This is a genomic window from Chromobacterium sp. Panama (assembly GCF_003052555.1).
Classification (GTDB): Bacteria; Pseudomonadota; Gammaproteobacteria; order Burkholderiales; family Chromobacteriaceae; genus Chromobacterium.
The window spans coordinates 390,814-447,297 of the sequence record NZ_QARX01000001.1 but is presented as its reverse complement, the minus strand read 5'-3'; the positions used below and the strand labels follow the sequence as shown (position 1 = coordinate 447,297).

The 56,484-nt window shown below is 65.5% G+C and carries 48 protein-coding genes and 4 tRNA genes (1 of these 52 only partly in view); 29 read left to right on the top strand and 23 right to left on the bottom strand.

The features are described from left to right. From DB032_RS02200 to DB032_RS02170, 7 genes are all read left to right on the top strand, one after another. Nucleotides 1-812, top strand: the 3' portion of a protein-coding gene (locus DB032_RS02200) for an MFS transporter (protein ID WP_158274216.1). The gene continues 517 nt to the left of window position 1, outside the view; only the last 812 of its 1,329 coding nucleotides appear in the window; its start codon lies off the left edge, out of view; it ends in the stop codon at nucleotides 810-812. A 4-nt stretch (nucleotides 813-816) separates the two neighbouring features. Next, nucleotides 817-1,596: a thioesterase II family protein gene (locus DB032_RS02195; protein ID WP_107798075.1), complete on the top strand. Its 780-nt coding sequence runs from the start codon at nucleotides 817-819 to the stop codon at nucleotides 1,594-1,596. Between the two features lie 551 nt (nucleotides 1,597-2,147). Then, nucleotides 2,148-2,477 (top strand): hypothetical protein, encoded by a 330-nt coding sequence (locus DB032_RS02190; protein ID WP_146176560.1) that lies wholly within the window; start codon nucleotides 2,148-2,150, stop codon nucleotides 2,475-2,477. Nucleotides 2,478-2,666: 189 nt separating this feature from the next. Continuing rightward, nucleotides 2,667-2,743, top strand: a tRNA-Arg gene (locus DB032_RS02185). Between the two features lie 11 nt (nucleotides 2,744-2,754). Then, nucleotides 2,755-2,829: transfer RNA gene (locus tag DB032_RS02180), tRNA-Glu, on the top strand. 3 nt (nucleotides 2,830-2,832) lie between these two features. Then, a tRNA-Arg gene (locus DB032_RS02175) sits at nucleotides 2,833-2,909 on the top strand. A gap of 8 nt (nucleotides 2,910-2,917) precedes the next feature. After that, nucleotides 2,918-2,992 (top strand) — tRNA-Glu (locus tag DB032_RS02170). A 402-nt stretch (nucleotides 2,993-3,394) separates the two neighbouring features. Here DB032_RS02170 and DB032_RS02165 read toward each other — a convergent pair. Next, nucleotides 3,395-4,081, bottom strand: coding sequence for a 4'-phosphopantetheinyl transferase superfamily protein (locus DB032_RS02165; protein ID WP_158274215.1), 687 nt, complete (start codon nucleotides 4,079-4,081; stop codon nucleotides 3,395-3,397). 163 nt (nucleotides 4,082-4,244) lie between these two features. On the opposite strand from DB032_RS02165, the gene hemP reads away from it, so the two are divergent. From hemP to DB032_RS02135, 6 genes are all read left to right on the top strand, one after another. Continuing rightward, a complete protein-coding gene (hemP, locus tag DB032_RS02160) occupies nucleotides 4,245-4,418 on the top strand; it encodes a hemin uptake protein HemP (RefSeq protein WP_107801622.1) in 174 nt (57 codons plus the stop codon). Between the two features lie 81 nt (nucleotides 4,419-4,499). Continuing rightward, nucleotides 4,500-6,704: a TonB-dependent hemoglobin/transferrin/lactoferrin family receptor gene (locus tag DB032_RS02155; RefSeq protein ID WP_107798072.1), complete on the top strand. Its 2,205-nt coding sequence runs from the start codon at nucleotides 4,500-4,502 to the stop codon at nucleotides 6,702-6,704. A 60-nt stretch (nucleotides 6,705-6,764) separates the two neighbouring features. Continuing rightward, nucleotides 6,765-7,808 (top strand): hemin-degrading factor, encoded by a 1,044-nt coding sequence (locus tag DB032_RS02150; protein ID WP_107798071.1) that lies wholly within the window; start codon nucleotides 6,765-6,767, stop codon nucleotides 7,806-7,808. Next, entirely contained in the window at nucleotides 7,798-8,589 is a 792-nt protein-coding gene (locus DB032_RS02145; protein ID WP_107798070.1) for a hemin ABC transporter substrate-binding protein, read from the top strand. The genes DB032_RS02150 and DB032_RS02145 overlap by 11 nt, the downstream gene beginning before the upstream one ends. Further along, nucleotides 8,586-9,572, top strand: a complete 987-nt coding sequence (locus tag DB032_RS02140; protein WP_233246639.1) for an iron ABC transporter permease — start codon at nucleotides 8,586-8,588, stop codon at nucleotides 9,570-9,572. Before DB032_RS02145 ends, DB032_RS02140 begins: the two co-directional genes overlap by 4 nt. Beyond that, nucleotides 9,565-10,380 carry an ABC transporter ATP-binding protein gene (locus DB032_RS02135; protein ID WP_107798069.1) on the top strand — a complete coding sequence of 272 codons (816 nt, stop codon included), beginning with the start codon at nucleotides 9,565-9,567 and terminating at the stop codon, nucleotides 10,378-10,380. The genes DB032_RS02140 and DB032_RS02135 overlap by 8 nt, the downstream gene beginning before the upstream one ends. Before the next feature lie 224 nt (nucleotides 10,381-10,604). Here the strand turns inward: DB032_RS02135 and DB032_RS02130 are convergent, their stop codons facing one another. The 5 genes from DB032_RS02130 to DB032_RS02110 all read right to left on the bottom strand — a co-directional run bounded on the left by DB032_RS02130 (nucleotide 10,605) and on the right by DB032_RS02110 (nucleotide 17,496). After that, nucleotides 10,605-11,147: a hypoxanthine-guanine phosphoribosyltransferase gene (locus DB032_RS02130; RefSeq protein ID WP_019103182.1), complete on the bottom strand. Its 543-nt coding sequence runs from the start codon at nucleotides 11,145-11,147 to the stop codon at nucleotides 10,605-10,607. Nucleotides 11,148-11,211: 64 nt separating this feature from the next. Further along, on the bottom strand, nucleotides 11,212-12,084 hold the full coding sequence (galU, locus tag DB032_RS02125; protein WP_107801619.1) for a UTP--glucose-1-phosphate uridylyltransferase GalU: 873 nt from the start codon (nucleotides 12,082-12,084) through the stop codon (nucleotides 11,212-11,214). Nucleotides 12,085-12,156: 72 nt separating this feature from the next. Beyond that, a complete protein-coding gene (locus DB032_RS02120; protein ID WP_107798068.1) occupies nucleotides 12,157-13,581 on the bottom strand; it encodes a tetratricopeptide repeat protein in 1,425 nt (474 codons plus the stop codon). A gap of 197 nt (nucleotides 13,582-13,778) precedes the next feature. Then, a complete protein-coding gene (gene ligA / locus DB032_RS02115) occupies nucleotides 13,779-16,190 on the bottom strand; it encodes an NAD-dependent DNA ligase LigA (protein WP_107798067.1) in 2,412 nt (803 codons plus the stop codon). Nucleotides 16,191-16,317: 127 nt separating this feature from the next. Beyond that, nucleotides 16,318-17,496 (bottom strand): cell division protein ZipA C-terminal FtsZ-binding domain-containing protein, encoded by a 1,179-nt coding sequence (locus DB032_RS02110; protein ID WP_107798066.1) that lies wholly within the window; start codon nucleotides 17,494-17,496, stop codon nucleotides 16,318-16,320. A gap of 583 nt (nucleotides 17,497-18,079) precedes the next feature. On the opposite strand from DB032_RS02110, the gene DB032_RS02105 reads away from it, so the two are divergent. Next, nucleotides 18,080-18,547: a MarR family winged helix-turn-helix transcriptional regulator gene (locus DB032_RS02105; protein WP_019103187.1), complete on the top strand. Its 468-nt coding sequence runs from the start codon at nucleotides 18,080-18,082 to the stop codon at nucleotides 18,545-18,547. 107 nt (nucleotides 18,548-18,654) lie between these two features. Here the strand turns inward: DB032_RS02105 and DB032_RS24030 are convergent, their stop codons facing one another. The 3 genes from DB032_RS24030 to smc all read right to left on the bottom strand — a co-directional run bounded on the left by DB032_RS24030 (nucleotide 18,655) and on the right by smc (nucleotide 24,537). After that, a complete protein-coding gene (locus DB032_RS24030; protein WP_158274214.1) occupies nucleotides 18,655-19,038 on the bottom strand; it encodes an energy transducer TonB in 384 nt (127 codons plus the stop codon). A gap of 302 nt (nucleotides 19,039-19,340) precedes the next feature. Then, entirely contained in the window at nucleotides 19,341-20,717 is a 1,377-nt protein-coding gene (locus DB032_RS02095; RefSeq protein WP_107798064.1) for a nitrite extrusion protein, read from the bottom strand. Nucleotides 20,718-21,051: 334 nt separating this feature from the next. Then, a complete protein-coding gene (gene smc / locus DB032_RS02090) occupies nucleotides 21,052-24,537 on the bottom strand; it encodes a chromosome segregation protein SMC (RefSeq protein WP_107798063.1) in 3,486 nt (1,161 codons plus the stop codon). A 133-nt stretch (nucleotides 24,538-24,670) separates the two neighbouring features. On the opposite strand from smc, the gene DB032_RS02085 reads away from it, so the two are divergent. The 6 genes from DB032_RS02085 to DB032_RS02060 all read left to right on the top strand — a co-directional run bounded on the left by DB032_RS02085 (nucleotide 24,671) and on the right by DB032_RS02060 (nucleotide 29,390). Next, entirely contained in the window at nucleotides 24,671-25,234 is a 564-nt protein-coding gene (locus DB032_RS02085) for a YqgE/AlgH family protein (protein WP_107798062.1), read from the top strand. After that, the gene (gene ruvX, locus DB032_RS02080) at nucleotides 25,218-25,655 is read left to right on the top strand and encodes a Holliday junction resolvase RuvX (RefSeq protein WP_107798061.1); all 438 of its coding nucleotides are present in this window, start codon (nucleotides 25,218-25,220) and stop codon (nucleotides 25,653-25,655) included. The genes DB032_RS02085 and ruvX overlap by 17 nt, the downstream gene beginning before the upstream one ends. A 7-nt stretch (nucleotides 25,656-25,662) precedes the next feature. Beyond that, nucleotides 25,663-26,181 (top strand): DUF3592 domain-containing protein, encoded by a 519-nt coding sequence (locus DB032_RS02075; RefSeq protein WP_107798060.1) that lies wholly within the window; start codon nucleotides 25,663-25,665, stop codon nucleotides 26,179-26,181. Continuing rightward, nucleotides 26,178-26,633: a DUF3592 domain-containing protein gene (locus DB032_RS02070; protein ID WP_107798059.1), complete on the top strand. Its 456-nt coding sequence runs from the start codon at nucleotides 26,178-26,180 to the stop codon at nucleotides 26,631-26,633. Before DB032_RS02075 ends, DB032_RS02070 begins: the two co-directional genes overlap by 4 nt. A 176-nt stretch (nucleotides 26,634-26,809) precedes the next feature. Further along, nucleotides 26,810-28,726 (top strand): sensor histidine kinase, encoded by a 1,917-nt coding sequence (locus DB032_RS02065; RefSeq protein ID WP_158274213.1) that lies wholly within the window; start codon nucleotides 26,810-26,812, stop codon nucleotides 28,724-28,726. Then, on the top strand, nucleotides 28,704-29,390 hold the full coding sequence (locus DB032_RS02060) for a response regulator transcription factor (protein WP_107798057.1): 687 nt from the start codon (nucleotides 28,704-28,706) through the stop codon (nucleotides 29,388-29,390). The genes DB032_RS02065 and DB032_RS02060 overlap by 23 nt, the downstream gene beginning before the upstream one ends. Nucleotides 29,391-29,454: 64 nt before the next feature. On the opposite strand, the gene ylqF is transcribed toward DB032_RS02060, so the two are convergent. The 8 genes from ylqF to DB032_RS02020 form a co-directional block, all read right to left on the bottom strand. Continuing rightward, entirely contained in the window at nucleotides 29,455-30,390 is a 936-nt protein-coding gene (gene ylqF / locus DB032_RS02055) for a ribosome biogenesis GTPase YlqF (RefSeq protein ID WP_107798056.1), read from the bottom strand. A gap of 4 nt (nucleotides 30,391-30,394) precedes the next feature. After that, entirely contained in the window at nucleotides 30,395-30,607 is a 213-nt protein-coding gene (locus tag DB032_RS02050) for a DUF3820 family protein (RefSeq protein WP_019100859.1), read from the bottom strand. A 251-nt stretch (nucleotides 30,608-30,858) separates the two neighbouring features. Further along, complete coding sequence (locus tag DB032_RS02045) at nucleotides 30,859-31,197, bottom strand: DUF4870 domain-containing protein (protein WP_107801617.1); 339 nt, start codon at nucleotides 31,195-31,197, stop codon at nucleotides 30,859-30,861. A 43-nt stretch (nucleotides 31,198-31,240) separates the two neighbouring features. Next, nucleotides 31,241-31,807, bottom strand: coding sequence for a hypothetical protein (locus tag DB032_RS02040; protein ID WP_107798055.1), 567 nt, complete (start codon nucleotides 31,805-31,807; stop codon nucleotides 31,241-31,243). 287 nt (nucleotides 31,808-32,094) lie between these two features. Beyond that, nucleotides 32,095-33,714 carry an electron transfer flavoprotein-ubiquinone oxidoreductase gene (locus DB032_RS02035; RefSeq protein ID WP_107801615.1) on the bottom strand — a complete coding sequence of 540 codons (1,620 nt, stop codon included), beginning with the start codon at nucleotides 33,712-33,714 and terminating at the stop codon, nucleotides 32,095-32,097. A gap of 101 nt (nucleotides 33,715-33,815) precedes the next feature. Next, entirely contained in the window at nucleotides 33,816-36,200 is a 2,385-nt protein-coding gene (locus tag DB032_RS02030; protein WP_146176558.1) for a mechanosensitive ion channel domain-containing protein, read from the bottom strand. Between the two features lie 60 nt (nucleotides 36,201-36,260). Beyond that, nucleotides 36,261-37,454, bottom strand: coding sequence for a CaiB/BaiF CoA-transferase family protein (locus DB032_RS02025; protein ID WP_107798053.1), 1,194 nt, complete (start codon nucleotides 37,452-37,454; stop codon nucleotides 36,261-36,263). A gap of 111 nt (nucleotides 37,455-37,565) precedes the next feature. Then, nucleotides 37,566-38,753, bottom strand: a complete 1,188-nt coding sequence (locus DB032_RS02020) for an acyl-CoA dehydrogenase (RefSeq protein ID WP_107798052.1) — start codon at nucleotides 38,751-38,753, stop codon at nucleotides 37,566-37,568. A 161-nt stretch (nucleotides 38,754-38,914) separates the two neighbouring features. On the opposite strand from DB032_RS02020, the gene DB032_RS02015 reads away from it, so the two are divergent. Beyond that, nucleotides 38,915-39,682 (top strand): IclR family transcriptional regulator, encoded by a 768-nt coding sequence (locus tag DB032_RS02015; protein ID WP_107798051.1) that lies wholly within the window; start codon nucleotides 38,915-38,917, stop codon nucleotides 39,680-39,682. A gap of 23 nt (nucleotides 39,683-39,705) precedes the next feature. Here DB032_RS02015 and DB032_RS02010 read toward each other — a convergent pair whose 3' ends face one another. Continuing rightward, nucleotides 39,706-40,140: a CBS domain-containing protein gene (locus DB032_RS02010; RefSeq protein ID WP_048414414.1), complete on the bottom strand. Its 435-nt coding sequence runs from the start codon at nucleotides 40,138-40,140 to the stop codon at nucleotides 39,706-39,708. A gap of 147 nt (nucleotides 40,141-40,287) precedes the next feature. After that, nucleotides 40,288-41,169: an acetylglutamate kinase gene (argB, locus tag DB032_RS02005; RefSeq protein ID WP_107798050.1), complete on the bottom strand. Its 882-nt coding sequence runs from the start codon at nucleotides 41,167-41,169 to the stop codon at nucleotides 40,288-40,290. Nucleotides 41,170-41,338: 169 nt separating this feature from the next. Between argB and DB032_RS02000 the strand changes: the two genes are divergently transcribed. The 6 genes from DB032_RS02000 (at nucleotide 41,339) to gabD (ending at nucleotide 50,715) form a co-directional block, all read left to right on the top strand. Further along, complete coding sequence (locus DB032_RS02000; protein WP_107798049.1) at nucleotides 41,339-41,995, top strand: TetR/AcrR family transcriptional regulator; 657 nt, start codon at nucleotides 41,339-41,341, stop codon at nucleotides 41,993-41,995. Between the two features lies 1 nt (nucleotide 41,996). Further along, nucleotides 41,997-43,061 (top strand): efflux RND transporter periplasmic adaptor subunit, encoded by a 1,065-nt coding sequence (locus DB032_RS01995; protein WP_107798048.1) that lies wholly within the window; start codon nucleotides 41,997-41,999, stop codon nucleotides 43,059-43,061. A gap of 7 nt (nucleotides 43,062-43,068) precedes the next feature. Beyond that, nucleotides 43,069-46,122, top strand: a complete 3,054-nt coding sequence (locus DB032_RS01990) for an efflux RND transporter permease subunit (protein WP_107798047.1) — start codon at nucleotides 43,069-43,071, stop codon at nucleotides 46,120-46,122. Nucleotides 46,123-46,177: 55 nt separating this feature from the next. Next, complete coding sequence (locus DB032_RS01985; protein ID WP_107798046.1) at nucleotides 46,178-47,488, top strand: TolC family outer membrane protein; 1,311 nt, start codon at nucleotides 46,178-46,180, stop codon at nucleotides 47,486-47,488. Nucleotides 47,489-47,914: 426 nt separating this feature from the next. Then, a complete protein-coding gene (gene gabT / locus DB032_RS01980) occupies nucleotides 47,915-49,180 on the top strand; it encodes a 4-aminobutyrate--2-oxoglutarate transaminase (protein ID WP_107798045.1) in 1,266 nt (421 codons plus the stop codon). A 74-nt stretch (nucleotides 49,181-49,254) separates the two neighbouring features. Continuing rightward, nucleotides 49,255-50,715, top strand: a complete 1,461-nt coding sequence (gabD, locus tag DB032_RS01975) for an NADP-dependent succinate-semialdehyde dehydrogenase (RefSeq protein WP_107798044.1) — start codon at nucleotides 49,255-49,257, stop codon at nucleotides 50,713-50,715. 67 nt (nucleotides 50,716-50,782) lie between these two features. Here the strand turns inward: gabD and DB032_RS01970 are convergent, their stop codons facing one another. From DB032_RS01970 to DB032_RS01960, 3 genes are all read right to left on the bottom strand, one after another. Beyond that, on the bottom strand, nucleotides 50,783-52,231 hold the full coding sequence (locus DB032_RS01970) for a hypothetical protein (protein WP_107798043.1): 1,449 nt from the start codon (nucleotides 52,229-52,231) through the stop codon (nucleotides 50,783-50,785). Between the two features lie 78 nt (nucleotides 52,232-52,309). Continuing rightward, entirely contained in the window at nucleotides 52,310-53,041 is a 732-nt protein-coding gene (locus DB032_RS01965; protein ID WP_227106752.1) for a GNAT family N-acetyltransferase, read from the bottom strand. 11 nt (nucleotides 53,042-53,052) lie between these two features. Continuing rightward, on the bottom strand, nucleotides 53,053-53,436 hold the full coding sequence (locus DB032_RS01960; protein ID WP_107798042.1) for a rhodanese-like domain-containing protein: 384 nt from the start codon (nucleotides 53,434-53,436) through the stop codon (nucleotides 53,053-53,055). Nucleotides 53,437-53,527: 91 nt separating this feature from the next. Between DB032_RS01960 and DB032_RS01955 the strand changes: the two genes are divergently transcribed. Both DB032_RS01955 and DB032_RS01950 read left to right on the top strand, forming a co-directional pair. After that, the gene (locus DB032_RS01955; protein WP_107798041.1) at nucleotides 53,528-54,985 is read left to right on the top strand and encodes a PLP-dependent aminotransferase family protein; all 1,458 of its coding nucleotides are present in this window, start codon (nucleotides 53,528-53,530) and stop codon (nucleotides 54,983-54,985) included. Further along, nucleotides 54,982-55,467 carry a DUF523 domain-containing protein gene (locus tag DB032_RS01950; protein WP_233246638.1) on the top strand — a complete coding sequence of 162 codons (486 nt, stop codon included), beginning with the start codon at nucleotides 54,982-54,984 and terminating at the stop codon, nucleotides 55,465-55,467. Before DB032_RS01955 ends, DB032_RS01950 begins: the two co-directional genes overlap by 4 nt. A gap of 27 nt (nucleotides 55,468-55,494) precedes the next feature. On the opposite strand, the gene DB032_RS01945 is transcribed toward DB032_RS01950, so the two are convergent. Beyond that, entirely contained in the window at nucleotides 55,495-56,244 is a 750-nt protein-coding gene (locus tag DB032_RS01945) for a carbonic anhydrase family protein (RefSeq protein ID WP_107798039.1), read from the bottom strand. Nucleotides 56,245-56,484 lie beyond the last annotated feature (240 nt).

The window sequence follows — 56,484 nt, the reverse complement described above, 5'->3', positions numbered from 1 at the left end:
TCGCCCTGCCCGGCGTCCGCGCCGGCGGCGGCCTGGGCCTCGCCTTCCTCCTGGGCGCCGCCTGCTTCCTGAGCGCCGGCCTGATGCTCAGCCGGCTGCGGCCGCTCGCCGCCGCCGCGCCGGCCGCGGCCCAATCCGCCGCCGGCATCCTGCGCGCCATCCGCCGCGGCGCCGCCTGGACCTGGGGCGACGCCACTCTGCGCGCGCTGTTCTTCTACTGGGCGGTGATCGCCTTCCTGACCGCCGGCCCCATCCAGATCGGCCTGCCGCTGCTGGTCAAGAACGTCTTGGGCCTGGACGCCGGCCATTTCGGCACCCTGCTGTCCGCCCAAGGCGCGGGCAGCCTGCTGGGCATGGCCCTGCTCAGCCTGCTGCCGCCCAAGGCGCTGGGCCGGCTGGGATGGATGGTATTCTGCGCGGACGCCCTGATGGGCGTGCTGATCATCGGCCTGGGCCTGTCCGCCGCGTTTGCCGCCAGTTGCGCAATGATGTTCCTGATCGGACTCTTGGGCGGCCTGGTGCAAGTCCGGCTGATGGCCTGGATCCAGGCCCGCATTCCGGCGGAGATGCGCGGCCGGGTGATGAGTTTTTTGATGTTCATGATGGCGGCGGTCACGCCCTTGTCCACCACGCTGGCCGGCCTGAGCCTGACCTCGGCGCCGGTGCGCGCCTTGTTCGCCGGCGCCGGCCTGCTGCTGATCGGCGTCGCCGTGCTGGCCTTGTGCAGCCCCCGGCTGCGCGCCATCGGCGCGCCCGCCGGCCCCAACGCCGCGGACGCCCGAGCCACCCCTTCCCTGCAAACAGGAGACTGAATCGATGCACCCCACCCCCTGGCTCCAGCGCCAGTCCGCCAGCCAAGCGCCGCGGCTGCGCCTGTACTGCTTTCCCTACGCCGGCGGCCACGCCGGCGCCTATGCCGGCTGGCAAGGCCGGCTGCCTCCGGAAGTGGAAGTCTGCGCCGCGCAACTGCCCGGCCGCGCCGCCCGCTTCCGCGAAGCCGGCTTCAAGGCGCTGCCGCCGCTGGTGGATGCGCTGGCGCGGGAGCTGCCGCTGGACGACGAACTGCCCTTCGCCTTCTTCGGCCACAGCATGGGCGGGCTGATCGCCTTCGAACTGGCGCGACGGCTGCGCGCCCAAGGCCGGCCTCAGCCGCTGCGGCTGATCGTGTCCGGCTGCGACGCGCCGCAACACCGCCAGCCGCCGCGCATGCTGCACCGGATGGACGACGACGGCTTCATCGACGCGCTGCGCGACTACAACGGCACGCCCGCGGAAATCCTGGCCCACCGGGAAATGATGGACCTGCTGCTGCCCACCCTGCGCACCGACTTCGAACTGGTGGAAACCTATCGCTACCAGCCGGCCCCGCCGCTGGCCCTGCCCATCACCGTGCTGGCCGGGCGCGGCGACCGGCAACGCCTGCCGGAGCAGACCGAAGGCTGGCAGCGGGAAACCGCCGCGCCCGCGCGCGTGCACTGGTTCGACGGCGACCACTTCTTCATCGCCAGCGCCCGGGACGCCGTGCTCGCGCGCCTCAACAGCGAACTCGCCGATGCGCTGTCCAGCCCTGCCGCCGCCATGCCGGACCTTGCCTAAGACCCGCTAACAAAACCCCTGATCCTGCGTTGCGCCTCCTTGCCGTACTACTGGTACTGCCTGCGTCGGCGCGCCTTGGCTCAGCTTCTCTGCGAGGTGTTGTTAGCGGCGCTAAGAACCTGCTTACGATCTGCTGCGCGTTGTGGAGCGTTACACGGCGAGTTCGCCTTGTCTCGCTCTTGCTCCCAAGATCGTAAACAGAGTCTAAGCCGCAACCACCCAACGAAACGCCGGGCGCAAACGCGCCCGGCCTCACAATGCCGCCATAGCGGACGCCCGCCCCTTGCCTCCCCGCCGCAAGCACGTGATAATCCGGCCGTGCTGTGCTTCAGCACCGGGCTTGGCAGCTCGAACATCAAGGCGGACAGCCGCTGCACGCGGCATTTTTACGTCCGTTGCACACCACAGGGTAAGTCTTACGCTAAGGCTGGCCGTGGTGGGGGCGTGCTTGCACGCGCCGGGTCCTTGATGCCGGTCTGCCAACCCTGCCACGCGCCTGTCTCCCCGTTTGGCAGCGATGAGGTAGGCTTAACGCTCATCAAGGAGTCGTCATGACTAGCCCCGTTCATGCTCATTCCCATCACATCCCTTCGCTCCCCACCTTGCTGCTCCAACTGAAAAGCTTGCGTCAGCAGGATGCCACGCTCCACCCGATTGACCCGCTATTGCGGCAACTCGACGAGTACTGCGAACACTTCGATCACAGCCTTCATCTGCTCAGCCTGGAATTCAATCAAGTCAGCACCGCCTTGTCGGCACTGGCGGCGATGCTGGAGCAATCCAAGCTAGACACGCTGGAATGCGAGCAGGTGTATTGCCTGCTGGAACCCTTCGCCCGCCGCTTGCAACAGGCCACGATGCAAATGCAGGAACTGGCCTAACCCCTCCAAACGACCAAAGCCCCGGATGGGGCTTTGGTCGGAAGATCGGGATTAGCATGTTGGCATGAGGCGACATCCTGAATCCGCCCACTCGCGGCCATGTGAAATTTTTTTCAAAAATCCTTGACGCTCAAAAGCCGGATCTATATTATTCCGCTTCTCGCAAGACACAACGTCTAGCGAGACAGCGCACCCGTAGCTCAGTTGGATAGAGTATCTGGCTACGAACCAGAGGGTCGGGCGTTCGAATCGCTCCGGGTGCGCCACAACTTAAAGTGTCCCTATAGTTTAGCGGTTAGAACACCGCCCTTTCACGGCGGTAGCCGGGGTTCGATTCCCCGTGGGGACGCCACTAGCACCCGTAGCTCAGTTGGATAGAGTATCTGGCTACGAACCAGAGGGTCGGGCGTTCGAATCGCTCCGGGTGCGCCACAATTTAAGTCCCTATAGTTTAGCGGTTAGAACACCGCCCTTTCACGGCGGTAGCCGGGGTTCGATTCCCCGTGGGGACGCCAGCATTAGCAAAAACCCGTCATGGCGACATGACGGGTTTTTTGTCGTCCGCGCGAACCACACCACAAAGACAAACGGCTTGCCGCGCAAGCCGTCCGCAATAGCCACCTGGTTTGCATTGATTCGCGCAAGACCATTCTCACGCAAACCCATAACCCCTCCTCCGCTTGCGCCTGGGAACCCAAGCCTCGCGAGCCAAGGCGCACTCACCGGGTAAGGCTCCACAAGGCGCAACAGATCGTGAACAGCTTCAGAGCCTGCTCAAAGTCTCGCGAGCAAGGGCGTGACAAGGCGAAAACAAGCGAAAAAGCGGAGTGCACATACGGTACATGAGCATTTTGAGTTTGTTTTCAACGCCCCTTTCTATCCATCCCGCCGATGCGCAGCAGATCGTAAACAGGTTCTTAGCGCTCTGCCCAAGCCAAGGTCGCCTTATACCCGTCCGGCGCCTCCAGCGCCCAGGCTCTTGTCGCCGGCCAGCGCTCGGGCGCGGCAATCCGCAACGGCAGTTCCTTATTCGTCAGTTCCAAGGCCTCGAACGCGGACAGGTGCTGAGCAATGCCCACGCCCCAGGCTTTCAGCACCGCCTCCTTGATGGTCCACAACTGGAAGAAAGCCGCCACGTCCCGCCCGTGTCCGCATAGTTCCAACTCACCCGGCAGCAAGGTCTGCTCCGCCAACGCCGGCACGTCGCGCATGGCTTGCACCGTTTCGATGTCCACCCCCACCTGCCCGCCGCGCGCGATGGCGATCAGCGCGTAAGCGCCGGAGTGAGACACATTGAAGACCGGCGCGCCGGGCAGGCTCAAGACCGGTTTCCCATGAGCGCCCAGCTCAAACGTCAGCGCGTCCGGCGCCAGACCGGTTTCTTGCGCCAGCAGCCGCCGCAAGGCCAAGCGAGTCAAGGCGAACTGCAACTGGTTGATGGTGCGCAGATAGCGCAGGCAGCGCTTGCGCTCGTCCTCACTCAAGCCCGCCAGCAGCGCCTCGTCCACCGGCCAATCCACATCCAGCCGCACGCGGTACAGCCGCAAGGCCTGCGGCGCGCCCACCGGGCAAGGCAAGGGCTTGATCAAAGCGTTCAGTTCCATCCGCCTCTCCGCGCAAAAACCGCCATTATCCCTAGCCTGTAGCACGGCAACCAGGCTATTTGTGACCATCCCGCCACAATTTGGCACTTTTCATGCGTAATAATCACATTCCTTGGTTGAACTCGATAATGAGAATCGTTACCATTTGGCTATGGATAAATTCATGCATGCCCAAAACGCGGCCAAACTTGGCAACGGGGCCAGCGCAGCCAACCTGTCGCCGGTGCTGCGCAGCTGCGAGCTGTTCGCCAAAGGCAGAGAAATCCTGATCGAGCATCAGGGCGAAATGTATCGCTTGCAACTCACACGCAACGGCAAGCTCATCCTAATCAAATAGGTCTCTGACCACACACACCGCAAGCCAGCCAAGACTAGCCAGCCAGCGGAAGCACCCAACCTTAGGAAGTTTGGAGTTTCCATGGCCTTATTTCGCGCCACCCCCTTGGTTCTGAGCCTGGCCGCCGCCTGGCCCGCGCTGGCGGCGACGCCGGCGGAACTGGAGACCGTTCAGGTCACCGCCCACCGCAGCAGCAAACCGCTGGCGGAAACCGCGCCCAACGCCAGCGTGATCTCGCGTCACAAACTGGACGATCAACTGGTGCGCGACATCGCCGACGCGGTCAAATACGAGCCCGGCGTGGAAGTGGCCACCGATCCGGCGCGCCGCGGCAACGCCGGTTACACCATCCGCGGCATCGACGGCAACCGCATCCTGATGCTGATCGACGGCATCCGCCTGCCGGAATCCTATGCCGGCGGCGGCAGCAATAACGGAGCCGTTTCCGGCCGCGATTACGTGGAACTGGAAACCCTGCGCGCCATCGACATCGTCAAGGGCCCCACTTCCAGCCTGTACGGCTCCGACGCCATCGGCGGCGTGGTGGGCTACCGCACCAAGACCGTGGACGACTTCGTGCCGGAAGAGCAAGGCGTGGGCGGCAGCGTCAAGGGCTTTGGCGGCACCGCCAACAATGGCTGGGGCAGCAGCGCCGGCGTGGGCGTCAAGGGCGAGCGCGCCGATCTGATGCTGCTCTACACCCATCGCAACGGCCATGAAACCGACAACCAGGGCAATAACGACAGCAGCAGCACGCTGCGCACCAAACCGAATCCGCAAAGCTGGGACAGCGACAATGTGCTGGCCAAGCTGGGCTTCAAGCCGGCCGCCAACCAGCGGCTGGAACTGACGCTGGAGCACTACCAGCGCAATGCCGACAGCAATCTGTTGAACTCGCTGGGTCCTGTAGTCAATCAACGCGGAATGACGCTTTACACCGTCACGGGGAAGCAAGCACAGGATAGAACGCAACGCGACCGTGCATCCTTGACTTGGGAAGGTCGTCAACTCGGGGCCTTCGACCGGCTGGCAATCAGGGCTTATTACCAGAAACTGAATAATGCCGACAATGATACCGAGTGGCGTGATAACGGCCAGCGCATACGTTCCGACTACGGTTTTGAACAGGACAGCTATGGCCTGACCCTGGAAGCCGAGCACAACTTCCAGGCCCTCTCCGCTGAGCATCAGCTCTTGTGGGGCGCGGACTTGAGCCGCACCGACACCAACCGTCCACGCCTCAAGACCCAGTACAATCCGAACGGCAGCAGCAGCAATATCGTCGACGGCGAAACCTACCCCAACAAGACCTTCCCCGACAGCCGCTCCGAACGCATCGGCCTCTTTGTCCAGGACGAGATCAAGTTCGGCAACGGTCTGGTGGCCTCGCCATCGCTGCGCTGGGATCACTACAAGATGACGCCGCAGCCGGACCAGGCTTTCGCCAACGGCAACCCCAACAACTACCAAGTGCCCGCCTTCAAGGACAGCGCCTTCTCGCCCAAGCTGGGTCTGAGCCTGCCGTTCGCCGATCACTACACCGGCTTCCTGCAGTTCTCCTCCGGCTTCCGCGCGCCGCCGTTCGACGACGCCAATATGGCCTTCACCAATCCGGTGCAGCGCTATCAAGTGCTGCCCAATCCCAACCTCAAGTCCGAAAGCAGCCGTGGCGTGGAGTTGGGCCTGAAAGGCCAGTGGGACAGCTTTGACTTCGGCGTCACCGCCTATGCCAACCGCTACAAGGACTTCATCGACCTTGCATCTCTCGGCACTATCAACGGCTTGTCCGCCTACCAGTACCAAAACATAGGCGAAGTCGAGATCAACGGTGCTGAAGGCCGTGCAGCTTGGCGCTTCGCTCCCGCTTGGCGCGCCATGGCGTCCATCGCCTACGCTCAGGGCCGTGACAAGCAACGTAACCAGCCATTGGCCAGCCTGACGCCACTCAACGCCACTCTTGGACTGCGTTACGACCAAGCCAACTATGGCGGAGAAGCGTTCTTACGCTTGGTCACCGCAAATACCCGCATTCCCGATCTGCGTCCCGACGAAGCACGCGGCCAAAGCACCATACCGTTCAAGGCCCCCGGCTACGCAACGCTGGACCTGACCGCTTATTGGAAGCCGGCCAAGAACACTATTCTGCGCGCCGGCGTGTTCAACGTCTTCGACCAGAAATACTGGAAGGCAGCCGATGTGCGCGGCAAGTCCAGCAGCGTGCGCACGCTGGACCTGTTCACCCAGCCTGGCCGCAACCTCAGCGCCAGCGTCGAATACACCTTCTAACCGCGAGCGCCCGCCCCATGGCGGGCGCCCGTTTTTGATCGTTCCAAGGAGAATCCAAACATGACCGACTTCAGCCAGCTGTGGGATCGTTACCAAATCCTGAAAGCCAGCCAGCCGAAACTGCGCGTGCGCGACGCCGCCGACGCCCTGGGCGTCAGCGAGGCCGAACTGGTGGCCGCGGACCCGGCCAGCCAGGCCCTGCAACCGCATTGGAACGACATTCTGGGCCAGATCGCCCAGTTGGGCCCGGTGATGGCGCTGACGCGCAATCACGCCTGCGTGCATGAAACCACCGGCGATTACCGCAATGTGCAGATCGACGGCAAGATCGGCCTGGCCATCAACCCTGTCATCGACCTGCGCATCTTCCTGTTCCATTGGCAACACGCCTTCGCCGTCACCACGGCCGGCGCGCGCGGCGAGCAGCGCAGCTTGCAGTTCTTCGACCGTTTCGGCGAGGCGGTGCACAAGATCTATCTGACCGCCAATAGCGATGCGGCCGCCTACCAGCGCCTGGTGGAGACCTTCTCCGCGCCCAAGGCCGCGCTGAGCATAGACCCGCAGGAAGCCGAAGCGAAGGAGCTGGACGATGAGGCCATCGACAAGGCCGGCTTCCAACAGGAATGGCAGAGCCTGCAGGACGTGCACGCCTTCCATCCCTTCCTGCGCCGCTGGGGCGTGTCCCGGCAGCAGGGCTTCCGCCTGGCGCCGGAAGGCCAGGCCTGGCGCGTGCTGCCGGAAGCGGTGGAGCAGCTGCTGCGCCGCGCCGCCCATATCGAAGCCCCTATCATGGTGTTCGCCGGCAACCGCGGCATGATCCAGATTCACACCGGTCCGGTGCGCAATGTGCAGATCGTCGGCAACTGGCTCAATGTGCTGGACCCGCACTTCAACCTGCATCTGCGCACCGATCTGATCGCCGAAGCCTGGGTCACCCGCAAGCCGGGCGATCACGGCGTGGTGACCTCGCTGGAACTGTTCGACGACAAGGGCTTGTCGCTGGCCACTTTCTTCGGCGAGCGCAAGCCGGGCCAGGCGGAACGCGTGGAATGGATCAAGCTGCTGGGCGAGCTGCCGGCACTGGAGCGCGCCGATGTCGCCTAAATTCGCCTTCGCCGCCCTGCTGGGCCTGGCCGCCGCGCTGCCCGCCTGGGCGGCGCAACGCATCGTGGTGATGACCCCCGACATCGCCGACATCGTGGTGGCGCTGGACGCCGGCAAGGAAGTCGTCGGCCGCGACCGCTCCAGCAAGTCGCCGGCGCTGGCTCAGGCCCAGGTGGTGGGCTTTTCCCGCGCGCTGAACGCCGAAACCATCGCCCGGCTCAAGCCCACCCTGGTGCTGGGCAGCGCCGAGGCGCAACCGCCGACGGTGTGGACCCAGCTGCGCCAATTGCAGGTGCGCGCCGAGGAAGTGACGCGCCGCGAGGACGGCGCGGACTTCGCCGACGCGATCCGCAAAGTGGGACAGCTCTTGGGCCGCGACGCCAACGCCCAGCAACTGGCCAGCCGCTGGCAACGCGAGATGACGCCGCGCCCGGCGCGCGGCGTGCGCTATCTGGTCAGCTACGACGGTCAGCTGGTGGCCGGCCGCGACACCGCCGCCGACACCCTGATCCGCGCCGCCGGCGGCGTCAACGTCGCCAGCCAGCTGTCCGGCTTCAAGCCGATGGCCCGCGACGCCTGGCAAAGCCTGCAACCGGACGTGATCATCCTGGGCAGCCACACCGGCGCGGTGCACGGCGGCAAGGAGGCCTTCTCCAAACGGCCGGAAATCGCCTCCACGCCGGCCGGCAAGCAGGGCCGCATCTACCTGTTGCCGGCCAAGGACGCGATGATGGTGGGACTGAACAGCCCGGCGGTGGTCGAGCAGATGGTGAAGATGTGAGCGCGCTGAGCATGGAAGCCGCCGCGCCCAATCGCGGCCGCTGGCTGCTGCTGGGTCTGATCGCCGCCAGCCTGCTGTTGCCGCTGCTGGCCTTGTCCAGCGGCGGCAGCGGCCTCGCCTGGCCGGACTTCAGCGATCCGCTGCTGACCCAGCTGCGGCTGCCGCGCATAGCCGCGGCGCTGGGCGTGGGCGCGGCGCTGGCCGCCAGCGGCGCGGCCTTGCAAGCGTTGTTTCGCAATCCGCTGGCCGACCCCGGCCTGATCGGCACGTCCAGCGGCGCGGCGCTGGCCGTGGTCAGCATGCTGGCCATCGGCGCCGCCGGCCTGTCCTTGCCGCTGGCCGCCTTCGGCGGCGGCCTGCTGGCCACCTGGCTGATTCTATTGCTGTCGCGGCTGGTGCGCGGCGGCCTGGCCGGCCTGCTGCTGATGGGCCTGGTGGTGGGCGCCTTCTGCGGCGCCATCACCAGCCTGATGATTTTCATGTCCGACGACCTGACGCTGCGCGCCGCCACCAGCTGGCTGGCCGGCAATCTGTCGTCGGCCTCGTCGGAACGGCTGCTGGCCTGCCTGGGCGTGGCCGGCCTGGGCTTGCTGATCCTGATCGCCGTGGGCCGCGATCTGGACTGCCTGCTGCTGGGCGAAGACGCCGCCCGCTCGCTGGGCATCGATGTGCGCCGCACCCGCCGGCTCACCGCCGTCGGCGCGGCGCTGGCCACCGGCGGCGCGGTGGCGCTGTCCGGGGTGATCGGCTTTGTCGGCATGATGATTCCCAACGCGCTGGCGCTGCTGCTGGGCGGCTGCCGCCGCCGGCTGATCCTGCTGTCGGCCTGGGCCGGCGCCTTATTCCTGCTGGCGGTGGACACGCTGGCGCGCACCATCGCCTGGCCCATCGATCTGCCGGTGGGCTTAATGGCGGCCTTCGCCGGACCGCCGTTCTTCGTATGGCTGTTCCGGCGGCAACAAAGGAGTCTGATCAATGGCTGATACCACTACCCTGTGCGTGCGCCAGCTGGCCTACGACATCGGCGGCAAGCGGATTCTGGACGACATCAACCTGGACTTGCCCACCGGCCGGGTCAGCGCGCTGCTGGGCCCCAACGGCGCCGGCAAGACCACGCTGATGCGGCTGCTGGCCGGTTTGAACACGCCCGGCGCCGGCGCGGTGCGCCTGGCCGGACAATGCGTCGGCCGCATGGAGCCGGCGGTGCGCGCGCGCCGCATCGCCTGGGTGCCGCAACACATACCGGCCGGCATTCCGCTGACGGTGCGCGAATTCGTGATGCTGGGCCGCGTGCCCTACCTCGGCGCCTTCTCGCAGCCGCGGGTGGAGGACAAGAGCGCGGTGGCGGACGCCTTGGGCACGGTGGAGCTGGACGATTACGCCGACAAGCGGCTGGACCAGCTGTCCGGCGGCGAGCGCCAGCGCGCGGCCATCGCCCGCGCCTTGGCGCAGCAGGCGCCGGTGCTGCTGCTGGACGAACCCACCAATCACCTGGACTTGCGTCACCAGCACCGCTTGCAGCAACTGCTGCTGGAATTGTCGCGCCAGGGCCGCACCGTGGTGCAGGTCTTGCACGACCTGGCGCTGGCGGCCAGCTACGCCGACCACGTGGCCTTGCTGGAACAGGGCCGGCTGGTGGTGGCCGGCGCGCCGGAGCAGGTGCTGACGCCGGAGCGGTTGCTGGCGGTCTACCGCTGGCCGGTGCGTTTGCAGCGCAACGGCAACGACTGGCAGGTCAACGCCGCCTTGGCGCAGGCGCAGAAGCCCGCGGCGCTGGCGGCCGGCGCCTGAGAGCCTGTTCATAATCTGCTGCGCGTCGGCGGGATGGATAGGTAAAGGGCGTTGAAACTGGCTTCGAAATGCTCATATACCACTTGAGCATTCCGCTTTCTCAGCCGCAACGCCTTGTCTCGCCCTAGCTCGCGAGATCGGAAACACGTTCTTAGACCAGGTCCAAAAATAAAAACCCCCGGCTTGCTGACGCGAGCCGGGGGTTTTTCGCGATCTGGCCGCGCTTATTTCAGCGCGTAGATAGCCGGCAGATTGCGCCAGGCGCCGCGCACGTCCATGCCGTAGCCGAACACGTAGCGGTCCGGCACGTCCAGGCCGACGAAGTCAGCCAGCATCGGCTTTTCCTTGCTGATCAGCTTGTTGGCGAACACGCCGCTGTAGAAGGCCTTGGCGCCCATGGCCATCACTTTGTCGCGGATCGCCGCCATGGTGTGGCCTTCGTCCAAGATGTCGTCCAGCACCAGCACCACGCGGTCGCGCACGTCTTCCTTGGGCGCCTGTTTCCATACCAGTTCGCCGCCCTGGGTCTTGTCGCCGTAGCGGGACACGTGAACGTAGTCGAAGTCCAGCGGGAAAGCCAGGCGCGGCAGCAGCTGACCGGTAAACACCACGGCGCCGCCCATCACGGACAAGACCAGCGGATAGGTTTCGCCCAGTTCCTCGGTAATTTCCACCGCCATGCGGTCAACGGCCGCGCTGACTTCCTCGGCGGTAAACAGCACGTCGGAGCTGTTGATCAGGCCACGGGCCTCGGCAATATTGGGCATGATGACTCCTTGATTCACACACGCAAACGCCGCTTTGAAGCAAGCGGCGTGATTGAAAAAACGATTAGTTCTTGGCCAGCGACCGCAGATAGGCGGCGAACTCGGCGCCCACCTCGTGATGCTGCAAGCCGTAATTGACCGTGGCTTTAAGATAGCCCAGCTTGGAGCCGCAGTCGTAACGCACACCCTTGAACGGCAGCGCCAACACCGGCTCGTCCTTCATCAGCGCCGCGATGCCGTCGGTCAGCTGGATTTCGCCGCCGGCGCCGGCCGTGGTGTTGACCAGCTTGTCGAAAATGCGCGGGGTCAGGATGTAACGGCCCACCACCGCCAGATTGGACGGCGCCGCTTCCGGGCGCGGCTTCTCCACGATGTGCTCCACCTGCTGATGGCCGCGCGCGTCCGGCGCCACCTTGACGATGCCGTAAGAGCCGGTCTCCTCCGGCGCCACGGTTTCCACCCCCAGCACCGAGGTGTGGGTTTCGTCGAACAGCTTGACCATTTGTTCCATCGCGCCCGGCGCGCCTTCGATCAGGTCGTCGGCCAGGATCACCGCGAACGGCGCGTCGCCCACCACCGGCCGCGCGCAGAGCACGGCGTGGCCCAGGCCCAGCGCCTCGGTCTGACGGATGAAGATGCAGGACACCGACGGCGGGATGATGCCCTGCACGGTTTCCAGCAGCTTCTGCTTGTTCTTGTTTTCCAGTTCGGTTTCCAGCTCGTAAGCCTTGTCGAAATGGTCTTCGATCGAACGCTTGTTGCGGCCGGTGATGAAAATCAGCTCGGTCATGCCGGCGGCGATCGCCTCTTCCACCGCGTACTGGATCAGCGGCTTGTCCACCACCGGCAGCATTTCCTTGGGGCTGGCCTTGGTGGCCGGCAGGAAACGGGTGCCCAGCCCGGCGACGGGGAAGACCGCTTTCGTGATTTTTTTCATGCCCATTCTCGTTAACAAGCGTTGACAGCCGCGCATTCTACCGCGCCGCGGCCCGCTGGTGAAAGTCCCGCCTCACAAAGCGGCGGCAAAACGCTGAGCCAGCGCCTGCGCCGCGCCTTCCAGCACCGGCCCCCAGACGCCGGCCTCGGTCTGGCGCCAGACCCGCATCGAGTCGTACCACGGCGCGCGCTCGCCGGCGGCCAGGAAGAAGGGCGCGCTTTCCGCGCGCATCAACACCCAGACCGGCTTGCCCATCGCACCGGCCAGGTGGGCGACGGCGGTATCGACGGTGATCACCAGATCCAGCTCTGCCACCCAGGCGGCGGTGTCGGCGAAATCGTTCAAGGCCGGCGTGCTCAACAAACCTTGCAAAGCCGAAGGCGTCGTTCCCGGCTGCAAGGACACGAAATCAATGCCGGGCAGCCGGCACAAAGCGGCGAAGTCCTCCGGCGGCACCGATTTGTGGCGGCGCCAGTGATCGGCCTTGCCCACGCCCCATTGCCCGCTCTCCCACACCACGCCGACGCGCGGCCGGCCGCCGTCGCGCGCCGGGACCGCGGCCGGCACCGCGCTCAGATAAGGCTGGCCGGACAGATTGTCCAGCGTCACGCCCAGCGCGCCGGGCAAGGACATCAGCGGCAGTTGCCAATCGAAAGCCGGAGCGGCCTCCGGCTCCAGCAATTCCACGCCGTCGAATTGGGCGAACAGGCGATGAAAGGTTTTGGGGCAGGCCAGCAGCAGGCGCGCCCGCGGATGCTCGGCCCGCAGCCGCGGCAGGAAGCGCGCCATCTGCAGGCTGTCGCCCAGGCCCTGTTCCGCCCACAGCAGCAAGGCGGACGCGTCCAGCGCCTGGCCCTGCCAGCGCCGTTCGCGGTGACGCGGCTGCAGGATGGCGTCCCAGCGCGCCTCGTAATACGGCCAGGCCTCGGCGTAGCGCCCGGCCAGCAATAGCGCGATGGACAAGCTGAAGCGCAGATTGGCGTCGTTCGGGTCCAGCTCCAAACCGCCTTGCAACACGGCGATGGCGTCGTCCAGCAGCAAGGCGCAGGTGCAGGCGTAGCCCAGGTTGTTGCAGCGCGCCGGGCTCGCGCCGGCCAGCTCGATGGCGCGCAAATGGCAGGCGATGGCCTCCTGGTATTGCAGACGATGTTGCAAGACCACGCCCAGATTGCTCCAGGCGTCGACATGCTCGGGCTCCGCCGCCAGGGCCTCGCGCAGCAGCGCTTCCGCCAGTTCCAGTTCGCCCAGTTCCTTGAGCAGCACCGCCAGATTGCACTTGATATTGACCGACTGCGGATTGAGCGCGGCGGCGGCCAGGTAGTCGTCCAGCGCGCGCGCGCTGTCGCCCTGGCGCAGACGGGCGTTGGCGCGGTTGGCCAGCGCCTGCCAATCCTTGGCGTTCCGCCTCAGACATTGATCAAACGCCTGCTCCGCCTCGCGCCAGCGGCCCTCCGCCGCCAATCTATTGCCTTGTTCGAAAGCTTGGTCCGCCGTCATCTGTTCCGTTCCTTCTTAAATTCCTGCCACGGAAAAACAAAAACCGATTTAGCCACGGAAGCGCACGGAAGGGCATGGAAGGCAAACCCTTTAGCCACGAAATCCACGAAAATAACAGCAGCCTTTGGTTTGGTCCGTGTTTTTCCGTGTGCTTCCGTGGCAAAAAACATTTCCCGCCGAGGCTACAGGCTCTTCAGTCACTCACCGGCCAGCAAGGCTTGCAAGCCGGCCTCGTCCAGAATCGCCACGCCCAGTTCTTCCGCCTTGGTCAGCTTGCTGCCCGCCTCCGCCCCCGCCACCACGTAATGGGTTTTCTTGGACACGCTGCCGGACACCTTGCCGCCGGCGGCTTCTATCAATTCCTTGGCCTGGTCGCGGCTCAGCGTCGGCAAGGTGCCGGTCAACACCAGGGTCTTGCCTTCCAGCACGCCGGCCGCCGCCGCTTGCGCCGGCAGCGCCGCCAGCATCTCGTCGACCAGGGCGGCGAGCGCGCGCAGGCTGTCGCGCTTGCCCGGCAGGTCCAGCCAATCGGCCAGCGCGTTGATCACCTCGGCCGGCAATTCCAGATCCAGCAGCGCGCGCCGTTCGCGCCCGGCCAGCGCGGCCAGGCCGTCTATCTGCGCCGCCAGTTGTTGGCTGCGCACCTCGGTCAGACGCGGAATGTCCAGCCGCGCCAGCAACACGGCCGGCTGAAGACGCTCGGCCAGGCGCGGCGACGGCGCGTGCTCGTCGGCCGGCGCCACATGGCTCAACAAGGCGTCCAGCGCGGCTTCGTTATTGGCTTCGGCGAAGAAGTCCGCCAGCGATTCCGCCACCACGCCGCCGATGTCCGGCAGCGCGGCGAACAAGGCCGCCGGCGAACGACGGATCAAGGCCATCGTCCCCAGCCAATCGGCCAGGGTCTTGGCGGTGGATTCGCCGACATGGCGGATGCCCAGCGCGAACAGCAGCCGCGCCAGCGGCGGCCGCCGGCTGGCGGCGATCGCCTCGATCAGGTTTTCCGCCCATTTGCTGGCCACCTTGCCGGCCTTGACGGTTTCCGGTGTCGCGTCCTCGTCCTCGTCGGCGCGGCGCTTCATTTCCAGCAAGTCTTCCAGCGTCAGCCGGTACAGATCGGCCACGCCGCGCACATAGTCGTACTCCACCAGCTTGTCGATATAGCGTTCGCCCAGGCCGTCGATGTCCATCATCCGGCGGCCGGCGAAATGCTGGATCGCCTGGCTGCGCTGCGCGCGGCAAGACAGGCCGCCGGAGCAGCGCGCCACCGCCTCGCCCTCTTCGCGCACCACGTGGCTGCCGCATACCGGACAGGCGCCGGGCAGCCGATAGGCCGGATGCTCCGGCTCACCGAACAACTGCCCGTCCGCGGCCGGCAACATGGGCCGGCGCTCCATCACCACGGACACCACTTCCGGAATCACGTCGCCGGCGCGGCGCACGATCACGGTGTCGCCCACGCGCACGTCTTTGCGCCTCGCCTCGTCCTCATTGTGCAAGGTGGCGTTGGTGACGGTGACGCCGCCGACGAACACCGGCTTCAGCCGCGCCACCGGGGTGATGGCGCCGGTGCGGCCCACCTGCTCCTCGATCGCCTCGACCTGGGTCAAGGCTTCCTCAGCCGGGAATTTATGGGCAATGGCCCAGCGCGGCGCGCGCGACACAAAGCCCAGCTCGTCCTGCAAGGCGCGCTGATTGACTTTGTACACCACGCCGTCGATATCGAAAGGCAGGCCGGGGCGGCGCTGCTGTACTTGTTCGTAATAGGCGATCAAGCCGTCCACGCCGCGCACCACCGGCCGCAGATCCTCGGCCACCACCGGGAAACCCAGCGCCCGCAACCAGGCCATCTCCCCGCTGTGGCTGGCCGGCCAGTCCGCGCCCTCCACCTGGGCGATGGCGTAGGCGAAGAAGGACAGCCGGCGCTGAGCGGTAATGCGCGAATCCAATTGACGCAAGCTGCCGGCGGCGGCATTGCGCGGATTGGCGAAGGTTTTGTCGCCGCGCGCCGCCTGCTCGCTGTTGAGCTTGTCGAAATCCTGCTTCAGCATCAGCACTTCGCCGCGCACTTCCAGCAGGCCGGGCGTGGCCGCGCCGGCCGGCAGCCGCAGCGGAATCGCGCGCACCGTGCGGATGTTCTCGGTGACGTTCTCGCCGGTCACGCCGTCGCCGCGAGTGGCCGCCTGAACCAGCACGCCGTCACGGTAAAGCAGGGAGATCGCCAGGCCGTCGAACTTGGGCTCGGTCGCGTACTCCACCTCGGCAAGATCCAGGCCTTTGCGCACCCGCTCGTCGAACTGCAGCAGCTCTTCATGGCGCTGCTCCCGCTCGCTCAGCTGCATATCGGAAAACGCGTTGGACAGCGACAGCATGGGCACGCTGTGGGTCACTTGCTGGAATTCGTCCAACGGCACGCCGCCGACGCGGCGGGTGGGCGAATCCGCGCTCGCCAGTTCCGGATGCTCCTGTTCCAGTTGTTGCAGCTCGCGGAACAGGCGGTCGTATTCGGCGTCCGGCACGGTGGGGGTGTCCAGCACATAGTATTCGTGGCCGTAGCGGTTCAGCAGTTGATGCAGTTCGGCTACGCGCTGTTGCGGAGTTTGGGCGGTCATGTTCAGTCGGACTCAAACAGAAAAAGCCGGCGTGGCGCCGGCCTTGGAAACGGAGGATTATCGAGCGGGCTTATCACCCCAGTGTAGCGGCTGGACAGCAAGGCGACACCAGGGCTTCCCGCCGGTTTCAGGCAAACAGTCTCAACGCGGCCACGCTGCCGGGGGCGATGCCGCGGTCGTCCATGCTGCCGTAGATGTGCAGCAGCTGGTCGCGGATGCGGGTCAGGCCGGCGTCGGACAGCGGACGGCGGTTGTCGTCCACCAATTGGGCGTCGAACTCCTGCGCCAGCTGGCGCGCGAAGTAAACGGCGCGGTCGAACACCTCGACGCCGCCGGCCACGCGCGGCACGTCGAACAACAGCGTCAGCGCCGGGAAGGACTTGTCCAGCAAGGTGTGGAAGGTGAACGGCATCTGGTCCGCCGCCATCAGCGAATACAGGGTGTTGCCGGAGTCCGCCAGATAGTGGAAGGCGCCGTCCGGCTCCAGCTGCAGGCCGGCGGCCTCGGCGAAGCTGCGCAGACGGGTGCCTTCTATCGGCCCCTGCGGCACGATGTTGATGCCGATCAGCACGTCCACATCGGCGCAGAAGCGGTCCAGTTCGCGCGCCGCCACCAGCTTCTGCTGGCGCTGCGGGAAACTGACCGCGGCGTCGTGCTCCTCGGCGAAGCGCGACACCTGCTGGCAGAAGCCGGCCAGTTCCTGTTCGGTCACCGCGCCGCTGCGGTCCACCATCTGCATGCTGACGTTGATCTGCTTGTAACGGGTGCCGGGCAAGGCCTCGGCCGGCTTCCACAGGCCTTTTTCGGTGCGGCCGATCAACTGTGTGCGCTTGCCCACGTTGAAGCGCGGAATCGCCGCCAGCTCGTGCGGCGCGTGGAACACCACCTCAGCGATGAAGTCCAGCGACGGATCCAGCATCGCCACCACCAGCGCCTGGTGATCGGCGGAGTCCATCTGCGGGATGTCCTCCTCTTCCTCCACCACCGGCACAGCGTCGAAAACCGCTTCGCGCGGACGTTCGGTCTCGGCTCGCGCCGGCTCCGTGGGGATGTGCGGCTCGAAATAAGCGGCGGCGTAATCGTCCGGCTCCGGTGCGGCGTCCACCAGCACCGGTTCCATCCGGTCCTGCTTCACGCCGTCGCGCACATTGTTCTTGGGCACGTCCAGCAACACGTCGTCGTGGCCGCGCGTGAAGGCCTGGCGAGTCTTCTTGCGAAAACGCCATTCCTGGAAAGCATTGAATCCGTAAACCAGGGCGATCACCGCGCCGCCCAGTATCAACACACCAATCTGTAATTCGCTCATCAGCCAGTCCGCATTAAGGCGAATAATCGAAGCCGTCGGCAGCTCCCTCGCCGCGCGCCGGCGCATCTTTCAATGCGCGATGCGGCGTCTTTCGGCAATAGCCAGGCCGACAGCCTCCCTTTAAGTATTCGGCAACAAAACCGTTCGAATCTGGCGTTTCGGCCAGTCGAGAACGGCGATAGACCACGGTTATTATAACGAAAGCCTCAGCTTGCGCACCATTTGGCGGCAATTTAGCCGTAAATGCCTTGCCGCCAGCCTAAATCAAGCCGAGGCGATAGCTGATGCGGGCAATTTGGTGCTTCAAACCGGGTTCGCAACCTGAATTGGATGCCGAATCGCCCCTGCTGGTTCCATCGGACCGCGTCGAACCGCCCCAGTCGGCAGTTCGGCGCCGCGAGTCAGGCCCGCCGCAAGCGAGCCAAATGGAAGCGGAACGTCATTTTCAGGCCCATAAGGTCCGGTAGATGACATTTCTGACAGGGGCGCTCTGAAATATCTCGTGCCAGAATATTTCGTGTTCATGCAAATGAATGATTCCAAATCGTCTTAAACACTGCTTAGGAAAGCAAGGGATAGATCGATGAAAAACACTTCTCAAGCCAGTTTCCTTCCGGTGGTCCACGAGCTGGCGCGCACCTACCAGGCATTCGAACAGTTTGCCAGCCAGCACATTCGTCAGCTGGGCCTGACTCCGCCGCAATTCGACGTGGTCGCCACGCTGGGCCACAGCAAGGGCATGAATTGCAAGGAGCTGTCCGACCGCACGTTGATCACCAAAGGGACGCTGACCGGCGTCATCGACCGGCTGGAAGACAAGGGTCTGGTTACCCGCACCATGCAGCCCAACGATCGCCGCAGCGTGTTCGTCTCCTTGACCCAACACGGAGAACGCCTGTTCGACCAGGCCTTCCCCGCTCATATCGACTATATGCAGATCGCCTTTAAACGCTTTGGCGAACACGACCTGTCCGGTTTCTGCCAGGAATTGGGCCGCCTGCGCGAAGGCTTCAGCCTGGCGTTGGAAGAACAGGAAGAAGTCACGGCTTAGGATTTCTCCTGCCGTAACCGCCTTTACCCGGCGGCGAGGCGCGCGGCCCCGCAATGCGGTCCGCCCCTCGCCGCCATTGCGTTTTCAGCGCCGGCCGCGCACACGGCTCAAGGGCTCTGAAACCGCACCGGCACCGTCAACACCGAATCCACCGCCTGGCCATTGCGCTTGGCCGGCGCAAAGCGCCAGCTTTCCACCGCGGCCTTGGCCGCGCGGTCCAGCCGCGGATAGCCGCTGCTGACCGCCACCGTCACCTCGCCGGCGCGGCCGGCGGCGCTAACGCTGACCCGCAGCAAGACCGTGCCCTGCTCGCCGTTCTCCCGCGACCGCTCCGGATATTCCGGCCGCGGATTGTTCAAATATTCGGCGCGATACAAGGCCACGCTGTCCTGTCCGCCGCCCCTTGCCGCGCCGGAAGCGCTTTGCGTCGACGCCGAGCCGGCCGGCTCGCCTTCCACGACGCTGGAGCCGCCTCCAAGCGCCGTCGGCAACGATGGACGCTGCCGCGGCGCGGCCGCAGCCGGCGGCGCCACAATAGCCTTGGCAATGGGAAGGCGCTTGGACTGCGGAGATTGGCGGCGCGGGGCCGGCGACGCTTTGGCCGCTTCCGTCCTAGCCCCTACGCCATCGGGAACGCCGGCGGCCCGCGGCGCCGGCAGGCTTAGCGTCAGTACCGCGGCGCGAGCAGAAGGCCGCGGCGCGAACGGCCGCCAGCAAAACAGCAACAAGGCGTGCAGCAGCAAAGACGCCAGCAAGGCCCAAGCCCATCCAGGCCGCGCGCGCATCGCTCGCCTCAGCAGCGCATCCGGCTGCCCGGCCGGCTGTATTGCCACCAGGCCACCAGCATGGACACCAGATAAAACACAAAGAACATGCCGAAGGCCGGCAGGAAGCTGCCGAAGGCGGCCAGCGCGCTGCCGAAGGACTTAGGAATCACGAAACCGCCGAAGGCCGCCATCACCGAGCTGACGTTCATCGCCGACGCGCCGCGGCGGCCGCCGCGCGCATAGGCATCGGCGATGTCCAGGCCGGCGGCCTTGGCCCCTTGGCCGGCCTGCAACAGAAAGACCTTGGGCGCCAACTGGAAGGAAGATCCGTTGCCGACACCCGCGGCGAAGAAGATCAGCTGGAACATGGCGAGGAACAACCAGAACGAACCGCCGTTGCCGGCGGAGGGCATGCTCAGATAGACGCCGACGGTGGCCAGCGCCATCACCCCGTTGCTGAGCATGGTGGCGATGCCGCCGCCGATGTGATCGCCCATCCAGCCGCCCAGCGGCCGCGACAAGGCGCAGACCATGGGGCCGATGAAGGCGTAAGGGGTGACGTCGACCAGCGGAAACATATTGCGCGCCAGCAAGGGAAAGGCGGCGGCGAAGCCGAGGAAAGTGCCGTAGCTGCCCATGTACAGCAGGCAGATATACCAGGTGTGCGGGTCGCGCATCGCGTCCAGCTGGTCATGCGGCGTGATGCGCAGCTTGGGCAGATCATGCGCGTACAACAGGCAGGCCAGCGCGATGATCACGATGAAGGGCAGCCATAGATAGCCGGCGTTCTGCAGCCACACCGGGTGAACGACGCCGCCGACGCCCCAGATCTGCGGTCCGCCCGCCTCGCCGAACAAGGGCAGCAGAATGACCACCGGAATCGCCAGTTGCGCCACCGACACGCCCAGATTACCCAAGCCGGCGTTCAAGCCCATCGCCAGCCCCTTGGCCGCCTTGGGAAAGAAGAAACTGGTATTGGACAGATGGGAGGCGCTGGCGCCGCCGCCGATGCCGCACAGGCCGGACACCAGCAGCAAGATGGGAAACGGCGTAGAAATGTCCTGCACCACCGCGGCCACGCCCAAAGCCGGCAGCAAGAGCAGCAAGGTGGAAATGCCCAGCCACAGGCCTCCGCCCACCCAGCTCCAGATCCACGAGTACAGCAGCCGCATCAGGGCGCCGACCAGCGGCGGGATAGACACCAGCAGGAATTGCTGCTGATTGCTGAGCGCGAATCCGACCGCCGGCAGATTGACCACCACCATGCTCCACATCATCCAGATATTGAAGTTCAGATGCAGCGACAGGATGGACAGCCAGAGATTGCGATTGGCGATGCGCCGCCCGCGGCGCAGCCAGAAGATAGGGTTTTCAGGTTCCCAACGCTTGATGCTTACGGTCATGCCCATTCATCCAGCAATGATATCGCCCGACGGCCGCTGCCGTCGGGAAGCTGCGCAGTATGCCATCCGCGCGCGCGGCCCGGTTTGCGCGCCGTCAAACTGTAACTGACGACAATAGTCCTCACCAGCCTGTTTAAACGATGACTAACAAAAACCTGGCCGACGCCAAGCGGACTTTGCCATTGCCCCAAGCGCTTTTTCAAAAGCTCGCCAGCGAGGGCGAGGCAAGGCCAAAACCGCTGAGAAAGCGGAATGTACGCGTGGTACATGAGCATTTCGAAGCGGTACTCACCGTGTAACGCTCCACGACGCGCAGCAGATCGTAAACAGCTTCTTAGGCGGTTTCCCGCATTTTCAACGCTTCCACGATGTCCACCGCCACAATGCGGCTGACGCCCTGCTCCTGCATGGTGACGCCCACCAATTGCTCGGCCATTTCCATGGTCAGCCGGTTATGGGAAATATAGAGAAACTGCGTGCGCTCCGACATCTGCTTGACCAGATCGCAGAAGCGGCTGGTATTGGCGTCGTCCAGCGGCGCGTCCACCTCGTCCAACAGGCAGAACGGCGCGGGATTCAGAGAGAACAGCGAGAACACCAGGCTCATCGCCGTCAACGCCTTTTCCCCGCCGGACAGCAGGTGAATGGTGCTGTTCTTCTTGCCCGGCGGCTGGGCGATGATCTGCACGCCGGCGTCCAGCAAGTCCTCGCCGGTCAGCACCAGTTCGGCGCGGCCGCCGCCGAACAGCGTGGGGAAGAACTCGCGCATCTTGGCGTTGACCGCGTCGTAAGTGGCTTGCAGCATTTCGCGGGTTTCGCCGTCTATCTTGGCGATGGCCTCCTCCAGCGTGGCCATCGCCTGATTCAGGTCCTCGGACTGAGCCGCCAGGTAATCGCCGCGCTTCCGGGCTTCGTCCAGTTCTTCCAACGCGGCCAGGTTGACCGCGCCCAGGCCTTCCAGCGCGCGCGCCAGCCGCGCGATCTCGGCGGCCAATGCGTTCGGTTTCACCGCCTCGCTCAAATCGGCCATCAGCGCGGCCTCGTCGACGCCGGCGCTGGCCAGTTCTTCGGCGAAGCGCTCCATCGCCAGCCGCGCTTCCTGGTGTTTGAGCAACCAGTCCGAGCGCGCTTCGCGCAGCGCCGGCAAAGCGGCGTTGGCTTGCTGTTGTTGATGGGTCAGTTCGCGCAGCTTCTCGGTCAGGCCGTTTAGCCGGTCGCGCACCGCGCCCAGACTGTGTTCTCGTTGTTCCCGCTCGGCCAGGGCCAGTTGCAAGGCCTCCTCCGGCACCGCCTCCTCCACCGCCTCGGCCTCTTCGGCCAGGGTTTCCAGGCGCTCGGCCAGTTGCTGGTCGCGCTCGTCCAGTTCGCGGCCTCGCCGCGCCAGCTCCGCCACCTTCTGCTCGGCGGTGCTCATTTCCAGCTTGATCTCGTGCAGCATGCGCTCGGCGTCGCGGGTCTTGTTGCGCGCCAGTTGCAAGCCGGTTTCGGCGTTGAGCCGGTCCACGCGCATGTCTTCCAGCTGCACCGTCAGTTCTTCCAGCGTCAGCGCCGTCTCTTCGCCCAGCATTTCGGCCTCGGCGATGCTCTGACGCGCCAGTTCGCCCTCTTCGGCGATGCGGCCGCGCTCGGCCTCGATCGCCGCCAGCCGCGCCGCGCCCTGCCGCGCGGCCTGATCCAGCTTGACGTGTTCCAGCGTCGCCGCGTTCAGCTCCGCTTCCAAGCGGGTCAGCGCGCCCTTTTGCGCGCGCACCGCCTCGGCCAGCATGCCGCCGCGGCTTTGCAAGGATTCGCGGCGCCGCTGCAAGGCGTCGATTTCCGGCGACAAGGCGTCCAGCCGCGCCTGCGCCGCTTCCAGCAGCGCCTTGCGCGCCATCAGGCCGTCGCCGCTGGCTTCGGCGTGCAGGCAGAGGCTGGCGGCGTAAACGCGGTGGCCCTCCGGCGTCAGCAGGCAGGCGCCGGCCGGCAACTGCCCGCGCATGGCCAAGGCCTCGTCCAGCGAGCCGGCCAGGTAAACGCCGGCCAGCCAGTCCTGCAAGGCCGCCTGGAAGGGCTGGGCGGCGCGCACTTGCTGCAGCAACGTCGGCCACGGGCGCTCGGCCTGCCAATCGCGCGCCGCCGCGCCGTCCGCCAGCGCCAGCGCCGCCGGCGGCGGTTCTCCTTGCAGCGCGGCGGCGCGCGCTGCAAGGCGCTCGCCCAGCGCCGCCTCCAGCGCCGGCTGCCACTTGGGCTCCACCTGCAGGCTTTGCCACAGCTGCGGCGCCTCGGCCAGACCGCGGCGCTGCAGCCAGGCGTCCAATTGTTCGCTGGCCGCCTCGCGCGCCAGCATGCCGGCCAGCGCGGCGGCCTCGGCCTCGGCCCGCGCCTGTTCGCTGCGCAGCCCGGCCAGTTGTTCGTCCAGCTTTTCCCGCTCGGCCGCTAGGTCCGCCTGCTTGGCCTCGTCGGCCACCAGCCGGCTGCGCACCGTTTCCAGCGCCGCGCGCGCGCGTTCCGCTTCGGCGGCGGCGGCTTGTTGCTTCTCTTGGTCCGGCAGGTTCAGATCGCTCAGCTCGCGCCGCAATGCGTCTTCCCGGCCGGACAGTTGTTCCAGGTTGCGGCGCTGATGCTCGCCGTTCTGGCGCGCCAGGTCGCGATCGCGACCGAGCTTGGCCTGCTGCGCGGTCAATCCGTTCAATTGTTGTTCGATGGCGCGGTATTCCGCCTCGGCGGTGGGCAGTTCGTCGGCGCCGTCCTCCAGCGTCATCTGCGCCTCTTCCAGCCGCATCTGCGCTTCTTCCCGCCGCGGCAGCCAATCGTCCAGTTCGGCCTTCACCTGGCCGCGGCTTTCGGCCAACACTTGACGCTCGGTGCGCACGGCGCCCAGTTCGCGGTCGACGCGGGCGCGGTTCTGCTCGCGATGGCGCTGAGCCTCTTCCAGCCGCGCCAGTTGGGCGTTGGCCTCGAACAAGCGCTGTTGTGCCTCGTGCACTTCGTCGCTGGCGGCGAAATGGCTTTCGCGCACGGTTTCGGACTCAGCCTCCACATGGGTGACCGCGGCTTCCAGCGCCGCTTCCTCGGTTTCTATGCGCGCCAGTTCCCCGCGCGCCGCCGCCTCGTTGCGCGCGGCCTCTTCGCGCCGCGCCAAGGCCAGCAGGTTTTGCTTGTGCGTCAGCGCGCCCCGCAGATCGTGGTATTGGGCGGCCACTTCGGCCTGCTCGGACAGCCGCTCCACCTGGCGTTCCAGCTCTTGCCGCAAGTCGGCGATGCGTTCCAGATTGGCGCGGGTGTCCGCGATGCGGTGTTCGGTCTCGCGGCGGCGTTCCTTGTACTTGGACACGCCGGCAGCCTCTTCCAGATAGGCGCGCAGTTCTTCCGGCCGCGCTTCGATGATGCGGGAGATCATGCCCTGCTCGATCACCGCGTAGCCGCGCGCGCCCACGCCGGTGCCCAGGAACAGATCGGTGATGTCGCGGCGGCGCACTTGCTGGTTGTTGATGAAGTAACTGGATTCGCCCTGGCGGGTCAGCACCCGCTTGATCGACACTTCCGCGTACTGGCCCCAGGCGCCGGTGAGCGCGCCGTCGCCGTTGTCGAACACCAATTCCACCGATGCGCGGCTGACCGGCTTGCGCGTGGACGAACCGTTGAAGATCACGTCCTGCATCGATTCGCCGCGCAGCTGCTTGGCCGAGGATTCGCCCAATACCCAGCGCACCGCGTCTATCACATTGGACTTGCCGCAGCCATTGGGGCCGATCACCGCCACCAGTTGGCCGGGCACGGCAATGCTGGTGGGGTCGACGAATGACTTGAAACCGGCAAGCTTGATGTGGGTGAGACGCAAAATGTCCTCGCAATGGCTGGGCGAAAATCGGCATTTTAGCAGTTGCCCGCCTTGGCCGCGCGTCGCGCGCGGACCTGTTGCGCGTCGCGCAGCCGCATCTACCCGGCCCGCCGACTTATGCCATAATGGCCGCATGGAACCGCTATCGTTGTCCAATCAATTCTTGATCGCCATGCCCAATATGGCGGACCCGCTGTTTTCGCGCTCGCTGGTCTTCGTCTGCGAGCACGGCGAGCACGGCGCCATGGGCCTGATCGTCAACAAGCCTTCCGGCATCGCCATGGCGCAGTTGTTCGATCAGATCGATCTGCCGCTGGACGGCGACTCGCTGCGCGCCGAGCCGGTCTACTTCGGCGGACCGGTTCAGCCGGACCGGGGTTTCGTGCTGCACATGCCGGTGGGCAATTGGCAATCCAGCCTGCTGGTCACCGACGACATCGCGCTGACCACGTCCAAGGACGTGTTGATCGCGGTGTCTGAAAACCACAAGCAGCCGGACCGCATGCTGATCACCCTGGGCTATTCCGGCTGGAGCGCCGGCCAGCTGGAGCAGGAGATCGCCGACAACGGCTGGCTGACGGTGCCGGCCCGGCCGGACATCATCTTCGGCCTGCCCTGCGAAGAACGCTACGACGCCGCGATGGCGCTGCTGGGCTTCGATCCCTCGCTCTTGTCCACGGATGTCGGCCATGCCTGAAGGTTGTGCTTTGGCATTCGATTTCGGCGAGCGCCGCATCGGCGTCGCCGTCGGGGACACCCTGCTCGGCATTCCCCACCCGCTCATCACCATAGACACGGAAATCAACGACGCACGCTTCGCCGCCATCGCCGCCTTGATCGCGGAATGGCAGCCGGCGCAGCTGGTGGTGGGGCTGCCTATGCACATAGACGGCACCGAACACCAGATGACGCAGCTGGCGCGCCGCTTCGCCAACCGGCTCAAGGGCCGCTACGGCCTGCCGGTGTGGCTGGTGGACGAAAGGCTGACCTCGGTGGTGGCCGAATCCATGCTGGAAGAAGCCGGCGTGCGCGGCCGCAAGCAAAAGCCGGCGCTGGACCAGGTGGCGGCCCAGGCCATTCTGCTAACCTGGTTCGAGCATCCCGGCCAGGCCGTCTGAGCCCATCATGAAATTCTCGCCGCAAGCCCGGGTCAGCGCGCTGATGCTGGCCTTTCTCGCCAGCCTGCTGGGCTTGATCGCGGTCTTGCTGACGCCCAGCCATCAATTGCGCGAATGGCGCAACGCGCCGGGCCACGTGGAAAGCAGCCGCATGCTGGTGGTGTCCAGCGACGAGCATCCCGATCAGCTGTACTGGCAGCCGCATGTGCAATACCTGTACACGGTGCGCGGCCAGGTCTACCACAGCGACCGGCTGTTCGCCGTCGACGGCGCCCTGCCGGGCGACCGCAGCAACGCCGACGATCTGACGCGGCGCTTCCCCTCCGGCAAGGCGATCACCGTCTACTACAATCCGCGCAGCCCCGCCGAATCCGTGCTGATCAAGGGCGGCGACAGCGATATCGGCAGCGCCAAATTCATCCTGGCGGCGCTGAGCGCGCTGTTCGGCTGGGCGCTGCTGTACCGGCTGCGGGCCAAGCTGCCGCTGCCGCGCCGGCGCATTCACCGAGGCATCCGCGCCCCATGAGCGAAAAAGTCATCGCCCTGCTGGTCATCGCCATCGGCGTGGCCGTTTCCGCCTATCTCTGGCAGCAGTCCGCCAAGGCCCAGCAAGCCGCCGGCTGGCCCAGCGTCGCCGGCAAGATCGTCTCCAGCGAAGTGGACTGGCGCCACGCGCGCGGCGGCGACAGCTCGGACCGTCGGGAATACCGCGCCATCGTGCGCTACGAATACCGCGTGGCCGACGGCGTCCACCGCGCCGAGCGGCTGCGCTTCCCCAACCCCGGCTACGGCAGCAGCGACGAGCAGGCGCGAGAGATCGTGCAACGCTATCCGGCGGGCAAGACCGTGCCGGTGTTCTACAACCCGCAGAATCCCGAAGAAGCCTGCCTGGAGCCGGGCAAACACTGGTCGGCATGGCTGGCCCAGGCCGTTGGCGCGCTGGTGGTCCTTGTCGGCCTGTTCTTGCTGCGGCGCTGAATTCGGACCCGCCCCCAAGCGACGAACGGCAAGAACCGTCCGCCTGCGCCTATCATTACAAAGTCATCTTTCATTACGCCGACGATATCTGTTTTAATTTTTGGCGTAAGCGCTGACAAGAAATGACATTGCCGTCACAATGTCGCCCCAATCCCGAACTTCGAGCCGTTGACCCGATGACACGCGCGCTGTCGACATTGCTGCTGCTGTGCCTGCTCTTGGCCGGCGGCGTCGCGCATGCCGGCTTCCGGACCTTCAGCGAACGGGACGCCGCCGTCTATTGCAGCGCCGACGCCGACCTGGACATAGACCGCGTCGCCAGCGCCGGCTGGCAGACGCGTTTCCAGCCGCTGCCGGACGGCAAACTGGCGCGCGGCTACGGCCACGACACCTGCTGGCTGCGGCTCAAGCTGAGCGATGTGCCGCCCCGGCCCTGGCTGGAGCTGATTCCCAGCTATTTGGCGCGGCTAAGCCTGTATCAGCGGCTGCCGGACGGCGGTTGGCAACGACGGGACATCGGTTCCTGGCGTCCGGTGTCCGCGATGGAGCTGCCGCTGATCGCCGCCAGCTTTTCCCTGCTGCCGCATGAGCAAACGGTCTTCGTCAAAGTCCAGTCGCTGGCCTTGAACGCGCAGCCGCGCCTGTGGAGCGAGGCGGAACTGGCCGCCCACAACAATCAGCGCCTGCTGCAATTGGGTCTGATCTACGGCTATATGCTGACCATGGTGCTGATCGCGCTGGCGGCCTGGCTGATCACCCGCCGGGCGCAGCACGCCAAGCTGTTCGGCTACATCCTGGCGGTGGCCTGCCACCGCTTCGCCACCGACGGCATGGCCCGCCTGCTGCTGTTTCCGGAGCAGCCCCAGATCGCGCTGCTGTGCAATTACGTCGGCCTGGGCGCCGCCGTCATGCTGGGCTGCGCCTATTTCGCCCATCTGCTGGAGCTGAAGCGCGACTACCCCCGCACCTACCGGCTATACCAGCTGCAGGCCGCCGCCGGCGCCGCCACCGTGCTGTGCGCCTTGTTCTGGCCCTTTGGCCTCGCTTACAGCATTCCGGTCACCCTCTACGCCATCATCGTCATCAATCTGCTGACCCTGCCGGTCTGCTGGCGGCTGTGGCGGCGCAACGACAGCGGCGACCGCCTGATCGCGCTGCATCTGCCCACCAATCTGGCGCTCAACATCCCCGCGCTGCTATTGCATCTGGGACACATCCCCTATCAATCCTGGATCCAGGAATACGGCCGCCTGGCCGATCTGCCGCCCATCACCCTGCTCTACATCGGCCTGTTCCTGCGCATGCGCACGCTGGAGCGCGAACGCATCGAGGCGCTGCATCAGGCCAGCCAGGCCCAGGCCGACAGCCTGCGTCAGCGCGAGGCGCGCGAAGAGCAGGCCGATCTGCTGGCGATGATCACCCATGAAATCCGCACCCCGGTGGCCATCATCGACGCCGCCAGCAGCAGCCTGCGCCTGCTGGAAGAGGACGCGCCGGCGCCGCCGGTGCTGGCGCAGCGGCAGGCGCGCCACGAACGCATCCAGCGCGCCTTGCAGCGGATGCAGGAATTGATGCGGCTGGCCGAGCAACACGGCCGCGCCGATGTGAGCGACGCCGGCCTGCACAGCCGCCCGCTGGATTTGCTGGAGCTGACCCGGCGCAGCCTGGAACAACTAGACGCGGACGCGCAGCGGCGCTTCTGGCTGCAAAGCGGCGGCGCGCGCATGCCGCTGTGCGGCGACGACCAACTGCTGACGATGCTGCTGCAGAACCTGATGGAAAACGCCCTGAAATACGCGCACCCGGACACGCCCATCCAGATCGGCGTCCACCGCCTCGCCGACCGCATCGTCTGGCAAATCAGCGACTACGGCCCCGGCATCGCGCCGGGCCAGGAAGAAGCGATTTTCCAGCGCTTCACCCGCTTGGCTGAAACCAGCAACCGCCCCGGCCTGGGGCTGGGCCTGCACCTGGCGCGGCGCATCGCCGTCCAACACGGCGGCGAGCTGGGCCTGGATCCTCACTGGCCGCACGGCGCCAGCTTCATCTTGCATCTACCGAAAGCCGCTCATGACGCACATAGCCTTGCTTGAAGACAACCCGGACCTGCGCGAAGAGCTGCTGTTCCAGCTCAAGCGCTGCGGCTACCAGGCCACCGGCCTCGCCTGCGGCCAGGAGCTGGAACGGCATCTGGCCGAACATCCCTGCCGGCTGCTGATACTGGACCTGGGCTTGCCCGATATCGACGGCATGGCGCTGAGCCGGCGGCTGCGCGCCAGCCACCCCGGCCTGGGACAAGTCATGCTCACCGCGCGCGGCGCGCTGGACGACAAGGTGCAAGGCCTGCAGCAAGGCGCCGACGCCTATCTGGTCAAACCGACGCCGCTGGCGGAATTGCTGGCCACGCTGGCCAGCGTGCTGCGGCGGCTGGACGGCGACGCGGCGGAGCGCGCCGACGGCTGGCGTTACCACGCCGCCAACCGCACGCTGACCGCGCCCAACGGCCAGCAGCTGCACCTGACCCATGCGGAACACCAGGTGATGAGCGCGATGCTGCGGCGCGCGCCGGAACCGGCGCACCGTCGCGAACTGGCGGAGGCGCTGGGCGCCAATTATCTGCACTACGACGAACGCAGGCTGGAAACCCTGATCAGCCGTCTGCGGCGCAAGCTCAGCGGCATCGCGCCGCAACACAACCCCATCCTGGCGGCCAGGGGCGTGGGCTATGGTTTCAGCGAGCCCTGCCAGCCGCTTTGAGGCGGCAAAAAAAAACGCGGCCCGCAATGGGCCGCGCTTGGGCGAAGCAAGAAGGGACGCTGGCTCAGCGGCGGCCGGACTTCTTGCTGTCCCGCTCCTGTTGCCGGGCTTCGCGTTCGGCGGCGCGGATGGCCGCCAATTCCTTGGCGCGCTTTTCCCAGGCCAGCCATTCTTCCGGCCGTTCCAGCGTGATGCGGCCGATATTGCCGTCGCGGAAATCGGTCAGCACGATCTCGGCCGCCTTCTGCACATTGATCTTGCCGCCGGACTGCACCGCGCCGCGCTTGCGGCCTATCATTTCCAGCACCTGCCAATCCTGCTGACCGGCGATGTCGTCCAGCTTGTAGCGCGCGCTCAGCTCCGGCGTGTAGTGCTGCATCAGATACTTGAGCAGCTCCAGCGCCACTTCCTCTTCATCCATCGCGTTGCGGCCCACCGCGCCGCTGGCCGCCAGATTGTAGCCGCCCTCTTCCACCTCGATCTTGGGCCACAGCATGCCCGGGGTGTCGAACAACTCCACGTCGTCGGCCAGGATGATGCGCTGCTCGTTCTTGGTGACGCCGGGCATATTGCCGGTCTTGGCCACCTTGCGGCTGCTCATGCTGTTGATCAGCGTGGACTTGCCCACATTGGGAATGCCGCAGATCAACACCCGCAGCGGCTTTTCCAGGCCGCCGCGCGTCGGCGCCAGCTCGCGGCAGGCGGCCACCAGCTTTTGCGCCGGCGCGCGCTCGCCGGCGTCCATGCCCAGCGCCTGGGTGTTTTTCTTGGCACGATACCAGTCCAGCCACTGCTGGGTGGCGGCGGCGTCGGCCAAGTCCTGTTTGTTCAGGATCATCAGCCGCGGCTTGCCCTTGGCCATGCGCGCCAGCATGGGATTGGCGCTGGAAGCCGGCAGCCGCGCGTCCAGCATTTCAATGACCACGTCGATGTCTTTCAATCGCTCGGCCACATCCTTGCGGGCCTTGTTCATATGGCCGGGGAACCATTGGATTGCCATGCTTCTAGCGCTTTCTTATCGGATCAAGTAGATAGGTTAGGCCATTATGGTCCAGCTCCTGCATCAATTGCAGCAGGCGGCCAATTTCGCCGGGAGGAAAGCCTTCGCGGGCGAACCAGTTCAGATAGTTGCCGGGCAGGTCGCAGATCAGCGTGCCCTTGTGTTTGCCAAACGGCATGGCCCGGGTCACCAGGCTTTGCAAATCATCGGCTTGCATTGCGCCTCTCGTTCAAACAGCCTGCGCATTGTGCCAAAACCGCGGCCCGCTGGCCATGCCCGCGCCCCTGGCTTGACATGGCGCAAGCGCCGGCCGGGTTTTGCTGGGGGCGGCCAGGCGCGCGGTTTAGCATGTAGGCGGCTTTCAAAAACCAGCGGCTCGCCGGCCGCCCATTTTCCGGTTCGCGCAGAACCTTGTCGGGCGCCGGGCATAACATATGCCCGCGCCCGCTCTTTTTGTCCGGAAACCGCTCACTCCGGCATCGGTTTGCCGTCGTTGAAATTCAGGAAACCGCGCACGATGCGGTACACGTACCACACCCAGGTAACGCCCAAAATCACGAAGCCCACCAGGATCCAGGCCAGCGCCACGCCCAACACGGTGCCGAGCAAGGCCCACCAGAAGGTGCGGATCTGCCAGCTGAAATGGCTTTCATAGCGCGTGCCGCGCACATCGTCGCGCTTGACGTAGTTGATGATCACCGCCACCAAGCCGGTCAGGCCGACAAACAGGCTGATTGCCTGCAGGATATAGACCACCAGGGTCAGATTATTCAGTTTGCGTTCGTCTTCTTGCGTGATCACGTCCATGGACATCATGCCTCCCCGGCTCAAAATTTATGCGAAACAATTATCAAGATACCCTAGCCAGCAGCGCTTGCAAGCGCTGTTCGCAATGCCGCGTCAACGCCGCTTCCCCTCTGCCGCCGGCCAGGGCCAGCGCCACCTCGGCGCTGCGGCTCCAGGCCTGCAAACACGATTCGCCGCCGGCGTCCGCCACCAGAATGGGCAAGGCCGGCGCGAACGGCAGGCCGATCTGTTCCGACCAGGCGCGGCAGCGGCGGTTCGCCAGATCCAGCCGGGCAAAGCTCTCCGCCGTCACCAGCACGTGGCTGAGGCCCAGCAGCAGAATGCGCGCGGCCAGCCAATCCGCCGCGTCGGCCAGCTGCGCCGGCGTCTCCCCGCTCCGTTCGCGCCAGCGTTGCGCGGCCAGCAGCATGGCCATCGCGCGCAGCTGCGGCAGCCGGCTTTCCAGCACGCCGCCGTCGCGCCGCGCGGCGGCCATCCACGCGGCGTCCGGCGCCGGGCGGTTGGCGTAGCGTTCGCCGTCGGTCAACACTTTCACCGGAACGGCGTCGCTGGGACACAGCAGGGACCAAGACTGGCGCGCGATTTGCGCGGCATCGCTGACTTCATTCATGGAACGGACCTCCTGGGGTCTGGCCTGACTTCCGGAGGTCATGTATTTCGGGGAGGAAAAACAAATGCCGCCGGTAGCGCGGCGGCATTTATCGGGAATCTTTACTAGTGCTGGGTCAATCTTTCAGTCCACAGCCATCCCTTGGCGCCGCCGGTGTGCGGTACCAATAAAAATAGCTGTTGAAGAAGGCGAAAGATTGGGTCATGTCGTGCATGCTGCCAACAATAGGCCCGGCTTGTCAAGAAAAACCCCGGAGCATGCTCCGGGGTTTCGCCAGACCATCCCGCTTACATATTGGGATAGTTGGGGCCGCCGCCGCCCTCAGGCACGGTCCAGACGATGTTCTGGGTCGGGTCCTTGATGTCGCAGGTCTTGCAGTGCACGCAGTTCTGCGCGTTGATCTGCAAGCGCGGCTCGCCCTCTTCGCGGCCGACGATCTCATACACCCCGGCCGGGCAGTAGCGTTGTTCCGGCGCGTCGTACTTGGCCAGATTGAACTGCACCGGCACGCTGGCGTCCTTCAGCTTCAGGTGCGGCGGCTGGTCTTCGCCGTGATTGGTGTTGGAAATGAACACCGAGGACAGGCGGTCGAAGGTCAACACCCCGTCCGGCTTGGGATAGGCGATGGGCGCGCACTCGTCGGCCGGCTTCAGGCTCTGATGGTCGGCCTGGTGGTGGCGCAGCGTCCACGGCGCCTTGCCGCGGAACAAAAAGGTGTCCAGCGCCGAATAAATCATCGCCGGCCACAGACCCCAGCGGAACGAGGGCCGGATATTGCGCACCCGGTGCAGTTCCTCGTGCAGCCAGCTTTGCTTGAATTTCTGGCTGTAGGCGGTGGCTTCGCGCGCCGGCTGCTCCTGGCCCAGCAGTTCGAACACCGCTTCCGCCGCCAGCATCGCCGACTGCATCGCGGTATGGGTGCCCTTGATCTTGGGCACGTTGAGGAAGCCGGCGGTGTCGCCCACCAGCAGGCCGCCGGGGAAGGTCAGCCGCGGCAGGCTTTGCAGGCCGCCCTCGGTCAGCGCGCGCGCGCCGTAAGACAGCCGGCGGCCGCCTTCGAACACCTTGCGGATGGCCGGATGGGTCTTGAAGCGCTGGAATTCCTCGAACGGCGACAGATAGGGGTTCTGGTAATCCAGGCCGATGACGAAGCCGACCACCACCTGATTATTGTCCAGGTGGTACATGAAGGAGCCGCCGTAGGTGGCGGTGTCAACCGGCCAGCCCACGGTATGGGTGATGCTGCCCGGCTGATGCAGTTCCGGCCGCACCTCCCACAATTCCTTGATGCCGATGCCGTAGGTTTGCGGATCGGCGCCGTCGTGCAGGCGGAAGCGCTCGAACAGCGTCTTGGTCAAGGAGCCCCTACAGCCTTCGGCGAAGATGGTCTGCTTGGCCCACAGCTCCATGCCAGGTTGCCAGGCGTCGGTTTTCTCGCCGTCCTTGCCGATGCCCATGTCGCCGGTGGCCACGCCCTTGACCGAGCCGTCCTCGTGATAGAGCACTTCGGCGGCGGCGAAGCCGGGGTAGATCTCCACGCCCAGTTCCTCGGCCTGCTGGCCGAGCCAGCGACAGAAATTGCCGAGGCTGACGATGTAGTTGCCGTGATTGTGCATCTGCGGCGGCGTCGGCAGCTGAATGGATTCGGTTTCGGTCAACAACAGGAAACGGTCGGACTTGGCCTCGGTGTTCAGCGGCGCGCCTTTTTCCTTCCAGTCCGGGATCAGCTCATTGAGCACCCGCGGTTCGATCACCGCGCCGGACAGGATGTGGGCGCCGATTTCCGAGCCCTTCTCCAATAGACAGACGCTGATCTCCCGGCCCTGCTCCGCCGCCAGCTGCTTCAGGCGAATCGCCGCGGTCAGCCCGGAGGGGCCGCCGCCGACGATCACCACATCGTATTCCATGTAATCGCGTTCCACTGCATCTCCTTAATCGCGCGCCGGGTTCAAAAGCCCCGCTACCGCATGCATGTTGCATGGCGCGCGATCAAAAATCAAACAACCGTTTAAAAACTGTCAGACGCCCGACCGCCGGCCGCCCGTCTGACTTCAATCTGTAAAGGCTCACCCTGTTGCAAATGCACATCGCGCTGCGGGAAGGGCAGCTCGATGCCGGCCTTGGCCAGCGCGCCGTCTATCATGTGACGCAGATCGCTGGCCACCAGCACGGAATCGGCGTCGCCGATGTCCAGCCAGTACTCCAGCTCGAACTCCAGCGCGTCGGCGCCGAAGTTGCTGAACAACACCCGCGGCGGCGGCTCCTTGAGCACCAGGCCGTGACGCTCCGCCTCCGCCAGCAATAGATTGCACACCTCGCGCGGCGGGCTGCCGTAAGCCACGCCGATGGCGATTTTCCGGCGAATCCGCCGGTTGCTGTAAGTCCAGTTGGTCACCGCGCTCTCCACAAAGGTGGAGTTGGGGATCAGCGTCTCGATGCCGTCGCCTGCGCGCACCACCGAAGAACGCAGCCCTATGCTGCTGACGGTGCCGCTGATGCCGCCGACCTGGACGAAGTCGCCCACTTTCAGCGGCCGCTCCACCAAGAGCATCACGCCGCTGATCAGGTTCTTCAGCAGGTTCTGAGTGCCGAAGCCGATGCCGATCGCCAAGGCGCCGCCCAGGAAGGCGAACACCGTCAGCGGAATCTTGACCAGATTGAGCGCGAACACCACCAGCAGGGCGATCACGCAGACATAACTCCAGCGCCACCAGATATTGGCGGCGGCCTCGCTGAAACCCAGCCTATGCGTGGCCAAGCGCCGCAAAGCGCGCAGCAGCGCAGTGCTGGCGGCGTAGCCTATCAGCAGCACCAGGATGGCGCCCAGACTCTTGCCTATGGTCACGCTGCGGGTGGCCTGCACTTTCTGGCCGTTGATCTCCACGCTGTCGTCGGCGCTGAACAGTTCATAATTCCACAGCGCCCGCGCCGCCTGCAACACGCGCTCGCTCAGCCGGCGGGACACCTCCTGCGGCGTGCCCTCCGCCGGCGCGCCGACGTCGAACTCCTGCTGCAACAGCAGAATGCCGGTCAAGGCCGCCTGCACCGGCTGTTGGGCGGCGTTGACGATGTCCAGCCGCTGGCGCAGCAGTTGCAGCATCGCCAGCGCGTGGCCGCCGCCGCGGTCCAGGCCGACTTCATGCTGCACGTCCGCCATCTTGGCCATGGTCAGCTCCGCCTCTTTTTGCAAGTAATCGCGCACCGCGCCCAATTCCTCGCCGGCCTGACGGCTGGCGCTGGCCACCTCGGCCAGATTGGCCGCCTTGCCGGCGTACAACTGGTAGCGGTACTCCCAGATGCCGCCCTCCTGCGAGTTCGCCTCCTGACGGATGCGCATCAGCTGCACCGCGAGGTCGCTATTGTCCAGAGCCTGGCGCTGCTCGACTGTGCGCTGGGTCAAATCCTGTAACAGCGCGGCCTGCGCCGGCGCGTCCTTTTTCTGCTTCAAGGCCGCCAACTGCCGCTCCAGTTCCTCCAGCTCGGCCTTGACCCGGCGGCGGCGCTGCTCGTGCGCGCTCATCTCCCGCTCCAGGCGCAGGCGTTCCTCTCCCAAGCGCCGTTGCACCCCGTCCAGCTCCGCCGGCTGGAAACGGACCTGTTTGCCGACGCCGTCCAGTTGCTTCCGCCACAAGTCCAACTGCGCCTGCAAGGTCTGCTGACGGATGCGCAGCACCTGCCCCAAGGCGTCGAACTGCAGCAATTCCGACGCGCTGATGTCGCGGCGCCAGCGCGCGCCGTCCATCCGCCAGCGCAGCGCCTCGGCCTCGCCGGCCGCGGCCCCTTCCAACTGCTCCCGCGCCTGGCGCAGACTCACCTCGTTGAGCTTGAGGCTGTTGCGCATCGCCTCCTGCATCTGCGACAACATCAGTTGCTGCGCCTGCTGGGTATCCTTTTCCCAGCCGCCGGTCTGCAGGCGACTGCGCAAGCCCTCCACCAAGGACACCGGATAGGGGCCGGCTTGCGCAAAGCCGCTCCAGCTCCGCAAGGCCTCTTCGGCCTCGGCTTGCTGCCTCAGCCTCTGATCGCGTTCCCCCGCAAGATCCAGCTGCCAGGCGTAAGACGCCACCAAGCGTTCCAGCAAGGCGCGGCGAAACAACAACTCGCCCGGGGTGACGCCGGCCGGCAACTTGTCCAGCTTGATGGTTTCCAATTGATCCAGCGCCTGCTGCGCCTCGGACAGCTTGTCCGCCACGCTGACCGCGGGCGCCGAAGCCGCCGGCTTGGCCGCGGGTCTGGACGCGGCCGGCAAGGCGGCGTAAGCCCCGGCGCAGGACAAGAGCCCGGCAAACAGGCAACAGACGGCAAAGAAGCGGCTCTTCACGCTAGGCATTTCATTGAACAAGCGGTGGACCTTGCCCCGGCGCAGACCGCCGGCGGCAACTCGACGGCGCATTTTCGCACGAATCCGCGCGCGGCACCCAGGCCCAAACCATGCCAAAGGCATTGCCTCGCCTCAGATCACGCCCGCCCCGCGCAGGCGGGCAATGTCCTCGGCGCCGTAGCCAGCCTTCTCCAGCAAGGCGTCGGTGTGCTGGCCCAGCCGGGGCGGCGCCTCGCGATATTGCGGCGGCGTGTCCGACAGTTTGATCGGGCAGGCCACCAGGGGCACGGCCTGGCCGTCCAGGCCCGGCAGTTCGATCTGCATCTGACGATGCCGGATTTGCGGATCGGCGAAGGCCTCGTCCACGGTATTGATCGGTCCGCAGGGCACGCCGGCCTGATCCAGCCGCGCCAACCAGGCGTCGCGCGGCTGAGCCAGAAAGCCGGCAGCCAGCAAGGGCACCAGCTCGTCCCGGTGCGCGACGCGCTGCGGATTGCTGGCGAAACGGGCGTCGTCGGCCAGTTCCGGCCGGCCTATCAGCTCGCACACCGAGCGGAACTGGCGGTCGTTGCCGCAGGCCAGGATGAAGTGGCCGTCGCCGGCGCACTTGAATACTTGGTAGGGCACGATATTGGGATGGGCGTTGCCCAGGCGCGGCGGCACCGCGCCGCCCACCAGCCAATTCATATTGACGTTGGCCAGCATCGCCAGCGCGCAGTCGAACAAGGCCATATCGATATGCTGGCCGCGCCCGCTGCCTTGCCGCGCCCACAGCGCGGCCTGGATCGCGTTGGCGGCGTAGAGCCCGGTGAACAGATCGGTGACCGCCACGCCCACCTTGTGCGGCTCTCCGTCGGCCGGGCCGGTGATGCTCATCAGGCCGGACATGCCCTGCACGATGTAGTCGTAGCCGGCCATCTGCGCGTACGGCCCGTCCTGGCCGAAGCCGGTCACCGAGCAATACACCAGCCGCGGGTTGAGTTCGGCCAGGCTGGCGTAGTCCAGCCCGTACTTGGCCAGCCCGCCCACCTTGTAGTTTTCAATCAGCACGTCGGCGTCGACGGCCAGCCGGCGGACGATCTCCTGCCCCTCCGGCTTGGCGATGTCCACGGTCAGCGATTTCTTGCCGCGGTTGGCGCACAGAAAATAGGCCGCGGTGCCGTCCGGCAGGCTGGGCGGCGCCCATTGCCGGGTATCGTCGCCGCAGCCCGGGCGCTCCACCTTGATCACTTCCGCGCCCAGGTCGGCCAGCAACTGGCCGGTCCACGGCCCCGCCAATACCCTGGACAAATCCAATACCTTGATGCCTTCCAGCGCGCCCGTCATCTGCGTCTCCCGATACATGCAGCCCATCGAAAAAAAAGCGGCCCGGCAAGCCGGGCCTCCAAGGACAGACAGGAATAACGGCGCGGCCGGCCTCCCGGCCGCGCCGGCTTATCAGGCAAACGCCTGAATACCGGTCTGGGCTCGGCCCAGAATCAAGGCATGCACATCGTGCGTGCCTTCGTAAGTGTTGACCGCCTCCAGGTTCATCACATGGCGGATCACGTGGAATTCGTCGGCGATGCCGTTGCCGCCGTGCATATCGCGCGACAGCCGGGCGATGTCCAGCGCCTTGCCGCAGTTGTTGCGCTTGATCAGCGAAATCATTTCCGGCGCGGCCTTGCCTTCGTCCATCAGGCGCCCCACGCGCAGCGCCGCGTGCAGGCCCAGGGCGATCTCGGTCTGCATATTGGCCAGTTTCAGCTGGATCAATTGATTGGCGGCCAGCGGACGGCCGAACTGCTTGCGGTCCAGCGTGTACTGGCGCGCCGCGTGCCAGCAGAATTCGGCGGCGCCCAGCGCGCCCCAGGCAATGCCGTAGCGCGCCTTGTTCAGGCAGCCGAACGGCCCCTTCAAACCCTTGACCCCCGGCAGGATGGCCTCTTCCGGCACCAGCACGTCGTCCATCACGATCTCGCCGGTGATGGAGGCGCGCAGCGAGAACTTGCCGTGGATCTTGGGCGCGGACAGCCCGGCCATGCCCTTCTCCAGCACAAAGCCGCGGATTTCGTCTTCGTCGTCCTTGGCCCAGACCACGAACACATCGGCCTGCGGGCTGTTGGTGATCCACATCTTGCTGCCGTTGAGCAGATAGCCGCCGTCCACTTTGCGCGCCCGCGTCTTCATGCTGGCCGGGTCCGAGCCGGAATCCGGTTCGGTCAGGCCGAAACAGCCCAGCCATTCGCCGCTGGCCAGCCGCGGCAGGTATTTATCCTTCTGCGCGTCCGAGCCGTAGGCCCAGATCGGATGCATCACCAGGCTGGACTGCACGCTCATCGCCGAGCGGTAGCCGGAATCCACCCGCTCCACTTCGCGCGCCACCAGGCCGTAGGCCACGTGGTTGAGGCCGGCGCAGCCATAGCCTTCTATGGTGCAGCCGAGCAGGCCGAGCTCGCCCATCTCGTTGATGATTTCGCGGTCGAAGCGTTCTTCGCGGTTGGCGCTCAACACCCGCGGAAACAACTTGTCCTGACAGTAGTCATGGGCGCTCTGCTGCACCATGCGTTCTTCTTCGCTCAGGCATTCGGCCAAAAGCAAAGGATCGTCCCAGCTGAACGGCGCGCGACTGGAGGGGGCTGCCATAGGTTCTGTCTCCGCGTTACTTGTTCCGCATTGCGGAACTTGGTTTCACATTGCAGAATAGGCTAATCGTCGCCTGGACGGATGTAAAGCGTTTTTGCGAAACTCGACGCCCGCCCCCGGCGCGCAACCCAAGCGGAGGCTCACGAGACAAGATGGATTCAATGGATTTGGAAACGGACAAGGACAGGCTGTTCGTCACCGCGCTGGCGCGCGGACTGGAAGTGCTGGCGGCGTTTCGCCCCGGCGAACTGGCGCTGTCCAATCAGGAGCTGGCCAAACGCACCGGCCTGCCCAAATCAACAGTGTCGCGTTTGAGCTACACTCTGACCCGCCTGGGCTATCTGGCGCAGGACGAAGCCAGCGGCTACTACCGGCTGGGACTGGCGGTGCTGGCCTTGGGCTCCACGGTGCTCGCCAGCTACGACATCCGCCAGATCGCCGGGCCGCTGATGCGCGAGTTCGCGCTGGAGCAAGGCCTGTCCATCAGCCTGGCGCTGCGCGACGGCAGCGATATGGTGTATCTGGAAACCTGCCGCAGCCCGGCCCGCATCTCGGTGCAATTGACCGTGGGCTCGCGGGTGCCCTTGGCCACCACCGCCATCGGCCGCGCTTATTACGCCGGCTTGCCGGCGGCGGAGCAGCTCAAGCTGCAAGCGCAGCTGGCCGCGCGCTACGGCGCGGAGTGGCCGGAAATAGGCGCGCGCCTGGAGGAGGCCCGCCAGGCCTATCTGCGCCAGGGTTATTCAGCGTCTTTCGGAGAATACGAACCGGATGTGATGGCCGTGGGCGTGCACTTGGCCGTGCCCGGCCAGGCGCCGATGGCCTTGAACGCCAGCGGCCCGGCCTTCGCCTTGAGCGAAGGCGCGATGCGCGAACGCATCGCGCCGGCCTTGAAGGCCTTGCGTCAGCGGCTGGCGCCGCTGGGCTGAGCGCGCGGCTCCGTTCGCCGGGCTCAGGCGGACTGGATGTAATGGACCAGGTGGTTGATCACCTGCTCCTGCTCTTCGATGGTGGCGCGCACCAGGTCGCCGATCGACAACATGCCCATCACGTCGCTGCCTTCCAACACCGGCAGGTGGCGAATGCGCTTTTCCGTCATCAGGCCCATGCAGTCGTCCAACGTCTGGCTGGGCGTCACGTAGACCACGCGGCTGGTCATGATGTCGCGCACCTTGGTGCCGGCCGAGGTGCGGCCCTGCAATACGATGCGCCGCGCGTAGTCTCGCTCGGAGAAGATGCCGACGATGCCGCCCTCCTCCATCACCAGCACCGCGCCGATGTCGTTTTCCGCCATCACCTGCAAGGCCTGGAACACCGTGCTGTCCGGGTTCACGTAGACCAAGGCTCGGTTTGGCTTGCTGTCCAACAACTGTCTTACCGTTTGCATGCATGTCCCCTTTCAAACCGGCAATCCGGCCGTTCCCGTGGCCCCGCCCGCCGCTTGGCGACGCGGACGAGCGCCTACCAATCCACTATAGCGCAGGCTGCGGTGCCTCGGTAAGCGCGCGGCGCCCTGCCGGGGCGGAGTCCCGCCTCAAGCCCGGATCATGGTGCCGACGCCGGCGTCGGTCAGGATCTCCAGCAATAGCGCGTGCGGCACGCGGCCATCGATGATGTGCACCGCGTTGACGCCGTTGCGCGCCGCGTCCAAGGCCGAGCTGATCTTGGGCAGCATGCCGCCGTGTATGGTGCCGTCGGCGAACAAGCCGTCCACCTGCTGCGCCGACAGCCCGGTCAACAGCTTGCCGTTCTTGTCGAGCACACCAGGGGTATTGGTCATCAGCACCAGTTTTTCCGCGCCCAGGGTCTCCGCCAGCTTGCCGGCCACCAGATCCGCGTTGATGTTGTAGGCCTCGCCATCTTCGCCAACGCCTATAGGCGCCACCACCGGGATGAAGTCCTGACTGTCCAGCAAGGACACCAGCGCCGGATCGATGCTGGAGATTTCGCCCACCTGGCCGATGTCGATCTCATCGTCGGTCTCGGACTTCAAATACATCTTGCTGGCGCGAATGAAATGTCCGTCCTTGCCGGTCAGGCCCACGGCCTTGCCGCCGTGCTTGTTGATCAGCGACACGATTTCCTTGTTCACCAGGCCGCCCAGCACCATTTCCACCAGGTCCATGGTGTCCGAGTCGGTCACGCGCATGCCCTGGATGAACTCGCCCTGCTTGCCAACGCGGTTCAGCAGCTCGTTGATCTGCGGTCCGCCGCCGTGCACCACCACCGGGTTGATGCCCACCAGCTTGAGCAACACCACGTCCTTGGCGAAGCCCTCTTTCAAAGCCGCGTCGGTCATCGCGTTGCCGCCGTACTTGATGACCAGGGTCTTGCCGGCGAAACGGCGGATATAGGGCAGGGCTTCGGCAAGAATCAGGGCTTTTTCTGCTGCGTCGGTCGGCACGGCGTTCTCCATGGTTGCGCCGGGCCGTTGCCGGCCGGCGAGATGACGGTTCTGACCCAATGGTCTGATCTGTTGCATTTTAATCAAGCTTGTTAATGAACTGTGATTTATTAATTGCAGAACAACGGCATTATGCAATACAGTCCACATCATTAATGAACCAGAATTCAGCTATATCACTATGGCCCAAGCCCCCGCCTCGCGCTGGCAACGCAAAAAAGACGCCCGCCCCAGCGAAATCCTGGACGCCGCGCTGGCCCTGTTCGTAGAGAAAGGCTTCAGCGCCACCAAGATGGAAGACATCGCCCGCGCCGCCGGCGTGACCAAGGGCACGCCCTATCTGTACTTCCAGAATAAGGAAGAAATCTTCAAGGCCATGGTCCGCCACCATCTGTCCAGCCGTCTCGGCGCCTTTGTCGAACTGGAGCAGCAACACACCGGCCCGGTGGGCGAGCTGCTGCAGATTCTACTGCTCAAATGGTGGGACGAAGTGGGCGCCACGCCGGCCGCCGGCCTGTGCAAGCTGGCCATCGCCGAAGCCACCAATTTTCCGGAGCTGGCGCGTTTCTACACCACGGAAGTGATCTCGCCCTGTCTGCGCATGGTCGAGCACATTCTGCGCCGCGGCATGGACAGCGGGGAATTCCGCGTCCTGCCCATCGCCAGCAGCAGCGACGCCCTGCTGGCGCCGCTGGTGATGGCGATGACCTGGGCCCACTCCTTCGCCAAGGTGGTGCCCGATGTCTGCGGCTACTCGCATCAATACTCCCGCGCGCACCTGAGCGAAGCCCTGCAGTTGGTGCTGCAGGGCCTGAAGAATCCCACCTACGAGAATTGACATGAAAACTGCCGCTCATTGCCTCTGGCTGGGCATCGCCAGCCTGACCCTCGCCGCCTGCAGCAAGCCGGAGGCGCCGCCGGAAGCGCCGCGCCCGGTCCGCTACGTGGTGGCCGGCGCCGCCGCCCAACAGCAGGGCGACAGCTACGCCGGCGAAATCCGCGCCCGCCACGAGACCAATCTGGCCTTCCGCGTGGCCGGCAAGGTGGTGGCCAAGCTGGCCAATAGCGGCGACCGGGTGAAGAAAGGCCAGACGCTGGCGCGGCTGGACCCCAGCGACTACGCGCTGGACCTGTCGGCCAAACAAGCTCAACTGGCCGCCGCGCAGTCCGATCTCGGCCAGCAGGAGCTGAATCTGAAACGCTACCGCGAGCTGCTGGCCAAGCAGTTCGTCAGCCAGTCCCAGGTGGACGGCCAGCAAAACGCGGTCAACGCCGCCCGCGCCAAGGTGGACCAGGCCAGGGCCCAGCTGGCGGCCAGCCGCAATCAGACCGGCTACACCAGCCTGGTGGCGGACGCCGACGGCGTGCTGAGCCAGATGGCCGCCGAACCCGGCCTGGTGGTGGCCGCCGGCCAGCCGATGGCGCGTCTGTCCCAGGACGGCCCGCGCGAAGCCGCGATCCAGGTGCCGGAAAACGCGCTGGACAAGGTGCGCCGCGCCGGGCGGTTCCAGGTGCGCTTGTGGAACGGCGGCGCGCCGATGACGGGCACGCTGCGCGAACTGGCGGCCGACGCCGACCCGGCCACCCGCACCTATCCGGCGCGCGTCGCCATCGGCGGCGATTCCAGCCGCCTGCAACTGGGGATGACCGCCAGCGTTGCGCTGCCGGACGCCGCCGACGCGCAGATGCGGCTGCCGCTGACCGCGCTGCTGGACGAGCAGGGCAAGCACTATGTCTGGCTGATCGCCGCCAACGGCAAAGTCGCCCGCCGCGCGGTGACGGTCAGCCGCGTCGACGCCGACTCCGCCACCTTGTCCCAGGGCGTGCAAGCGGGCGACAAGATCGTCACCGCCGGCATCCATCTGCTGCGCGACGGCCAGGCCGTGAAACTGTTGGAGCGCTGAGACGGCCATGAAAAAACTGAACCTGTCGGAATGGGCGCTGCGCCACCAGTCGCTGGTGCGCTATTTGATGGTGATGCTGATGTTGGCCGGCGTCTGGGCTTACACCCAGCTGGGCCAGAAGGAAGACCCGGAATTCACCTTCAAGGCCATGCTGGTGCAAGCCTACTGGCCCGGCGCCGGCACGCTGGAAATGGAACAACAGGTCACCAACAAGCTGGAGGAGAAGCTGCAGGAAATGGGCGAAATCGACTTCGTCCAAAGCTATACCAAGCCCAGCGAGAGCCTGTTGCTGATTTCGGTGCGCGAGGACGTGCCGCCCAAGAACGTGCAGCAGCTCTGGTATCAGGTGCGCAAGAAGATAGGCGATATCCGCGCCACCCTGCCGGCCGACATCCAGGGGCCCTTCTTCAACGACGAGTTCGGCGACACCTTCGGCAATATCTACGCCTTCGCCGGCGACGGCTTCAGCTACGAGGAAGTGCGCCAATACCTGGAGGACGCCAAGCGCGAGATCCTGCGCGTGCCGGACGTGGCCAAGGTCAGCCTGCTGGGCGTGCAGGAGCAGCGCGTCTACGTGGACCTGTCCACCGCCAAGCTGGCTTCGCTGGGCCTAGACACCGGCGCGATCTGGAAAGCCTTGCAACAGCAAAACGCGATGACGCCGTCCGGTGTGTTCGAAACCGCCAGCGACCGCATCTGGGTCCGTCCCACCGGCAACTACGCCAGCGTGGAGGCCATCGCCGCCACCCCGGTCACCGTCAACGGCAAAACCTTCCGCCTCGGCGACATCGCCACGGTCAAACGCGGCTATATCGACCCGCCGCAAAATACCATGCGCTTCAACGGCAAGCCGGTGCTGGGCATGGCCATCACCATGAAGGCCGGCGGCGACGTGCTGCGCCTGGGCAAAAACCTGGACGAGGCCATGCGGCAGATCCAGTCCAAGATGCCGGTGGGTCTGGAGATCCACTCGGTGTCGGACCAACCCAAGGTGGTCAAGAACGCGGTGAGCGAATTCATGCGTTCTCTGGTGGAGGCGGTGGTCATCGTGCTGGCGGTCAGCTTCTTCAGCCTGGGCCTGCGCACCGGCATCGTGGTGGCGCTGTCCATTCCGCTGGTGCTGGCGATGACCTTTCTGGCGATGTATTTCTTCAACATCGACCTGCAACGCATCTCGCTGGGATCGCTGATCATCGCGCTGGGCCTGCTGGTGGACGACGCCATCATCGCGGTGGAAATGATGGCGCTGAAACTGGAACAGGGCTGGAGCAAGTTCCAGGCCGCCACCTTCGCCTACACCAGCACCGCCTTCCCGATGCTGACCGGCACCCTGATCACCGCCGCCACCTTCCTGCCGGTGGGCATCGCCAAGTCCAACGCCGGCGAATACGTATTCAGCCTGTTCGCCGTGGTGGGCATCGCGCTGGTGCTGTCCTGGATCGTCGCGGTGGTGTTCACCCCCTATCTGGGCTACAAGCTGCTGCCGGAAAACCTGCAACACCACGAGGCGCACGATGTCTACGACAAGCCGTTCTACCGGCGCTTCCGCCGGGTGGTGGAGTGGTGCCTGGAGCGGCGCAAGACTGTGATCGCACTGACGCTGGCCGCCTTCGTGCTGTCCTTGCTCGCCTTCAAATTGCTGGTGGCCCAGCAATTCTTCCCCTCCTCCAACCGGCCCGAGCTGATGGTGGACATGTGGCTGCCGCGCGGCGCCAGCCATCAGGCCACGGAGCGCGAGGTGGAAAAACTGGAAGCGCTGCTCAAGCGCGACCCGGACATCGTCAGCGTCACCAGCTACGTGGGCAGCGGCAGTCCGCGCTTCTATCTGCCGCTGGATCAGCAGCTGCAGCATCTGAACTACGCGCAGCTGATGTTGATGACCCGCGACGAACATGTGCGCGAAGACGTGAAGAAACGGCTGGAAAAGCTGTTCGACAACGACTTCCCCAATGTCCGCGGCCGGGTGACCCGGCTGGAAAACGGCCCGCCGGTGGGCTACGCGGTGCAATTCCGGGTAATGGGCGAGGACCACGCCAAGGTGCGCGCCATCGCCGCCCAGGTGGAGGCGCTGATGCGCGCGCATCCGTCCACCCGCCAGGTCAACATCAATTGGGGCGAGCAGGTGAAGGCGCTGCGCATCCGCATCGATCAGGACAAGGCGCGCGCGCTCGGCCTGTCCTCGCAGCAATTGTCCCAGCAATTGCAGATGCTGATTTCCGGCGCCGCCGTCACCAGCTTCCGCGAAGGCGACCAGGCCATCGCCATCGTCGCCCGGCTCAATCCGGACGAGCGCAAGAACGTCGCCGGCCTCGGCAATTTGATGATACAAACCGGCAGCGGCCGCTTCGTGCCGGTGTCGCAAATCGGACACATCGAATACCAGCCTGAGGAAAGCATCATCTGGCGGCGCAACCGCCTGCCCGCCATCACCGTGAGCGCGGACCCGGCGGAAGGTGCCCAGGGCGCGGACATCTCCCGGCAGTTGCAGCCCAAGATGCAAGAATTGGAGCGGACGCTGCCGCTGGGCTATCACATCGAAACCGGCGGCAGCATGGAATCCAGCGCCAAATCGCAAAAAGCCATCGCAGCGGTGGCGCCGCTGATGCTGGTGGTGGTGGTGACCCTGCTGATGTTGCAGTTGCACAGCGTGCAGCGCACCATCATGGTGCTGCTGACCGCGCCGCTGGGCATGATAGGCGTGACGCTGACCCTGATCGCCTTCAGCGCGCCCTTCGGCTTTGTCGCCATGCTGGGGGTGATCGCGCTGTCCGGCATGATCATGCGCAACTCGGTTATCCTAGTCGATCAGATCGAGCACGATATTCGCGACGGCATCGATCCCTGGCATGCGATTGTCGGCTCCACAATTAGACGTTTTAGGCCTATCATGCTGACGGCATTGGCGGCGATCCTGGCGATGATCCCGCTGAGCCGCAGCACGTTCTGGGGACCGATGGCCGTGGCCATCATGGGCGGGCTGCTGGTGGCCACGGTGCTGACCCTGCTGTTCCTCCCGGCGCTGTACGCGCAATGGTTCAAGATACGGCGGCCTCCGGCCTGACGGCGCCTTGCCGCCACACACAAGCACACAAAACAAACCGAGCAAATAAACACCAATGAACAAGACCCGATTCCGCTCGCCCCTGCTGGGCAGCCTGTTGCTGCTGGGCTTCGCCCTGCCGGTCCACGCTTTCGACCTGGTGGAAGCCTGGCGCGCCGCCCGCGACTACAACGCCGACTTCGCCGCCGCGCGCTCCGACCTGGACGCCGGCCGCGAAAAAGCGCCGCAGGGCCGCGCGCTGCTGATGCCCCAGGTCGGCGCCACCGCCAATTACAATTACACCAATCCGATCGCTCCGGCCGGCCAGGGCCGTTACGACTCCACCACCTACGGCGTCAATCTGCAGCAGCCGCTGTTCGACGTGGGCAAATACACCGGCTATCAAAAAGGCAAACTGGCGACGCAGCAGGCGGAAACCAGCTTCAGCGCCGCCGAACAGCAGTTGATCCTGGACACCTCGCAGGCCTATTTCAACGTGCTGCTGGCCAAGGACACCCTGTCCGCCACCAGCGCCAGCAAGAAAACCTTCCAGCAACAACTGGAGCAGGCCAAGACCGCCTTCGAAGTGGGCACCGCCACCATCACCGACACGCACGAGGCTCAGGCCGGCTACGACGGCGCGGTGGCCCAGGAAATCAAGGCGATCAACAGCCTGGAGCTGGCGGAAAACAATCTGCGCCGCGTCACCGGGCTGGACCCCAAGACCATCCAGCCGGTGCTGGACAAACTGCCGCTGGAACTGCCGACCCCGGCCACGCTGGAAGCCTGGATCGGGCTGGCCCTGCGCAACAGCCTGAGCATCAAGACCGCCGAGCAGGCGCTGGAGATCGCCGACAAGAACGTCACCGAGAAAAAGGGCGGCCACCTGCCGGTGATCAGCCTGACCGCCGGCTACAGCGACACTCAGACCCGCGCCCCGATGCAGCAGCCGCACACCCGCGGCAGCAGCATAGGCGTCGGCGTCACCCTGCCCCTGTTCGCCGGCGGCGGCATCAATTCGCAAGTGCGCGAGGCGGCGGCGCAGCAGGAGTCCGCCAAGGACAAGCTGGAAGCCACCCGCCGCCAGGTGCGCGAAGACGTGCGCCGCACCTTCCTCGGCGTCACCAACGGCGCGGCGCTGGTGCGGGCCCAGGAACAGCTGCTGATCTCGGCCAAGAGCAAGGTGGAATCCACCCGCCTGGGCAAAGAGGTCGGCATCCGCACCAATATCGATCTGCTGCAGGCCGAACAGGCTTATTACTCGACGCTGACCAGCCTGGCCACCGCCAAGTACGAGTATCTGATCGCGCGGCTGTCCTTATCCCAGGCCGCCGGCCAGCTGGATAGCGAGGTGCTGAGCAAGGTCAACGCCGTCATCCGCCGTTAAGAACCTGTTTACGATCTGCTGCGCGTTGGCGATACGGCGTTGAAAACAGCATTCGAAATGCTCATGTACCACGTGTACATTCCGCTTTCTCAGCCGTTTTCGCCTTGTCTCGCCTTAGCTCGCGAGATCGTAAACACGTTCTAAGACCCCTTCTCCGCGGCCATGCCAGCCGGCGTGGTCGCCGCCTCCCCATCCCTTCCGCACTCCCCCGCTGACGTCCACGCAACAGGTGTTTAATTTTTTAGGGCATGTGTAGCTTTTTGCTAAACACGAACATAGAATGCCTGAGATGGTCAGACAGCAATAATGAAAGCAAAAAACCACGGAGCGGCAACCGGCGCCATGACAGACCGGCCCCGTTCCGACACCGATTCGCGGCGGCCCGTCCGATGCGGCGCCGACCGCACAACGTCGAGGAGAGAGCAGATGAGCAATAAGGATTTGATGCAACGCAAGGCCGACGCCACCCCGCGCGGCGTGGGCGTCATGTGCGGCTTCTTTGCCGAGCGCGCCAAGAATGCCGAAGTCTGGGATACCGACGGCAAACGCTACATCGACTTCGCCGGCGGCATCGGCGTCTTGAACACCGGCCATCTGCACGACAAGGTGCAGGCCGCGGTGGCGGAACAACTGTCCCGCTTCAGCCACACCTGCTATCAAGTCGTTCCCTACGAATCCTATATCCGCCTGACCGAACGGCTGAACCAGCTGACCCCGGGCCAGCACGCCAAGAAAACCGCGCTGTTCACCACCGGCGCCGAAGCGGTGGAAAACGCGGTGAAAGTGGCGCGCGCCGCCACCGGCCGCGCCGGCGTCATCGCCTTCGGCGGCGCCTTCCACGGCCGCACCCTGCTGGGCATGGCGCTGACCGGCAAGGTGGCGCCGTATAAAGTGGGCTTCGGCCCCTTCCCCAGCGACGTCTATCACGCGCCCTATCCCAACGCGCTGCACGGCGTGTCCGTGGAAGACTCCCTGCACGGTCTGGAAAAACTGTTCAAATACGATGTCGATCCCAAGCGCGTCGCCGCCATCATCTTCGAACCGGTGCAGGGCGAAGGCGGTTTCTACGCCGCGCCCAGCGAATGGGTGGTGCAGCTGCGCAAGATCTGCGACGAACACGGCATCCTGCTGATCGCCGACGAGGTGCAATCCGGCTTCGCCCGCACCGGCAAGCTGTTCGCGATGGAACACTACCCGGTGCAGGCCGACCTGATCACCATGGCCAAATCGCTGGCCGGCGGCTTCCCGCTGTCCGCGCTGACCGGCCGCGCCGAGCTGATGGACGCTCCGGCGCCCGGCGGCCTGGGCGGCACCTATGCCGGCAACCCGCTGGCGGTGGCCGCGGCGCTGGCTGTGATCGACGTCATCGCGGAAGAAAAGCTGCTGGAGCGCGCCAACCGCCTAGGCGAGCTGCTGAAGGAAAAACTGCACGGCCTGAAGAGCGCGGTGCCGCAGATCGCCGAAGTCCGCGGACTGGGCGCGATGCTGGCGGTTGAGTTCAATCAGCCCGGCAGCCCGCAGCCTGATCCGGACTTCGCCAAGAAAGTGCAGACCAAGGCGCTGGAATCCGGCCTGATCCTGCTGACCTGCGGCGTCTACGCCAACGTGGTCCGTTTCCTGTTCCCGCTGACCATAGAAGACGCGGTGTTCGAAGAAGCCCTGGCCAAGCTGGAAGCCGCGCTCAAAGCTTAAGCGCCAGTTCAAAGTCCAAGGCCCGCGCCGCCCGGCGCGGGCCTTATCCGACATCTTCCGCGTTGGAGAGCCGCATGTTGAATTTGAAAGACCCCTCGCTGCTGAAACAGCAGTGCTATGTGAACGGCGCCTGGCTTGACGCCGACAACGGCGAAACCATCCCTGTGAGCAACCCGGCCACCGGCGAAATCATCGCCAGCGTGCCCAAGATGGGCAAGGCCGAAGCCGAGCGCGCCGTGGCCGGCGCGGCCGAGGCCTTCCTCGTCTGGAAGCGCAAGCCGGCGAAAGAACGCGCCGCCCTGCTGCGCCGCTGGTTCGATCTGGTGATGGCGAACCAGGACGATCTGGCCGTCATCCTCACCTGCGAACAGGGCAAGCCGCTCTCGGAAGCCAAGGGCGAAATCGCCTACGGCGCGTCCTATATCGAGTGGTACGCCGAAGAAGCCAAGCGCCTGTACGGCGACACCATCCCCTCTCCCGGCGCCGACAAACGCATCCTGGTCAACAAGGAGCCGATAGGCGTGACCGCCGCGATCACGCCGTGGAACTTCCCCAATGCGATGATCACGCGCAAAGCGGCCCCGGCGCTGGCCGCCGGCTGCCCGATGGTGGTGCGCCCGGCCAGCCAGACCCCGCTGTCCGCCTTGGCCCTGGCGGCGCTGGCCGAGCGCGCCGGCATTCCCGCCGGCGTGTTCTCGGTGCTGACCGGCGGCTCCAGCGAAATCGGCGCGGTGCTGACCGGCAGCGACACCGTGAAGAAATTCTCCTTCACCGGCTCCACCGAAGTGGGCCGCAAGCTGATCGCCCAATGCGCGGACACCGTCAAGAAAGTGTCGATGGAGCTGGGCGGCAACGCGCCCTTCATCGTCTTCGACGACGCCGACCTCGACGCCGCGGTGGAAGGCGCCATCATCTCCAAATACCGCAACGCCGGCCAGACCTGCGTCTGCGCCAACCGGCTGCTGGTGCAGGACGGCGTCTACGACGCCTTCGCCGAGAAGTTCGCCGCCGCGGTGGCCAAGCTCAAGGTGGGCAACGGCCTGGAGGCCGGCGTCACCCAGGGCCCGATGATAGACATGAACGCGGTGAGCAAAGTGGAAGAGCACATCGCCGACGCGCTGGCCAAGGGCGGCAAGCTGGTGGCCGGCGGCAAGCGCCACGCGCTGGGCCACAGCTTCTTCGAGCCGACCGTGATCACCGACGTCACGCCGCGGATGAAGGTGGCCAAGGAGGAAACCTTCGGCCCGCTGGCGCCGCTGTTCCGCTTCCACAGCGAGGCGGAAGCGATCCAGATGGCCAACGACACCGAGTTCGGCCTGGCCAGCTACTTCTACGCCCGCGACATCGGCCGCATCTTCCGCGTGTCCGAGGGTCTGGAATACGGCATGGTGGCGGTCAACACCGGCATCCTGTCCAACGAGGCCGCGCCCTTCGGCGGCGTCAAGCAATCCGGCCTGGGCCGCGAAGGCTCCAAATACGGCATCGAGGATTATCTGGAAATCAAATACGTGCTGCTGGGCGGCATTGACCAGTAAAACGTCGCGCCAATGCGAAACGGGCTGGAAATCCAGCCCGTTTTTTTTGACCACTTCAGCCCTGCACCTAGTGGAACTTGGCCAAGGTCTCCGACAAGGGGATGCCGGCCTCTTTCAGGCATTCCGCCAGATCGCGCCAGGCCTCGTCGCGCTCAGGCGCCACGTCCGGCGTCACCAGCCACGGCGCGTGCGCGGCGGACTCCTCGCGACCGCGCAGGCGGAAGCCCACCTCATAGCCCTGCAATTCCGGCTGGTATTCCGCCACCGCCTCCAGTTCCTGCACCCCGCCGGCGCTCGCGGCCAGCAGCGCCGCGGTCACGCCCAGGCGCTTGCGGTTCCAGGCCCGCACGCCGGTCTGCACCGCCTCCCACCAAGGCAGCGGCGCGAACAGCTCGGCCTCACCGTATTCCATCTCTGCGCCCACCGCCTGCTGCACCAGCGGCATCGCCGCGTCCAGCGCCTTGCGCGCCAGACGGCGCGCCTGCTCCGGCGGCAAAGCGCCGCGCTCCACCAGGAAGGGAATCCAGGCCAGCACCAATTGCGGCTCATTGGTCTTGCGCGCCGCCTCGTAAGTGGCGCGCGAGGAGTCCGGGTCCAGCGGCGCGAAATCGCAGCCGGCGTCCATCACCGGCGCCAATTGCACCAAGTCCTGGCAGGCGCGCTCGTTCAGCATCTCCAGCGTGAACAAGGTGGGAGAAATCCACAATATCGACTGCTCCGGCACCTCCAGCGCGTCCGCCAGCGCCACCTCCAGCCGCTCCAGCTGCGGGAAATGCCACCACACTCCGCCCTGGGCGCGTGAAAACGCGAACGGCAAGGCCCACAGCTCGAACGACACCACGGCGCCGTCCTTGCGCATCACCTCGGGGAAGGCGATTGCGTCGCGCGCGCAATTCACCAGCAACTGCCTCGCGGCCGGCTGGGACAACAGCGCCAACTGCGATTCGGTGAACACCGCCTGATCGCCGGCCGCCAGCGCCATCTGCACCTCGCCCGCCAGCTGCGCCCGGTCCATAGGCTGATCCACCGCGCGCCGCGCCAGTTCCACCAATTGGTTCACCGCGCGGCCGCGCTCCGCCGGCGGCAGCGGCTCAGTGGGGCCGGCGCGCATCTCGCGCGGCACCGGGCCGGCGGCCTCGCGGTCGGCGTAGGCCTTGTGCAGGCGCTGATAAGCCTGCATCGCCTCATCGCAGATCGCCTGCAACTGGCCCACGGTCGGCATCTCGTCTTCATTGCTGAAGTTGAAGTCGAACAAGCGCAGGCGCAGATTGCAGACATAGACCGTCACATTGTCCGCCTCGTCGAACAGCATGGCGCTGACCAGGCCTTCCCGCTCGCGGCCGGGAAAGTCGGTGTCGTCGTCGCCAAGCAGGCGGCAGACAAAAGCCGGCGTTTCCGTGTGAATCAGGTACTCGGAACCTTCCAGGCCCTGATCGTCGACGGCATCACCAAAAATGAAGCGGTTGGGCAAGAACGGCTCGCCCTTGATGCGGGCATTACGCGGCAGGGATTTCATCTGGCAAGCAAATCTATTCAATAAATCAAACACTCATTGTACCTGCCTAGCGGGGCGGCTTGAAGTCCGCCGGCAAAATCAATCCCCGTCCCGCCATTGCGCCAGCGTCCGGCGCTGCCCGCCCGCCGCGTCGAAGTTGTCCGCGGACAGCCAGGCTTCGAAGCCTTGCCGCAAGGCCGGCCACTCCTGATCCAGGATGGAAAACCAGGCGGTGTCGCGATTGCGCCCCTTGTAGACCATGGCCTGCCGGAACACGCCTTCGAAGCGGAAGCCCAGCCGCTGCGCCGCCCGCTGCGAAGGCAGGTTCAGCGCGTCGCACTTCCACTCATAACGGCGGTAGCCCAGCTCAAAGGCCTGGCGCATCAACAGATACATCGCTTCCGTCGCCGCCGGCCGACGCTGCAGCAAGGGCGAGAAATTCAGATGCCCGACTTCGATGCAGCCCATGGCCGGATCGATGCGCAGATAGGCGGCCACGCCCAGCGCCTCCCCGCTGACCGCGTCCACGATCGCGTAAAAATGCGGATCGCGCCGCCATTGCTGCTCGGCCAGCCAGCCGTAGTAGTCAGCGTAATCGGCAAACGGCCCGTAACTCAGATAAGTCCAGTTGCGCGCTTCCGCGTCCGCGCCCATCGCCGCGAACAAAGCGGGACCGTGCCGCTCCGCCTGCAACGGCTCCAGCCGGCAGAAGCGTCCCTGCAGATCCGTCTTAGGCGGCCAAGCCGCCTCGCGCCAGTCGGCCACCGGCCATCCCACCGCTTGCCCCAGAGCGTTGGCCTCGCCCGCCTGCGCCATGCCCGTTTCCAACATCGCCTCCCCTTTCAGCATGCGCAGGACACGGCGACGCCGGCGCGCGCCGTGGTCGCGTAGCCATCGCGCACCCACCAATCCAGGCCGCCTTGCAGTTCGCGCACATTGAAGCCGAGACGCGCCAGCTTCAAAGCGCCCTTGGTCGACGCGTTGCAGCCTATGCCGTCGCAGAACGACACCAGGACCGCATCCTTGGGCAAATGCGCGGTGCTCGCCTCATCCATGGTCCGGTGCGGCACGGACACGGCGCCGGGCAGGGTTTCCTTCCGGAAAGCCTCTTCCGCGCGGGCGTCGATCAGGACCAGTTTCTCCCCGGCTTGCAAGGCGCTCCAGACATCGGCCGCGTCCATCTCGTACGCCAGCTTGGCGGCGTAAAAATCCTGCTGACTCAACATTTTTTTCTCCTGCGGCTCTGGGAATGCTGTTAGCCTAAGCGACAAGTCATACCCCAAACAGTGCCACCATGCAAAATCCGAAGGAACCACTTTGTCCGCCGAGTGGTTGATCGATTTCCTGCGTCAGCGCTTGCAACGCCAGGGCGCGGAAAGTTTGGCGCGCCAGCTCTACCGTTTATTGCGCGAACTGATCCGCGCCGGTCAGCTGGCCGGCGGCGCGCCCTTGCCCGCCAGCCGCGCGCTGGCGGCGGAGCTGGCGCTGGGCCGCAACACCATTCTCAACGCCTACGAACAACTGGCCGCCGAAGGCTATCTGGAAAGCCGCCACGGCTCCGGCACTTATGTCGCCGCCCTGTTCAGCCCCAGCGCCTCGCCGCCTCAGCGCGCTCCGCAACACCCGGGGCTGTCTCAGCGCGGCCAACGCGTCTCCGGGCAGTGCTCGCTGCCCACCGGGCTGGCCGGCGCCTTCGCCCCCGGCACGCCGGAACTGAAGCAGTTCCCCCACGCCCAGTGGCAGCGTTGCCTGCAACACCATATCCAGCGTCCGCAACTGGATCATCTTCATTATCGCCACGACGGCGGCCTGCCCGAGCTCAAGCGTTCCCTCAGCCAATACCTGTATCTATCCCGCTCGGTTCGCTGCCAGCCGGAGCAAATCGTCATCATCCAGGGTGCGCAACAAGGGCTGGAATTGCTCGCACGGCTATTGGCCGACCCCGGCGACGCCGCCTGGGTGGAGGACCCCGGCTATAGCGGCGCGCAAGCCGCGCTGCGCGCGTCGGAATTGGACATCGTCCCGATCCCGGTCGACGCTCAGGGCATGGCCCCGACGCCCGCGCATCAGGCCGCGCCGCCGCGCCTGATTTACATCACGCCGTCCCACCAATACCCGACCGGCGTCGTCATGTCGCTGGCGCGGCGGCTCGCGCTGCTGCAATTGGCCAAGCAGCACGACAGCTGGATCATCGAAGACGACTACGACAGCGAATTCCGCTACGCCACCCACCCCATCGCCTCCCTGCAAGGCCTGGCCGACAGCGAACGCGTCATTTATCTCGGCACCTTCAGCAAAGTGATGTTTCCGGCGCTGGGCCTGGGCTATCTGATCCTGCCGGAAGAATTGGTGGAACCGTTCCGCCGCGTGCAGGCGCGCTTGTACCGGGAAGGCAATTATCAGGTGCAGGCGGCCTTGGCCGATTTCATCGAACAAGGCCATTTCGCCCGCCACATTAAACATATGCGCGAACTCTACCAACTGCGGCAACAACTGCTACGCGGCACCCTGCAGCGCGCCTTGGGTGACGCGCTGCCGCTGTCCGCAGGCGAAGCCGGCCTGCACTTGGTCGCGCAACTGCCGGCCGGCTTCGACGAAGAGGAACTCAGCCAGGCCGCCGCCCGGCAGCAACTGTGGCTGCGCCCGCTGGCCAAGCACTTCATCGGACGGCCGGACCGCAGCGGGCTGGTGCTGGGCTACGCAGGCGTGGAGGAACAGGAACTTCATGCCGCCGCGCTCAAGCTGGCGGCGCTATTGGAAACGCGATGGAAATGAAACCGACTTTGCTGGTCAGCGCCTGCCTGCTGGGACAGCCCGTGCGCTACGACGGCCAGGCAAAACCGCTGGCCGAACGAGACTGGGCGCGATTGCGCCGGGATTTCACTCTGATCTCCGCCTGTCCCGAATGCATGGGCGGGCTGCCCACACCTAGGCCGGCGGCGGAACTGCGCGGCGGCGACGGCGCGGCCGCCTTGCGCGGCCAGGCCACCGTGGAAACCGCCGCAGGCGAAGACGTCAGCGCCGCCTTTCTGCGCGGCGCCCAGGCATGCCTGCGTCTGGCGCAAGCCCATGGCTGCCGACAAGCGCTGTTGAAAGCCAACAGCCCCTCCTGCGGCACGCGCCGCATCTACGACGGCGAGTTTTCCGGCACGCTCAAGGACGGGGAAGGCGTGGCCGCCAGCCTATTGCGGCAGGCCGGCATCGAGGTCTGTTCGGAGGAAGACATGGCGGAACGGCTGAGAGCGCCGGCGAGCTGAACGCCGCCGGCCCCCTATCGACGGCGCTTACAGAAACTCGAGGCGGCCGCCGCTCAAATGGTACATGGCGCCGGCGATCTTGATCCGGCCCTCCTTCTCCAACTTGGCCAGCACATCGCTGCGCTTGCGGATCTGATCAATGGTATGCAGCACATTGCTGCGCGCCACCGCGTCGACAAACTCCGCGTTCTTGCTGCTGCGCTCGCCCTCGTAGCGGGTCTGCGCAATCGCCGGGCGGATGCGCGCCAGCAAGCCGGTCAGATTGCCCAGCTCCACATGGTCTATCGCCCCCTTGATCGCCCCACAGGCGGTATGCCCCATCACCAGCACCACCTTGGCGCCGGCAACCGCGCAGGCGAACTCCATGCTGCCCAGCAAGTCGTCATTCACCACATTGCCGGCCACCCGCGAATTGAAGGTGTCGCCTATGCCGGCGTCCATCACGATTTCCGCCGGCGCGCGCGAGTCTATGCAACTGAGCACCACCGCGGCGGGGTATTGCCCCTCGGCGCTGGAACGCTTTTGCGCCAGGTAATCGTGCTGCATCGGCTTGCCGGTGCGGAAACGTTCATTGCCCTTGGCCATCTCCGCCAGCACCTGCTCCGGCGTCATCGCGTCCCGCTGCGTCTTGCTCAAAGACGCCGCGTAAGCCACGCCGTTCACGCCCCCGTTGGCGCCGATGGCAAATAGCGCCGCCGCTCCCAGCGCGGTTTTCATCACCGTCCGCCGGCCGATGGTTTCGCCGCAATGGCCTTCCCGACACAGATGCTCGCTCATTCGCGTCCTTTCCTAGTGCAGTGGTATAAAGTTTTTTAATTTTATTCAGTAACTATTTATTTAGATGATCACCGTCGACTTAGTTCATCAAACCCGCAATTAAGACATGGGTATGGCGTTTGCCGCATCGGTACCCAACAACAAGCCAGGAAAAGAGAAGGAAAACGGAAGATAAGGAGAAGCGGCGGCTCCGTCCGGACGCAACAAAGCCTCCCTTTGGGGGAGGCTTCCGTGTCGCCG

What these genes read in the sequence shown, in the direction of transcription:
- DB032_RS02065 (WP_158274213.1), top strand. Translation starts at nt 26,810, where the DNA reads ATGACACGCGCGCTGTCGACATTGCTGCTGCTGTGCCTGCTCTTGGCC.
- galU (WP_107801619.1), bottom strand. Translation starts at nt 12,084, where the DNA reads ATGAAAAAAATCACGAAAGCGGTCTTCCCCGTCGCCGGGCTGGGCACC.
- DB032_RS02035 (WP_107801615.1), bottom strand. Translation starts at nt 33,714, where the DNA reads ATGGAATACGATGTGGTGATCGTCGGCGGCGGCCCCTCCGGGCTGACC.
- DB032_RS02060 (WP_107798057.1), top strand. Translation starts at nt 28,704, where the DNA reads ATGACGCACATAGCCTTGCTTGAAGACAACCCGGACCTGCGCGAAGAG.
- DB032_RS01945 (WP_107798039.1), bottom strand. Translation starts at nt 56,244, where the DNA reads ATGAGCGAGCATCTGTGTCGGGAAGGCCATTGCGGCGAAACCATCGGC.
- argB (WP_107798050.1), bottom strand. Translation starts at nt 41,169, where the DNA reads ATGGAGAACGCCGTGCCGACCGACGCAGCAGAAAAAGCCCTGATTCTT.
- DB032_RS02095 (WP_107798064.1), bottom strand. Translation starts at nt 20,717, where the DNA reads ATGACCGTAAGCATCAAGCGTTGGGAACCTGAAAACCCTATCTTCTGG.
- DB032_RS02010 (WP_048414414.1), bottom strand. Translation starts at nt 40,140, where the DNA reads ATGCAAACGGTAAGACAGTTGTTGGACAGCAAGCCAAACCGAGCCTTG.
- DB032_RS02110 (WP_107798066.1), bottom strand. Translation starts at nt 17,496, where the DNA reads ATGAGCGAATTACAGATTGGTGTGTTGATACTGGGCGGCGCGGTGATC.
- gabD (WP_107798044.1), top strand. Translation starts at nt 49,255, where the DNA reads ATGTTGAATTTGAAAGACCCCTCGCTGCTGAAACAGCAGTGCTATGTG.
- DB032_RS02190 (WP_146176560.1), top strand. Translation starts at nt 2,148, where the DNA reads ATGACTAGCCCCGTTCATGCTCATTCCCATCACATCCCTTCGCTCCCC.
- DB032_RS01970 (WP_107798043.1), bottom strand. Translation starts at nt 52,231, where the DNA reads ATGAAATCCCTGCCGCGTAATGCCCGCATCAAGGGCGAGCCGTTCTTG.
- DB032_RS02105 (WP_019103187.1), top strand. Translation starts at nt 18,080, where the DNA reads ATGAAAAACACTTCTCAAGCCAGTTTCCTTCCGGTGGTCCACGAGCTG.
- DB032_RS02040 (WP_107798055.1), bottom strand. Translation starts at nt 31,807, where the DNA reads ATGAATGAAGTCAGCGATGCCGCGCAAATCGCGCGCCAGTCTTGGTCC.
- DB032_RS02195 (WP_107798075.1), top strand. Translation starts at nt 817, where the DNA reads ATGCACCCCACCCCCTGGCTCCAGCGCCAGTCCGCCAGCCAAGCGCCG.
- DB032_RS02165 (WP_158274215.1), bottom strand. Translation starts at nt 4,081, where the DNA reads ATGGAACTGAACGCTTTGATCAAGCCCTTGCCTTGCCCGGTGGGCGCG.
- DB032_RS02045 (WP_107801617.1), bottom strand. Translation starts at nt 31,197, where the DNA reads ATGGACGTGATCACGCAAGAAGACGAACGCAAACTGAATAATCTGACC.
- DB032_RS01950 (WP_233246638.1), top strand. Translation starts at nt 54,982, where the DNA reads ATGAAACCGACTTTGCTGGTCAGCGCCTGCCTGCTGGGACAGCCCGTG.
- DB032_RS01985 (WP_107798046.1), top strand. Translation starts at nt 46,178, where the DNA reads ATGAACAAGACCCGATTCCGCTCGCCCCTGCTGGGCAGCCTGTTGCTG.
- DB032_RS02155 (WP_107798072.1), top strand. Translation starts at nt 4,500, where the DNA reads ATGGCCTTATTTCGCGCCACCCCCTTGGTTCTGAGCCTGGCCGCCGCC.
- DB032_RS02020 (WP_107798052.1), bottom strand. Translation starts at nt 38,753, where the DNA reads ATGGCAGCCCCCTCCAGTCGCGCGCCGTTCAGCTGGGACGATCCTTTG.
- DB032_RS01960 (WP_107798042.1), bottom strand. Translation starts at nt 53,436, where the DNA reads ATGTTGAGTCAGCAGGATTTTTACGCCGCCAAGCTGGCGTACGAGATG.
- DB032_RS02050 (WP_019100859.1), bottom strand. Translation starts at nt 30,607, where the DNA reads ATGCAAGCCGATGATTTGCAAAGCCTGGTGACCCGGGCCATGCCGTTT.
- DB032_RS01995 (WP_107798048.1), top strand. Translation starts at nt 41,997, where the DNA reads ATGAAAACTGCCGCTCATTGCCTCTGGCTGGGCATCGCCAGCCTGACC.
- DB032_RS01990 (WP_107798047.1), top strand. Translation starts at nt 43,069, where the DNA reads ATGAAAAAACTGAACCTGTCGGAATGGGCGCTGCGCCACCAGTCGCTG.
- DB032_RS02030 (WP_146176558.1), bottom strand. Translation starts at nt 36,200, where the DNA reads ATGCGCCGTCGAGTTGCCGCCGGCGGTCTGCGCCGGGGCAAGGTCCAC.
- DB032_RS01965 (WP_227106752.1), bottom strand. Translation starts at nt 53,041, where the DNA reads ATGTTGGAAACGGGCATGGCGCAGGCGGGCGAGGCCAACGCTCTGGGG.
- DB032_RS02075 (WP_107798060.1), top strand. Translation starts at nt 25,663, where the DNA reads ATGAAATTCTCGCCGCAAGCCCGGGTCAGCGCGCTGATGCTGGCCTTT.
- DB032_RS02145 (WP_107798070.1), top strand. Translation starts at nt 7,798, where the DNA reads ATGTCGCCTAAATTCGCCTTCGCCGCCCTGCTGGGCCTGGCCGCCGCG.
- gabT (WP_107798045.1), top strand. Translation starts at nt 47,915, where the DNA reads ATGAGCAATAAGGATTTGATGCAACGCAAGGCCGACGCCACCCCGCGC.
- DB032_RS02130 (WP_019103182.1), bottom strand. Translation starts at nt 11,147, where the DNA reads ATGCCCAATATTGCCGAGGCCCGTGGCCTGATCAACAGCTCCGACGTG.
- ylqF (WP_107798056.1), bottom strand. Translation starts at nt 30,390, where the DNA reads ATGGCAATCCAATGGTTCCCCGGCCATATGAACAAGGCCCGCAAGGAT.
- DB032_RS02015 (WP_107798051.1), top strand. Translation starts at nt 38,915, where the DNA reads ATGGATTTGGAAACGGACAAGGACAGGCTGTTCGTCACCGCGCTGGCG.
- ligA (WP_107798067.1), bottom strand. Translation starts at nt 16,190, where the DNA reads ATGACCGCCCAAACTCCGCAACAGCGCGTAGCCGAACTGCATCAACTG.
- DB032_RS02150 (WP_107798071.1), top strand. Translation starts at nt 6,765, where the DNA reads ATGACCGACTTCAGCCAGCTGTGGGATCGTTACCAAATCCTGAAAGCC.
- DB032_RS02085 (WP_107798062.1), top strand. Translation starts at nt 24,671, where the DNA reads ATGGAACCGCTATCGTTGTCCAATCAATTCTTGATCGCCATGCCCAAT.
- DB032_RS02025 (WP_107798053.1), bottom strand. Translation starts at nt 37,454, where the DNA reads ATGACGGGCGCGCTGGAAGGCATCAAGGTATTGGATTTGTCCAGGGTA.
- DB032_RS02135 (WP_107798069.1), top strand. Translation starts at nt 9,565, where the DNA reads ATGGCTGATACCACTACCCTGTGCGTGCGCCAGCTGGCCTACGACATC.
- DB032_RS02000 (WP_107798049.1), top strand. Translation starts at nt 41,339, where the DNA reads ATGGCCCAAGCCCCCGCCTCGCGCTGGCAACGCAAAAAAGACGCCCGC.
- ruvX (WP_107798061.1), top strand. Translation starts at nt 25,218, where the DNA reads ATGTCGGCCATGCCTGAAGGTTGTGCTTTGGCATTCGATTTCGGCGAG.
- hemP (WP_107801622.1), top strand. Translation starts at nt 4,245, where the DNA reads ATGCATGCCCAAAACGCGGCCAAACTTGGCAACGGGGCCAGCGCAGCC.
- DB032_RS02070 (WP_107798059.1), top strand. Translation starts at nt 26,178, where the DNA reads ATGAGCGAAAAAGTCATCGCCCTGCTGGTCATCGCCATCGGCGTGGCC.
- DB032_RS02120 (WP_107798068.1), bottom strand. Translation starts at nt 13,581, where the DNA reads ATGACGGCGGACCAAGCTTTCGAACAAGGCAATAGATTGGCGGCGGAG.